Origin of the sequence: Arthrobacter sp. 179 (assembly GCF_052379645.1) — a bacterium.
Taxonomy (GTDB): domain Bacteria; phylum Actinomycetota; class Actinomycetes; order Actinomycetales; family Micrococcaceae; genus Arthrobacter_H.
On sequence record NZ_JBQSYU010000006.1, the window covers coordinates 57,672 to 114,115 of the forward strand.

At 65.1% G+C, this 56,444-nt stretch carries 52 protein-coding genes (2 of these 52 cut by a window edge); 35 read left to right on the forward strand and 17 right to left on the reverse strand.

The features are described 5' to 3' along the window. From ACT3UE_RS05585 to ACT3UE_RS05630, 10 genes are all read left to right on the forward strand, one after another. Positions 1-1,268, forward strand: partial view of a type I restriction endonuclease subunit R gene (locus ACT3UE_RS05585; RefSeq protein WP_444566363.1) — the end only. It extends 1,945 nt beyond the left edge of the window; 1,268 of the gene's 3,213 nt are visible here — the last part of the coding sequence; its start codon lies off the left edge, out of view; the stop codon is at positions 1,266-1,268. Next, on the forward strand, positions 1,255-2,301 hold the full coding sequence (locus tag ACT3UE_RS05590; protein ID WP_444566364.1) for a restriction endonuclease: 1,047 nt from the start codon (positions 1,255-1,257) through the stop codon (positions 2,299-2,301). The genes ACT3UE_RS05585 and ACT3UE_RS05590 overlap by 14 nt, the downstream gene beginning before the upstream one ends. Positions 2,302-2,413: 112 nt before the next feature. After that, positions 2,414-3,652, forward strand: coding sequence for an alanine racemase (locus ACT3UE_RS05595; RefSeq protein WP_444566399.1), 1,239 nt, complete (start codon positions 2,414-2,416; stop codon positions 3,650-3,652). After that, positions 3,653-5,020, forward strand: a complete 1,368-nt coding sequence (locus ACT3UE_RS05600) for a D-arabinono-1,4-lactone oxidase (RefSeq protein ID WP_444566365.1) — start codon at positions 3,653-3,655, stop codon at positions 5,018-5,020. A gap of 161 nt (positions 5,021-5,181) precedes the next feature. Further along, entirely contained in the window at positions 5,182-5,418 is a 237-nt protein-coding gene (locus tag ACT3UE_RS05605; protein WP_443390078.1) for a heavy-metal-associated domain-containing protein, read from the forward strand. 123 nt (positions 5,419-5,541) lie between these two features. Next, on the forward strand, positions 5,542-7,548 hold the full coding sequence (locus tag ACT3UE_RS05610; protein WP_444566366.1) for a heavy metal translocating P-type ATPase: 2,007 nt from the start codon (positions 5,542-5,544) through the stop codon (positions 7,546-7,548). A 100-nt stretch (positions 7,549-7,648) separates the two neighbouring features. Then, positions 7,649-8,548, forward strand: a complete 900-nt coding sequence (locus ACT3UE_RS05615) for an NADP-dependent oxidoreductase (protein ID WP_443411518.1) — start codon at positions 7,649-7,651, stop codon at positions 8,546-8,548. Between the two features lie 3 nt (positions 8,549-8,551). Then, positions 8,552-10,720 carry a heavy metal translocating P-type ATPase gene (locus ACT3UE_RS05620; RefSeq protein WP_443411455.1) on the forward strand — a complete coding sequence of 723 codons (2,169 nt, stop codon included), beginning with the start codon at positions 8,552-8,554 and terminating at the stop codon, positions 10,718-10,720. Between the two features lie 127 nt (positions 10,721-10,847). Further along, positions 10,848-11,069 carry a heavy-metal-associated domain-containing protein gene (locus ACT3UE_RS05625; protein ID WP_443383191.1) on the forward strand — a complete coding sequence of 74 codons (222 nt, stop codon included), beginning with the start codon at positions 10,848-10,850 and terminating at the stop codon, positions 11,067-11,069. 126 nt (positions 11,070-11,195) lie between these two features. Then, positions 11,196-11,879 carry a Crp/Fnr family transcriptional regulator gene (locus ACT3UE_RS05630; RefSeq protein ID WP_443383188.1) on the forward strand — a complete coding sequence of 228 codons (684 nt, stop codon included), beginning with the start codon at positions 11,196-11,198 and terminating at the stop codon, positions 11,877-11,879. Positions 11,880-11,916: 37 nt separating this feature from the next. On the opposite strand, the gene ACT3UE_RS05635 is transcribed toward ACT3UE_RS05630, so the two are convergent. The 4 genes from ACT3UE_RS05635 to ACT3UE_RS05650 form a co-directional block, all read right to left on the reverse strand. Beyond that, positions 11,917-12,930: an LLM class flavin-dependent oxidoreductase gene (locus ACT3UE_RS05635; protein WP_443411456.1), complete on the reverse strand. Its 1,014-nt coding sequence runs from the start codon at positions 12,928-12,930 to the stop codon at positions 11,917-11,919. A gap of 73 nt (positions 12,931-13,003) precedes the next feature. Beyond that, positions 13,004-15,034, reverse strand: a complete 2,031-nt coding sequence (locus ACT3UE_RS05640) for an ABC transporter ATP-binding protein (RefSeq protein WP_443411457.1) — start codon at positions 15,032-15,034, stop codon at positions 13,004-13,006. Next, positions 15,031-16,764, reverse strand: coding sequence for an ABC transporter ATP-binding protein (locus ACT3UE_RS05645; RefSeq protein ID WP_444566367.1), 1,734 nt, complete (start codon positions 16,762-16,764; stop codon positions 15,031-15,033). Before ACT3UE_RS05645 ends, ACT3UE_RS05640 begins: the two co-directional genes overlap by 4 nt. 2 nt (positions 16,765-16,766) lie before the next feature. Beyond that, complete coding sequence (locus ACT3UE_RS05650) at positions 16,767-17,393, reverse strand: TetR/AcrR family transcriptional regulator (protein ID WP_444566368.1); 627 nt, start codon at positions 17,391-17,393, stop codon at positions 16,767-16,769. A gap of 104 nt (positions 17,394-17,497) precedes the next feature. Between ACT3UE_RS05650 and ACT3UE_RS05655 the strand changes: the two genes are divergently transcribed. After that, positions 17,498-18,520 carry an LLM class flavin-dependent oxidoreductase gene (locus ACT3UE_RS05655; protein ID WP_443383174.1) on the forward strand — a complete coding sequence of 341 codons (1,023 nt, stop codon included), beginning with the start codon at positions 17,498-17,500 and terminating at the stop codon, positions 18,518-18,520. Between the two features lie 41 nt (positions 18,521-18,561). Here ACT3UE_RS05655 and ACT3UE_RS05660 read toward each other — a convergent pair whose 3' ends face one another. Continuing rightward, on the reverse strand, positions 18,562-20,118 hold the full coding sequence (locus tag ACT3UE_RS05660) for a sulfatase-like hydrolase/transferase (protein WP_444566369.1): 1,557 nt from the start codon (positions 20,116-20,118) through the stop codon (positions 18,562-18,564). Positions 20,119-20,321: 203 nt separating this feature from the next. Continuing rightward, positions 20,322-20,549: a hypothetical protein gene (locus ACT3UE_RS05665; protein WP_444554083.1), complete on the reverse strand. Its 228-nt coding sequence runs from the start codon at positions 20,547-20,549 to the stop codon at positions 20,322-20,324. Between the two features lie 166 nt (positions 20,550-20,715). Here ACT3UE_RS05665 and ACT3UE_RS05670 point away from each other — a divergent pair, with 166 nt between their 5' ends. From ACT3UE_RS05670 to ACT3UE_RS05695, 6 genes are all read left to right on the forward strand, one after another. Next, the gene (locus tag ACT3UE_RS05670) at positions 20,716-22,611 is read left to right on the forward strand and encodes an FAD-binding monooxygenase (protein ID WP_444566370.1); all 1,896 of its coding nucleotides are present in this window, start codon (positions 20,716-20,718) and stop codon (positions 22,609-22,611) included. Positions 22,612-22,709: 98 nt separating this feature from the next. Further along, positions 22,710-23,684 carry a hypothetical protein gene (locus tag ACT3UE_RS05675; RefSeq protein ID WP_444566371.1) on the forward strand — a complete coding sequence of 325 codons (975 nt, stop codon included), beginning with the start codon at positions 22,710-22,712 and terminating at the stop codon, positions 23,682-23,684. Between the two features lie 94 nt (positions 23,685-23,778). Beyond that, positions 23,779-25,221 carry a DUF3375 domain-containing protein gene (locus tag ACT3UE_RS05680; RefSeq protein ID WP_443383160.1) on the forward strand — a complete coding sequence of 481 codons (1,443 nt, stop codon included), beginning with the start codon at positions 23,779-23,781 and terminating at the stop codon, positions 25,219-25,221. Further along, positions 25,218-25,862: a DUF4194 domain-containing protein gene (locus tag ACT3UE_RS05685; protein WP_444554086.1), complete on the forward strand. Its 645-nt coding sequence runs from the start codon at positions 25,218-25,220 to the stop codon at positions 25,860-25,862. The genes ACT3UE_RS05680 and ACT3UE_RS05685 overlap by 4 nt, the downstream gene beginning before the upstream one ends. Beyond that, positions 25,859-29,251 (forward strand): ATP-binding protein, encoded by a 3,393-nt coding sequence (locus tag ACT3UE_RS05690; protein WP_444554087.1) that lies wholly within the window; start codon positions 25,859-25,861, stop codon positions 29,249-29,251. The genes ACT3UE_RS05685 and ACT3UE_RS05690 overlap by 4 nt, the downstream gene beginning before the upstream one ends. A 25-nt stretch (positions 29,252-29,276) precedes the next feature. Further along, on the forward strand, positions 29,277-30,500 hold the full coding sequence (locus tag ACT3UE_RS05695; protein ID WP_444566372.1) for a Wadjet anti-phage system protein JetD domain-containing protein: 1,224 nt from the start codon (positions 29,277-29,279) through the stop codon (positions 30,498-30,500). A 408-nt stretch (positions 30,501-30,908) separates the two neighbouring features. On the opposite strand, the gene ACT3UE_RS05700 is transcribed toward ACT3UE_RS05695, so the two are convergent. Then, entirely contained in the window at positions 30,909-31,301 is a 393-nt protein-coding gene (locus ACT3UE_RS05700) for a VOC family protein (protein ID WP_443383149.1), read from the reverse strand. A 196-nt stretch (positions 31,302-31,497) separates the two neighbouring features. Between ACT3UE_RS05700 and ACT3UE_RS05705 the strand changes: the two genes are divergently transcribed. The 4 genes from ACT3UE_RS05705 to ACT3UE_RS05720 all read left to right on the forward strand — a co-directional run bounded on the left by ACT3UE_RS05705 (position 31,498) and on the right by ACT3UE_RS05720 (position 35,116). Next, positions 31,498-31,875, forward strand: coding sequence for a hypothetical protein (locus ACT3UE_RS05705; protein WP_444566373.1), 378 nt, complete (start codon positions 31,498-31,500; stop codon positions 31,873-31,875). A 5-nt stretch (positions 31,876-31,880) separates the two neighbouring features. Continuing rightward, positions 31,881-33,860 carry a hypothetical protein gene (locus ACT3UE_RS05710; RefSeq protein WP_444566374.1) on the forward strand — a complete coding sequence of 660 codons (1,980 nt, stop codon included), beginning with the start codon at positions 31,881-31,883 and terminating at the stop codon, positions 33,858-33,860. A 71-nt stretch (positions 33,861-33,931) separates the two neighbouring features. After that, positions 33,932-34,444 carry a hypothetical protein gene (locus ACT3UE_RS05715; RefSeq protein WP_444566375.1) on the forward strand — a complete coding sequence of 171 codons (513 nt, stop codon included), beginning with the start codon at positions 33,932-33,934 and terminating at the stop codon, positions 34,442-34,444. A gap of 51 nt (positions 34,445-34,495) precedes the next feature. Beyond that, a complete protein-coding gene (locus ACT3UE_RS05720; RefSeq protein ID WP_443383137.1) occupies positions 34,496-35,116 on the forward strand; it encodes a hypothetical protein in 621 nt (206 codons plus the stop codon). Positions 35,117-35,178: 62 nt separating this feature from the next. On the opposite strand, the gene ACT3UE_RS05725 is transcribed toward ACT3UE_RS05720, so the two are convergent. Beyond that, a complete protein-coding gene (locus ACT3UE_RS05725; protein ID WP_443383134.1) occupies positions 35,179-35,925 on the reverse strand; it encodes an SDR family NAD(P)-dependent oxidoreductase in 747 nt (248 codons plus the stop codon). Continuing rightward, the gene (locus ACT3UE_RS05730) at positions 35,922-36,806 is read right to left on the reverse strand and encodes a fumarylacetoacetate hydrolase family protein (RefSeq protein WP_443383131.1); all 885 of its coding nucleotides are present in this window, start codon (positions 36,804-36,806) and stop codon (positions 35,922-35,924) included. The genes ACT3UE_RS05725 and ACT3UE_RS05730 overlap by 4 nt, the downstream gene beginning before the upstream one ends. A gap of 190 nt (positions 36,807-36,996) precedes the next feature. Between ACT3UE_RS05730 and ACT3UE_RS05735 the strand changes: the two genes are divergently transcribed. The 4 genes from ACT3UE_RS05735 to ACT3UE_RS05750 are packed head-to-tail and all read left to right on the forward strand — an operon-like array spanning position 36,997 to position 40,529. After that, entirely contained in the window at positions 36,997-38,355 is a 1,359-nt protein-coding gene (locus tag ACT3UE_RS05735; protein WP_444561501.1) for an L-fuconate dehydratase, read from the forward strand. Continuing rightward, a complete protein-coding gene (locus tag ACT3UE_RS05740) occupies positions 38,348-38,662 on the forward strand; it encodes an L-rhamnose mutarotase (protein ID WP_443383127.1) in 315 nt (104 codons plus the stop codon). Before ACT3UE_RS05735 ends, ACT3UE_RS05740 begins: the two co-directional genes overlap by 8 nt. Beyond that, complete coding sequence (locus ACT3UE_RS05745) at positions 38,659-39,648, forward strand: aldo/keto reductase (RefSeq protein ID WP_444566376.1); 990 nt, start codon at positions 38,659-38,661, stop codon at positions 39,646-39,648. The genes ACT3UE_RS05740 and ACT3UE_RS05745 overlap by 4 nt, the downstream gene beginning before the upstream one ends. After that, positions 39,645-40,529 (forward strand): amidohydrolase family protein, encoded by an 885-nt coding sequence (locus tag ACT3UE_RS05750; protein ID WP_444566377.1) that lies wholly within the window; start codon positions 39,645-39,647, stop codon positions 40,527-40,529. The genes ACT3UE_RS05745 and ACT3UE_RS05750 overlap by 4 nt, the downstream gene beginning before the upstream one ends. Before the next feature lie 22 nt (positions 40,530-40,551). Here ACT3UE_RS05750 and ACT3UE_RS05755 read toward each other — a convergent pair whose 3' ends face one another. Continuing rightward, positions 40,552-41,223, reverse strand: a complete 672-nt coding sequence (locus ACT3UE_RS05755; protein WP_444566378.1) for a FadR/GntR family transcriptional regulator — start codon at positions 41,221-41,223, stop codon at positions 40,552-40,554. A gap of 166 nt (positions 41,224-41,389) precedes the next feature. Here ACT3UE_RS05755 and ACT3UE_RS05760 point away from each other — a divergent pair, with 166 nt between their 5' ends. Both ACT3UE_RS05760 and ACT3UE_RS05765 read left to right on the forward strand, forming a co-directional pair. Beyond that, positions 41,390-41,869 carry a carboxymuconolactone decarboxylase family protein gene (locus ACT3UE_RS05760; protein ID WP_444561924.1) on the forward strand — a complete coding sequence of 160 codons (480 nt, stop codon included), beginning with the start codon at positions 41,390-41,392 and terminating at the stop codon, positions 41,867-41,869. Beyond that, positions 41,866-42,342 (forward strand): hemerythrin domain-containing protein, encoded by a 477-nt coding sequence (locus ACT3UE_RS05765; RefSeq protein ID WP_444566379.1) that lies wholly within the window; start codon positions 41,866-41,868, stop codon positions 42,340-42,342. Before ACT3UE_RS05760 ends, ACT3UE_RS05765 begins: the two co-directional genes overlap by 4 nt. A gap of 117 nt (positions 42,343-42,459) precedes the next feature. Here ACT3UE_RS05765 and ACT3UE_RS05770 read toward each other — a convergent pair whose 3' ends face one another. Further along, positions 42,460-42,756, reverse strand: coding sequence for an antibiotic biosynthesis monooxygenase family protein (locus tag ACT3UE_RS05770; protein ID WP_444566380.1), 297 nt, complete (start codon positions 42,754-42,756; stop codon positions 42,460-42,462). Between the two features lie 167 nt (positions 42,757-42,923). Here ACT3UE_RS05770 and argE point away from each other — a divergent pair, with 167 nt between their 5' ends. From argE to ACT3UE_RS05790, 4 genes are all read left to right on the forward strand, one after another. Further along, complete coding sequence (argE, locus tag ACT3UE_RS05775; RefSeq protein WP_444561917.1) at positions 42,924-44,102, forward strand: acetylornithine deacetylase; 1,179 nt, start codon at positions 42,924-42,926, stop codon at positions 44,100-44,102. After that, positions 44,099-45,421: an MFS transporter gene (locus ACT3UE_RS05780; RefSeq protein WP_444566381.1), complete on the forward strand. Its 1,323-nt coding sequence runs from the start codon at positions 44,099-44,101 to the stop codon at positions 45,419-45,421. The genes argE and ACT3UE_RS05780 overlap by 4 nt, the downstream gene beginning before the upstream one ends. 399 nt (positions 45,422-45,820) lie before the next feature. Then, a complete protein-coding gene (locus ACT3UE_RS05785) occupies positions 45,821-46,813 on the forward strand; it encodes a type IV toxin-antitoxin system AbiEi family antitoxin (protein ID WP_444566382.1) in 993 nt (330 codons plus the stop codon). Beyond that, the gene (locus ACT3UE_RS05790) at positions 46,791-47,648 is read left to right on the forward strand and encodes a hypothetical protein (RefSeq protein ID WP_444566383.1); all 858 of its coding nucleotides are present in this window, start codon (positions 46,791-46,793) and stop codon (positions 47,646-47,648) included. The genes ACT3UE_RS05785 and ACT3UE_RS05790 overlap by 23 nt, the downstream gene beginning before the upstream one ends. Positions 47,649-47,918: 270 nt before the next feature. On the opposite strand, the gene ACT3UE_RS05795 is transcribed toward ACT3UE_RS05790, so the two are convergent. The 5 genes from ACT3UE_RS05795 to ACT3UE_RS05815 form a co-directional block, all read right to left on the reverse strand. Then, the gene (locus ACT3UE_RS05795; RefSeq protein WP_444561456.1) at positions 47,919-48,728 is read right to left on the reverse strand and encodes an SDR family NAD(P)-dependent oxidoreductase; all 810 of its coding nucleotides are present in this window, start codon (positions 48,726-48,728) and stop codon (positions 47,919-47,921) included. A 90-nt stretch (positions 48,729-48,818) separates the two neighbouring features. Further along, positions 48,819-49,850 (reverse strand): glycine betaine ABC transporter substrate-binding protein, encoded by a 1,032-nt coding sequence (locus ACT3UE_RS05800; protein WP_444554098.1) that lies wholly within the window; start codon positions 49,848-49,850, stop codon positions 48,819-48,821. A 2-nt stretch (positions 49,851-49,852) separates the two neighbouring features. Next, positions 49,853-50,569 (reverse strand): ABC transporter permease, encoded by a 717-nt coding sequence (locus ACT3UE_RS05805; protein ID WP_443383228.1) that lies wholly within the window; start codon positions 50,567-50,569, stop codon positions 49,853-49,855. A gap of 71 nt (positions 50,570-50,640) precedes the next feature. After that, on the reverse strand, positions 50,641-51,948 hold the full coding sequence (locus tag ACT3UE_RS05810; protein ID WP_443383225.1) for an ABC transporter ATP-binding protein: 1,308 nt from the start codon (positions 51,946-51,948) through the stop codon (positions 50,641-50,643). 1 nt (position 51,949) lies between these two features. Next, a complete protein-coding gene (locus ACT3UE_RS05815; RefSeq protein WP_443383096.1) occupies positions 51,950-52,591 on the reverse strand; it encodes an ABC transporter permease in 642 nt (213 codons plus the stop codon). Positions 52,592-52,890: 299 nt separating this feature from the next. Between ACT3UE_RS05815 and ACT3UE_RS05820 the strand changes: the two genes are divergently transcribed. Together ACT3UE_RS05820 and ACT3UE_RS05825 are read left to right on the forward strand one after the other, a co-directional pair. Then, on the forward strand, positions 52,891-53,445 hold the full coding sequence (locus tag ACT3UE_RS05820; RefSeq protein WP_443383093.1) for a type 1 glutamine amidotransferase domain-containing protein: 555 nt from the start codon (positions 52,891-52,893) through the stop codon (positions 53,443-53,445). 47 nt (positions 53,446-53,492) lie between these two features. Further along, the gene (locus tag ACT3UE_RS05825) at positions 53,493-54,068 is read left to right on the forward strand and encodes a Dps family protein (RefSeq protein WP_443383091.1); all 576 of its coding nucleotides are present in this window, start codon (positions 53,493-53,495) and stop codon (positions 54,066-54,068) included. Positions 54,069-54,154: 86 nt separating this feature from the next. On the opposite strand, the gene ACT3UE_RS05830 is transcribed toward ACT3UE_RS05825, so the two are convergent. Continuing rightward, a complete protein-coding gene (locus ACT3UE_RS05830) occupies positions 54,155-54,484 on the reverse strand; it encodes a DUF1905 domain-containing protein (protein ID WP_443383088.1) in 330 nt (109 codons plus the stop codon). A 190-nt stretch (positions 54,485-54,674) separates the two neighbouring features. On the opposite strand from ACT3UE_RS05830, the gene ACT3UE_RS05835 reads away from it, so the two are divergent. Both ACT3UE_RS05835 and ACT3UE_RS05840 read left to right on the forward strand, forming a co-directional pair. Beyond that, a complete protein-coding gene (locus ACT3UE_RS05835) occupies positions 54,675-56,282 on the forward strand; it encodes an amidohydrolase (RefSeq protein ID WP_443383085.1) in 1,608 nt (535 codons plus the stop codon). A gap of 33 nt (positions 56,283-56,315) precedes the next feature. Further along, positions 56,316-56,444, forward strand: partial view of a YggS family pyridoxal phosphate-dependent enzyme gene (locus ACT3UE_RS05840; protein ID WP_443383082.1) — the start only. 642 nt of this gene lie beyond the right edge of the window; 129 of the gene's 771 nt are visible here — the first part of the coding sequence; its start codon is at positions 56,316-56,318; its stop codon lies beyond the right edge, outside the window.

The following is a 56,444-nucleotide window of genomic DNA, read 5'->3' on the forward strand; positions in this document are numbered from 1 at the left end:
AGGACATGATGCTCACCGGCTTCGACGCCCCTCCCCTGCACACCCTCTATCTGGACCGCCCACTGAAGGGCGCCCTGCTGATGCAGACCCTCGCCCGGGTCAACCGGACCTTCCGAGGCAAGGAGGATGGCCTGCTGGTCGCTTACGCGCCGCTGGCCGAGAACCTGGCCAAGGCACTGGCCGAATACTCCAGCACCGACCAGGAGGCGAAGCCGGTCGGGAAGAACGTGGACGAGGCCGCGGGCCTTGCCGTTGAACTGGTGGAGCAGATCAAGGCGCTTCTGGCCGGATATGACTGGCGGGCGGTGCTGGCCAAGCCGGGGCCGAAGTCCTTCCTGAACGCCATCACAGGGGCCGTGAACTACCTCCGCGACCCGGCGACCGAGGGGAACTCCCCCGCGGACGAAGCCCCGACGCTGGCGGTCATCTACCGGCAGACGGCCGGCCAACTCGCCCGCGCATGGGCCCTGTGCACGGGCTCCGGCAGGTTGGAGGAACTGCGTCCGGAGATCCAAGTGTACGAGGAAATCCGCGTCTGGATGGGCAAGTACGACGCCCAGGACCGCCAATCCCGCGGCGAACCGGTGCCCGAGGAGATCCAGCGCATGCTCGGTCAACTCATCGCCTCCGCGACGGACGCCACCGGCGAGGTGCTGGACATCTATGAAGCGGCCGGCATGCCCAAGCCATCGCTGAGTGATCTCACCCCGGAGTTCGTCGCCAAGACACAGAAGGCCCGCAACCCGCAGCTGGCCATCGAGGCATTGCGCAAACTCGTGGCCGACGAGTCGGCGAAATCGACCAAGCACAACACCATCCGGCAGCGGGCGTTCTCGGAGCGGATCACCGAACTGATGAACAAGTACACCAACCAGCAGCTGACCTCGGCCGAGGTCATCGCCGAACTGGTCGAGCTGGCGAAGGAGGTCGCCGAGGAGTCCCAACGCGGTCAGCGCTTCACTCCCCCGTTGAACGAAGACGAGCTGGCGTTCTACGACGCCGTCGCACTAAACGAATCCGCGGTCGAGGTTCAGGGCGAAGGAGTCCTGGCAGAGATTGCCCGCCAACTGGTGGCGATCATGCGCCGCGATGTGCGCACGGACTGGACCGTACGTGAAGACGTTCGGGCCAAGCTCCGCTCGTCCATCAAGCGACTCCTCGTGATCAACGGTTACCCGCCGGATAAGCAGCCCGAAGCGATCAAGCTCGTCATCGAGCAAATGGAATCGATGGCCCAATCCATCCGATCAACTCATGAAGAGCAATAGTCAGGGAGGGGACGCCGTGATCCAAGCTATAGGTTCACAAATGCCTCATCGTGTTGAAGAAATGAACCAGAAGTGTTTTTCACAAATGGCACATGCCTTACGTCAGTACGAACGCGCCCGCGCCCAAACACCAGAAGCTCCAACTAAATCTCAGACACTTTCCAAAGCCATGTTCGGAAAGCTCCCTCGAACTGACGAACCGGTTCTCGAGCAGATCGAGGAAAGGCCTACGCGCGATCTTGACCTCGAGGTCATGATCGCTGTCGAAAACAACCACAATCTAAGCGACCTCGACTACTCGTCGCTCCACAGATACGCGTGGGCGATGCTCGAAGGCTTAGTCCGCGGCCGTCCTGCCGCCTCCGAGGAAGACCTTGTCGAGGAGGCGGCACAGCTAGTGGGAAAACGAATTTCTGTTGTTCGCGAACAAAATGCAGCGGTATCTCGCAGTAACGAAGAGAAAGCGAAAAGGCGTGCGTTAGCTGCCCGGGCAGCTGAGAAGGAGAAACTGCGAAACGCAGCCCGTGCGCGAGATCAAGACACCAGACGCATTCGAAGAGAGGAACGAGAAGAACGCCGCGAAAAAGCTCAATACCGAGCGCGCGAGAAGGCAATGAACGAGGGGAGCAACACGCGCGAGTTGCGGCAATCCCAAGCTGCGCGGAAGCCAAAAGCGATCCAAATCAACAGTTGGCAAAGAGCAGAGATCAATGCTCTGGCTTGGACACGTCACATGGGCTTCTCCGATGCTCGCTTGACTCGGGGTGGCGCCGATGGCGGAGTGGATATTTCGGGTTCCAAAGCGATTGCCCAAGTTAAAAATGAAGGGTCAGCAACAGGCGTTCAAGCTGTACGACAATTGAGCGGGACCGGACGTGAAACTGGAGCCGAATACGTGTTGTTCTTCACAGCACATAGCTACACTCGCGAGGCACTTAGACATGCCGAAATTGTTGGAATGGCGTTGTTTACGTACGACTTGTACGGAACCATCAGCGCTGCCAATGCGCACGGAGAACACATACTGGCATAGGCTCTCTGACATTCTTTCACTATAGAGTCCGGCACACTCGTCCGGTAAAGGAGACCCTTCAGCTAGACGCTGCCCGCTCAGATTCGAGGATGTAATCGAAGTGCCAAACTTTATGCACGCCCATGCCGATGCTAGCTTCGACTTTCAGCAGTACGTCAGCACGCTCTCCGAGGCTGGCTCGAATACCCGCCCGTTGGCTCTGCTGGACCTAGACAAATTCCATGCCAACTCCGTGAAAATGTCTGCCCGAGCGGCTGGAACCACAATCCGCGTCGCTTCCAAATCGCTGCGCGTACGCGGCGCCCTTGAAGCAGCGCTGTCCACACCCGGTTATTCCGGCGTTCTCGCCTTCACACTGCCGGAAGCACTCTGGCTTGCCGAGACCGGGATTCGCGACATCGTCGTCGCCTATCCGACGGCTGATCGCGAAGCGCTGAGGCAACTCCTGCAATCAGAAGCCCGCGAACACGTCACGGTCATGGTCGACTCCACCGAGCACCTGGAGCTTCTCCGTGGCATAGCCCGGTCTGCCAACATCCCAACTGGAGCGCGGTTCCGCGTTTGCCTCGACATCGACGCCTCCTATGCTCCGGCACGTCACCGCACCGGCACTCTAGCCGCCAAGCTCAGGGTCGGCCCCGCTCGCTCCCCCATCACGACGGTCGAACAAGCCATCACCATAGTTCATGCTTGCGAACGTGCCGGCGTGAACCTGGTCGGGATCATGATGTATGAGGGGCAAGTCGCAGGGGTCTCCGATGGCGCCCGCACACCCCGCGGGTTCGCCGTCCGAGCACTGCAGGCCCTCTCGAAACGGGACATCGCCCAATGGCGGGCCGAAGTCGTCGCAGCGGTGCGCGAACTCGTCGACTTGGAATTCGTCAACGGCGGCGGCACCGGCTCCATCGAATCCACCACAGCCGAGGCCGCGGTCACTGAAGTGGCCGCCGGCAGCGGGTTCTATGGGCCCGAACTCTTCCAGCACTACCGCAGCTTCCGCCCGGCCCCAGCACTGCACCTGCTCTTCGACGTCGTCCGCCGACCGGCTCCGGACACCGTCACCGTCCTCGGGGGAGGCTGGATCGCTTCCGGACCGCCCGGCAAGGACCGCCTGCCGGTCCCTGTCTGGCCCGAAGGGCTGCGGTATGCCGCTTCCGAAGGGCCGGGCGAAGTCCAGACACCACTCACCGGTCCAGCAGCAGCCGGGCTGAGCGTGGGCGATCCGGTCTTCTTCCGTCACGCCAAGGCCGGGGAACCGCTCGAGCGGCTGAACTCCGTCCTCGTCTACAGCAACGGCGAGATCATCGACGAATGGCCCACCTACCGCGGCGAGGGAAAGGCCTTCCTCTAGATGGGATCACGAACCAACCGGTACGACGCCGGAATCCCCGCAGGAGCTAGGTTCACCCGTGGCGCCTGGTCTTGGCGAAACTGGTCAGCCAGCGCTGTGAGCCAGCCCTCCGCCGTCGTACTCCCGCGCGCCGAATTCGACGTCGCTACCCTCTTGGCCCGGGCCACAGCTCAGGGACGACAGGTGAAGGTCGTTGGTGGTGCGCACTCGTTCACCGATATCGCAGCGACCGACGGAGTCCTAGTCAGTCTGGACCGGATGCAAGGGCTCGAGCACGTGGACCCGGCCACCGGCGAGGCGACCCTGCTCGGAGGGACCCGGCTGTTCAATGTCGCGGCCCTGCTCGCCCCGCACGGCTTGGCGTTGCCCAATATGGGCGACATCGACCACCAGTCGCTGGCCGGCTCGCTGGCCACCTCGACCCACGGCACCGGGTTGGCGTTCACCGGGTTCTCCGGTCTAGTGACGTGGCTGCGGCTCGCCCTGCCCGATGGGTCGATCGTCGAGTGTTCGGCGACCGAACGACCCGAGTTGTTCCAGGCGGCACGGGTCGGGCTCGGGGCCATCGGCGTCGTGCTGGCGGCCACGCTGCGTTGTCTGCCAGCATTCCAACTGCGGGCCGTCGAGCAGCCCGAACCGCTGGAGGGGATGGTCGAATCCTTCCTGGAACGCTCTGCCATCGAAGACCACCTCGAGTTCTATTGGTTCCCCCATACCGACACCGCGCTGGCCAAGACCAACACCCGGCTCCCCGTCGACGCTCCGCGGCACCCGGTCAGCCCCATCTCCCGGCTGCTCGACGATGAACTGCTGGGCAACGGAGCCTACGGACTGATGTGCGCCGCCGGAGCACGGGTCCCGGCATTGATCCCGTCCTTGAACCGCCTCGCCGCGAAGACACTAGCGGCCCGTGACTACACGGATGTGCCCCAGAAGGTGTTCGTCACTCCGCGACGGGTGAGGTTCCGCGAGATGGAGTACTCGCTACCGCTCGAGGCGTTCGGCGAGGTCTTCGCCGAACTCAAGTCGGCGATCGAAGGCTACCGGGAACCGATCAGCTTCCCGATCGAAGTCCGCACGTCGGCGGCCGACGATACCTGGATGGGAACCTCTGCTGGACGTCAGTCGGTGTACTTCGCGGTCCACCGCTATGCCCGGCAACCGCATCAGGCGTTCCTGCAGCACGTGGAGCAAGTGTTCATCGCCCACGGCGGCAGGCCACACTGGGGGAAGTTGCACTCCCGCGACGCCGCATACCTGGCAGGTGTCTACCCGGAGTTCGAACGGTTCACTGCTGTGCGGGACGAAATCGATCCAACGGGGACTCTGCTTAACCCGCATCTTAGGCGGGTGCTCGGGGCACGGTAGAGGCAAACTGCCTCCGTGCCCCTCCACCGGAATTGACCCAAGTCAAGGTACCTCGAGCCGTCCCTGGATAGTCTCAAAGCATCAACAAAGACTTCGACGCCCCCACCGGCGTCGGGCACTGGCAGATCGCCAGCGCATCACAGACGAAGGGAGTCACCCAAATGACCACCGCCGAAACCACCACCCACACACTCCTCCGTGCAGAAGGCTTCTCCTGCCCCTCCTGCGTCAGCAAGATCGAAAAGCAGGTCGGCAAGCTCAAAGGCGTGGAGAACGTGAAGGTCCACTTCGCCTCAGCCCGGATCGAGGTCGACCACGACGAGAGCAAGGTTTCCGTAGACGACATCGTCGCCGTGATCGCCAAGGCCGGCTACAAGGCCGCACCCTCGGCCTTCTAACCGGCCACTCATCCAGCCCGTGAGCCACGGTTCACCGGCTGACCACGGCAACCGCCCCGGCCATCGGCCCGGGCGGCGCGGCCCTCATCACCCCTCCCCCTAGAGCAGAAAGGTCGTGCCACAGTGAACAAGTTCCAGAAATGGGTTCACGGTAGCTGGTCCATCCCGGTCGTCTCCGGCATCCTCATCCTCATTTCCTTCGGCCTGCAGTACCTCGGCGACGGAATCTGGAACCGTGCGGTCAGCCCGCAGTGGTGGATCGACGCCGGTGAACATGCCACCAGCACCGCCACCGTCTTCACCCTGGCGGACACCTTCATGATCGCCGGTGCCGTCGTCGCCGGTTACAACATCGTCATCAAGGGGGTCCGTGCGCTGACCGCCAAGCTCATCGGCATCGACCTGCTCGTGTCGATCGCCGCGATCGGCGCCGTCATCATCGGCAACTTCTGGGAAGCTGCCGCCGTCACCTTCCTGTTCGCGATCGGCCACGCTCTTGAGGCGGCCACCATGAACAAGACCCGCTCGGCACTGGCCGAACTGGTCGCCGTCGCCCCCGACGTCGCCATCGTCTTGCGCGACGGCGAACAACAGGAGGTTCCCGCCCACCAGGTCCGGATGGGCGAAATCGTACTGGTGAAGAACGGTGCGAAGATCCCCGTGGACGGCCAAGTCGTCTCGGGGACCGGCGCCATCGACGAAGCATCCATCACCGGTGAATCCCTCCCGGTGGAGAAGACCAAATCGGACCAGGTCTTCGCCGGAACCGTCTCCCGCGGCGGGTTCCTGCAGGTCCTGGCCACGGGCATCGGTGCGGACACCACACTGGCCCGCATCATCCACCGTGTGGAAGAGGCCCAGGACGCCAAGGCCAAGACCCAGGCCTTCATGGACCGCTTCTCCTCCTGGTACACCCCCGGCGTCATGGTCCTAGCCCTGGTGGCCGGACTCATCAGTGGTGACGTGGTCCTGGCCCTGACCCTGCTGGTCATCGGCTGCCCCGGCGCCCTGGTCATCTCCATCCCCGTCGCGATCGTCGCCGGCATCGGCCGCGCTGCACGCAACGGCATCCTCATCAAGGGTGGCGAATACCTGGAGACCTCCGCGAAGATCTCCGCGGTTGCCGTGGACAAGACCGGCACCCTCACCGAGGGCCGACCACAACTGACAGACGTCGTCGTCCTGGATCCGGCGCTGGAGCGCACCGAGGTGCTGCGGTGGGCCGCAGCCGCCGAGGCCGGCTCCGAGCACCCACTCGCCCGCACCATCATGGATTCCGCCCGCGACGAAGGCGTGGGCCCCGAGGGCATCCCCGGCGAGGTGACTCCGGTCCCCGGCAAGGGCATCGTGTCCGACGTAGACGGCCAACTGGTGCTGATCGGCAACCCCGCGTTACTGGAGCAATACGGCATCACCAACGACGCCGGATCCTCCGACGCGGCTGAGGCTCTGGCCTCGGCGGGCAAGACCCCGATGATCGTCGCGGTCGATGGCCGGGTGATCGGCATCGTCGCCGTCGCTGACCGGATCCGTGAGGACTCCGCCGAGATGGTCGCCCGGTTGCACGCTGCGGGCGTGAAGAAGGTCGTTATGCTCACCGGTGACACCCGCTTGGTGGCCGAGTCCATCGGCCAGGCCACCGGTATCGATGAGATCCATGCGTCCATGCTGCCCGAGGACAAGCTCGACGCGGTGGCGAAGCTGCAGCGCGAAGGTCACACGGTGGCCATGGTCGGGGACGGCGTGAACGACGCCCCGGCCCTGGCGATCGCTGACATCGGCGTGGCCATGGGCGCCGCCGGTTCGGCAGTGGCCGTGGAGACGGCGGATATCGCCCTGATGGGCGACAACCTGCTCAAGCTGCCCGAATCCATCAGCCTGGCCAAACGGACGGTGAGCGTGATGAAGCAGAACATCGCGATCTCGCTGATCACCGTGGTGCTGCTGGTGGCCGGTGTCTTCGCCGGCGGGGTGACCATGTCCCTGGGCATGCTCGTCCACGAGGGTTCGGTCTTGGTGGTCATCCTCAACGCGATGCGTTTGATGCGCAACGCCCAGGGAGCGACGTCGATGTCGAAGTCGCTGCGCACCCCGGCTAAGCGCGAGGCGTCCGAAGCAGTGGACGCCTAGTCACCGTAGCAACGCCAAGGAAGCACCGACCGCGGGGGCACCCGCGGTCGGTGCGTGAACAGAACCATCAATTTTCATGATCACAGCAGGAGGAACACAAATGTCCACGGCGCTGGTTTTCAACGACTACGGCGGACCCGAAACCCAGGAACTCATCGACCGCCAGAGCCCGGCTCCGGGTCCCGGCGAGGTGGCGATCGAGGTGCAAGCAGCTGGAGTGAACCCTGCCGACTGGAAGCTTCGCGAAGGTCTGCTGGGCGAGAACGGGCAGCTCCCGGCACCGCTGGGGCTTGAGGCCTCCGGTGTGGTCACCGCCGTCGGGGACGGGGTGGAGGATTTCACCGTCGGAGACGAAGTGCTCGGCCTGGTGGCTGAGGGCCATGGTGGTTTCGCCCAGCACACGGTGCTGACGGCTTCGAAGACCGTGGGGAAACCCGAGGAGATCTCCTTCGCCGACGCGGCCACCATCCCGGTGGCCGGCGCCACGGCCTACGATGTCACCCACCAGGTCGAACTGGAACCCGGGCAGAGCCTGCTGCTCTTGGGAGCCGCCGGGGGCATCGGGCTGATGGCCGCCCAGATCGGCAAGGTCCACGAATTCACCGTGATCGGTGTGGCCGGTATTGCTGACCAGAAGCTGGTGGAGTCCACCGGCGCCACGTTCATCGAATCAGGCGACGGAGCCGCCGATCGGGTGCGCCGGGTGGCCCCGGAAGGTGTGGACCTGATCGTGGATCTGGTGGGCGGCCGGCCGCTGCGGGACATGGCGCCGTTGGCGAAGAGCCCGCAGAACGTCATCTCCACCGTCGAAGAGGCCACGGTCCAGGAGCTCGGTGGCGCCGCCGTGGTGCGGACCACCGAGGCACTGGAGAAGATCACCGACGTCATCAAATACGGGCTCGTCGACCCACACGTTCGCGCACGCTTCCCCCTGACCGATGCACAGGAGGCCATGGCCGCCGTCGAGACCGGCCACCTGGCAGGAAAGGTGGTATGTTGAACCATGACCGAACCGCGCGACGAACACCTGGACCATCCAGGGCACGGAGACCCACCCCGGTCCGGGCAGACGATGGCGCAGGAGCATACGCACCCGCCAGGGGATGACGCCCACCACGACCACCATGACGGTCACGGCGGGCATGGTGGGCACGAGGGCCATGCCGGGCATGGGGTGGGCATGTTCCGGACTCCCTTCTGGGTCACTCTGGTCCTGTCCATTCCGGTGGTCTGGCTCAGCCCGCTGGTCGCGTCCCTGCTGGGCTACCAGGTTCCCGAGTTTCCGCTCTCAGGGTGGATCGCCCCGGTCCTGGGGACGTTCATCTACTTCTACGGCGGCGCCCCGTTCCTGAAGGGCGGCCTCCAGGAAATCCGATCCCGCCAGCCGGGCATGATGCTGCTGATCGCCATGGCCATCACGGTGGCCTTCCTTGCCTCCTGGATCACCTTCCTGGGCCTCGGCGGCTTCAGCCTGGACTTCTGGTGGGAACTGGCCCTGCTGGTGGTCGTGATGCTCCTGGGCCACTGGATGGAGATGCGAGCCCTCGGTTCGGCCTCCTCCGCCCTGGATGCCCTCGCCGAGCTGCTCCCCGACGAGGCGGAGCGGATTCCCGAGGACGGTGGAGACCCCGTCACGGTGTCCATCTCGGAACTGGCGGTAGGGGACATCGTCCTGGTGCGCTCCGGGGGCCGGGTGCCGGCCGACGGCGTCATCACCGACGGCAGTGCCGGTTTCGACGAGTCGATGATCACCGGCGAATCCAGCACCGTGGCCCGCGGATCGGGTGAGACAGTCGTTGCCGGGACGGTCGCCACCGATAATTCCGTGCGCCTGCGCATCGAGGCCACCGGCGAGGATACGACCCTCTCGGGGATCCAACGGATGGTCTCCGAGGCCCAGGAGTCCACCTCCCGCGCCCAGGCCCTGGCCGACCGTGCCGCTGCCTTGCTGTTCTGGTTCGCACTGGGGGCCGCGATCATCACCGCGATCGTCTGGGTGGCGATCGGCCAGCCCTCCGATGCGGTCACCCGCACCGTCACCGTCCTGGTCATTGCCTGCCCGCACGCCCTGGGTTTGGCGATCCCCTTGGTCATCGCCATTTCCACCGAGCGGGCAGCGACGGCCGGGGTCCTGATCAAGAACCGGCTGGCGTTGGAGAAGATGCGCACCGTCGACGTCGTGCTCTTCGATAAGACCGGCACCCTCACCGAGGGCGCCCACGCCGTCACCGGCACCGCCACCACCGGCGGCATTTCCGAGGACGAACTGCTGCGGTGGGCTGCCGCGGCCGAATCCGAATCCGAGCACCCCGTGGCCCGGGCCATCACCACGGCCGCCGAGGCAGCTGGCCCCGGATCCGGCTCTTCGCTGACGGCGACGAACTTCCAGGCCGCTGCCGGTCGCGGGGTGAAGGCCGAGGTCGACGGCGTCGAGGTGATGGTCGGCGGGCCCAACATGCTGCGCGAGTTGGGGCTGGAACCCACCCCCGAGCTACGTGAAGACGTCGCCGGATGGATCGACCGGGGAGCCTCCATCCTGCATGTGGTCCGGGACCGGGTGGTCTTGGGCGCCATCGCGCTGGAGGACCGGGTTCGGCAGGAGTCACGCGAAGCGGTCGACGCCTTGCGCTCACATGGGGTGAAGGTCGCGCTGATCACCGGCGACGCCCAGCAGGTGGCCGATGCCGTGGCCCGGGATCTGGGTATCGACGAGGTGTTCGCCGAGGTCCTGCCACGCGATAAGGACGCGAAGGTCACCGAACTTCAGCAGCGGGGCCTCAGCGTGGCCATGGTCGGTGACGGCGTCAACGACGCCCCGGCCCTGGCCCGCGCCGAGGTGGGCATCGCGATTGGCGCCGGGACCGACATCGCCGTGGAATCCGCCGGCGTGGTCCTGGCGGGTAACGACCCGCGCTCGGTGGTGTCCCTGCTGGTGCTCTCCCGGGCCAGCTACGCCAAGATGCTGCAGAACCTGTGGTGGGCCGGAGGCTACAACATCATCGCGGTCCCGCTGGCCGCCGGTGTCCTGGCACCCATCGGGTTCGTCCTCTCCCCCGCGGTCGGGGCGGTCCTGATGTCGTTGTCCACGATCATCGTGGCGCTGAACGCCCAGTTGCTCCGTCGCGTGGAACTGGCCCCGGAGAGAGTCGCCGGCACCCGATCCGACCGGTGACGGCCGGGTGGCGATGGCGCCGATCGATCCGCCCGGACCGCCTTGACCCACATCAAGGCGGTCCGGGCCAGGTTGCGGTGGAATGGAATCACCCACGTAGGGAACCATCGTTCAGGAGGCAGCCACCATGCACACCGCATCATTCCGTACCCCACCCTTCACCTCCCCCACGTGCGTCCAGGACCTGGAAACCGCCCTGCCCCGGCAGGCCGGGATCACCTCGGCCACCGTGGAGTTCGAGGAGCGGAAGGTCAACGTCGAGTTCGACAGCATGAAGACCAATGTCGAGAAGATCGCCGATCTGATCACCGGGTTGGGCTATCCGGTGCTCTCCACCAAGCTCTGGTAGCTGTCCGCCGTGTCCGGCGTCGGAGACCTAGACTGGGATGCACCGCGACGGCAGCTGTTCCCGCCGTCGCAGACGACGTCGAAGGAGGCGGCCCACGATGAGCCCCCAGGAATCGGTGACCCGCTGATGAGCACCACCCCGGCAGGTCACGACCACCGGGACCAGTGTGTGGCGCTGGTCCCGATCTTCGCGCACCTGGATCCCGACGAACAGCATGAGATCGCTTCCCGCGCGCGCCAACGCAGTTTCCGAAGGGGTGAACTGCTCTACTCCCCCGGGGATGAGGATCGCTCCTTGATGATCGTCCACCGCGGGAAGGTCAAGACCTACCGCGGCAACGAGTCGGGCCATGAACAGATCCTGCGGGTCCTGGATCCGGGAAGCTTCATCGGTGAGACGGCCTTCCTCCACGCCGGTCAGTCGGACCACTATGCCTTGGCGCTGGAGGACGCGGAAATCTGCTCCCTGCACCACGAGGACATCCGCGGGTTCCTGGTCAGCTATCCGACGATCGCGTTGAAGATGCTCGAGACCGTCACCGAACGGCTCGAGCAGACCGAACGGACGCTCAGTTCCTATACCGGCGAGGACGCCGGATCGCGGATCGCCGGATATCTGTTGGAGAGCGCCGACCCGGCCACCGGGGCGCTGACTCTGCCGATGTCCAAACGCGATCTGGCCTCGCTGTTGGGCACCACCCCGGAGACGCTCAGCCGGCGCTTGGCGGCCTTCACCGAGGCCGGCTGGATCGACCAGTCCTCCGGCGGGCGGATCCACGTGCTGGACCGGGGGGCGTTGGCCCGGGCCTGAACCGGCCGCGGATCCACCGGCTCCCGGCCCACCGTGCCTACGGCCGGGGTGTCAGTTCGAAGACCTCGGCGAGCAGGGCGTGGGACTTCATTTGCGCCTGGTGATCGGTCATCATGTTCATCGCCATGAGTTCGTCGATCTGCCCGGCCTCGGCCAACTGCATCAGCTGGTCCCTCACCTGTTGCGGGTTCCCGACGATGAAGCGTCCTTCCGATCCGGCCCGGGCCTGTTCCTCGCCGGCGGTGTAGCGGTGGTTCGCGGCCTCTTCCACCGTCGGCGGGGCGTGGTGGATCTGTCCGGTCCCCCACCGGGCCCACTGCAGTTCGGCCGGTCCGGCCAGATACCGGGCCTCCTCCGCGGTCTCGGCACAGACGACGATGGTCGACAGCATCGAATACGGCGCCTCACGATACGCCGAGGGCTGGAAGGCCTCCCGGTAGGCGCGCAGTACGGGGATCGCCATTGCCGGGTTGATCTGTCCGGCGAAGGCGAAGCCCATGCCCAGTTGCGAGGCGATCCGCATGCCCCCGTCGCTGGAACCGAGCATGAACAGCTCGGGGCGCAGGGAGGCCTCCGGGGACGGGGTGATGTCCCGGTACGGGTGGTCCTCGGGGAAGTCCCGGTCGAAGAACGCGAGCACCTCGAGCAGCAGGTTCATCAGCCCCTGGCCGGTCAACGGCTCCTGGTTGTTCCGCAGGGCGGCATTGGTGATCGCGCTGGTCCCCGAGGCCCGCCCCATCCCCAGGTCGATGCGGCCGGGATGCAACGCCTCGAGGATCGAGAAGTTCTCCACCACGCGCAGCGGACTGTGGTTGGGCAGCATCACCCCTCCGGAGCCGACCCGGATGTTCTTCGTCAGCGCGGCGGCATGGGCGATGAGCAGATCGGGGGAGGTGCTCATCTGGTGTTTGCTGCTGTGGTGCTCGGTGAACCACAGCCGGGTGAATCCGAGCCGGTCGGCCTGCTGGGCGGCCTCGGTCGCATGCTGTAGGGCCTGTTCGGCCGATTCGCCGTTGTACAGGCCAACGCCTTCAAGGATGGAGAGTTTCATGGGTGGTCCTTCCAGCCGGGAACCTGCCGTCCCCGGATCTTCGTCAAACATGGTGCCTGGGTTCTTCCCCGGCCTAGGGGGCGGCCGGCGGGGTGGTGTCTGCGGGGTCCTCCAGCGTCTCATCGTCCATGGGGGCGTCGAATTCAGCGTTGGTCAGCCGCCAGTAGGCGCCGCGGGCGGCCAGCAGTTCGTGGTGGTTGCCCTGTTCGACGATGGCCCCGTCCTTTATGACCAGGATCAGGTCCGCATCACGGATGGTGGAGAGCCGGTGGGCGATCACGAATGCCGTGCGGTCCTCCCGTAGCTTGAGCATGGCCCGCTGGATGAGCAGTTCGGTGCGGGTATCGACCGAGGAGGTCGCCTCGTCGAGGATGAGCAACCGCGGGTCGGCCAGGAACGCCCGGGCGATGGTCACCAGCTGGCGTTCGCCCACGCTGAGGTTGGTGGCCTCGTCGTCGAGTACCGTCTCGTATCCGTCCGGCAGCGCGTGGACGAAGCGGTCCACATAGGCTGCCGAGGCCGCCTGGGCCATTTCCACCTCGGTGGCTCCGGGACGGCCATAGAGGATGTTCTCGCGGATGGTCCCGGCGAACAGCCAGGTATCCTGCAGCACCATCCCGGTCCTGGCCCGTAGGTCCTGCCGGGTCATCGACCGGGTCTCCACGGCGTCGGATCCGTCCTCGGCGCAGCCCAGGCTGATCGCCCCGGAGTCGATGTCGTAGAACCGCATGATGAGGTTGACCAGGGTGGTCTTGCCCGCACCGGTGGGTCCGACGATCGCCACCGTGCTGCCTGGGCTGGCGGTGAGGTTCAGCCCCTCGATGAGCGGGGTGTCGGCGTCATAGCGGAAGGACACGTCCGTGAACTCCAGGTGGCTGGCGTGCTCGGGCACCGTCTCGGCGGGATCGGCTTCTCGGCTCTGCTCCTCCGCGTCGAGCAGCTCGAACACCCGCTCGGCGCTGGCCACCCCCGATTGGAGCAGGTTCGCCATCGAGCCGAGTTGGCTCAGCGGTTGGGTGAACTGCCGGGCATATTGGGTGAAGGCCTGCACGTCACCGATGGACAGCTGGCCGGAGGCGACCCGCAGGCCGCCGACGACGGCGATTCCGACATAGACGAGGTTCCCGATGAAGGTCATGCTGGGCATGATGATCCCGGAGACGAACTGGGCGCCGAAGCTGGCTCGGTAGACCTTGGCGTTCTCTTCCCGGAAGGCCTGCTCGACCTCCTGCTGGTGGCCGAAGACCTTGACGATCGCGTGCCCGGAGTAGGTTTCCTCGACCCGGGCGTTCAGGATCCCGGTCTGTTTCCATTGTTCGGCGAACATCCGCTGCGACCTTCTGGCCACCAGCACGGTGATCAGGATGGTCAGCGGGATCGTCACCAGGGCGATGAAGGCCAGGGTCGGCGAAATCAGGAACATCATCAGCAGCACGCCGATCACCGTCAGCAGGGAGGTGATGACCTGCGAAAGGGTCTGCTGCAGCGATTGGCCGATATTATCGACGTCGTTCGTGACCCGAGAGAGTAGTTCACCGCGCTGGACGCGATCGAAGTAGCGCAGCGGCAGCCGGTGGAGCTTGTCTTCGACTTGGACCCGCAGCCGGTGGGCCGCCCGCTGGACGACGACGTTGAGGATGCGGGCTTGTACCAGCCGGAAGGCGCTGCCGAAAAGGTAAACCGCCAGGACCACCGCCAGGATCATGCCCAGCTGGGTGAAGTCGATCCCTGCTCCGGGGACGAAGTCCATCGACCGGAGCATGTCGGCCTGCGTGGTCTGTCCGTTGGCCACGAGTTGGTTCACGACGTCGGCCTTGCTGGTGCCTGCGGGGAAGCGCAGGGAAATGAACCCGGCGAAGACGACATTGGTGCCCTCGCCCAACAGTTTGGGGCCGATGACTGTCAGCCCGACGCTGATGACCCCGAGGATGATGACCCACACGATCCTGGACATGTCCTGCCGCAGGGTGCCCAGCAGTCGTTTCGCCGAGGGAAAGAAGTTCAGCGCCTTCGCTGTGGGGGCCCCGCCGCCGGCCGGTACCCGCCCCATGGGTCCGCGCCGGGGTGCCGGTGCCGGCTGGGCCGCCGCCTGGTGCCCGCTCATGATGCCGCCTCCACGCTCTGCTGGGATTCGACGATCTCGCGGTAGGTTTCGCAGCTGTCCAGCAGCTGCTCGTGCGGCCCTGTCCCGACGACCTCGCCGTGGTCGAGCACGATGATCTGGTCGGCGTCGCGGATGGTACTGACCCGTTGGGCGACCACGATGCGGGTCGCCTCAGGCAGGTCGGCGTCCAGCGCCCGGCGCAGTGCGGCGTCGGTGGCCACATCCAGGGCTGAGAAGGAGTCGTCGAAGATGTAGATCTCGGGGCGTTTAACCAGGGCCCGGGCGATCGCCAGACGCTGGCGTTGCCCGCCGGAGACGTTCGTGCCTCCCTGCGCGATCTCCGTGTCCAAGCCCAGCGGTTTGGCTTCGACGAAGTCGCGGGCCTGGGCGATCCCCAGGGCCTGCCAGAGCTCCTCGTCGGTGGCCTGCCGGTTGCCGTAGCGCAGGTTCGAGGCGATGGTCCCAGAAAATAGGAAGGCCCGTTGCGGGATCAGCCCGATCCGTTCCCACAGCTCATCCGGGTCGAGGTTGCGCACATCGGCGTCGTCCACGGACACGGTGCCGCCGGTGACGTCGAAGAGCCGGGGCACCAGGCCGATGAGGGTGGATTTGCCGGCACCGGTGGAGCCGATGATCGCCGTCGTCGTTCCCGGGGCCACGGTGAAGGAGATGTCCTTCAGCACCGGTTGGTCGGCGCCCGGGTAGGTGAACTCCACCTTTTCGAAGGCGACCGCCCCGGTGCGCCGACCGGGGCTGACCGGTTCGGCGGGGGCGAGCACCGAGGTGTCGGTGTCCAGTACGTCCCCGATGCGCTGGGCGGAGACGGCGGCGCGCGGGATCATCACGAACATGAGCGCGGCCATCATCACGCCCATGAGGATCTGCATCATGTATTGGAGGAAGGCGAACAGCGTGCCGATCTGGGCGTTGCCGTCCTGGACCTCGGAGGCACCGAACCAGATGACTGCGACGCTGGAGACGTTCATGACCAGCATGATCGCCGGCATCATCAGGGCCATCAGGTTACCGGCGCGGATGCCGACCTCGGCCACGCCTTCGCTGGCGGTCCCGAAGCGGGCGCGCTCCTCCTTCTCGCGGACGAAGGCGCGGATGACTCGGATGCCGGTGAGTTGTTCGCGCATGATCTGGTTCAGCCGGTCGATGCGCTTCTGCATCAGTTGGAAGGCCGGAACCATGCGCACGACGACCAGGCCCACGATCGCCAGCAGCACCGGGATGCTCACCACCATCAGCCAGGACAATCCGACGTCCTGCCGCACGGCCATGATCACCCCGCCGATGGCGAGCATGGGGGCGGAGACCATCAGCGTGGAGGTCATCTGCACCATCCGCTGGACCTGCTGCACGTCATTGGTGTTGCGGGTGATCAACGACGGGGCCCCGAACTTTCCGACCTCGCGTTGGGAGAAGCCCACGACCCGATGGAAGAGTCCGTCGCGCAGATCCCGGCCCATCCCCATCGCGAGTTTGGAGCCGAAATACACGGCGACGATGGCGCAGGCGACCTGGACCAGGGTGACCGCGAGCATCAGGGCGCCGGTGGACCAGATGTAGCCGATGTCGCCGGTGACCACGCCCTGGTCGATGATGTCGGCGTTCATGGTCGGCAGCAGCAGCGAGGCGAAGGATTGTGCCAGTTGGAACACCAGCACCCCGAGCAGCAGCGGCCAGGCGGGTTTGATGTAGCGAACCATGAGTTTCCAGAGCATGGTCAATCCTTTCTGCCATGGCCGGCCGCGACGTCGTCGTCCGCGGCCTGTCCGATGAGTCCGTGCAGTGCGAAGTCCACCAGTTCATCGTCGCTGAGCGGGACTCCCCCACCCATGCGCGGTGCCGAGGCGGCGATGACGAGCAGGCGGATCAGGGCGCCGAGCTTCTGCGCAGGGATGTTCAGGCGCGCGGCGTCGGTGGCGAAGGCCGCGGCGGCGGTCTGTTCGAAATGACCTTCGCGGCGGTGCTTCATGTATTCGTGGGCTTCCCCGGGATCCAGCAGGGAGATCATCGTGAAGACGCCTTGGGCTCTGGCCCGGGCGGTGCGGATCAGCACCCGCAGCTTCTGGGCCACGTCCAAGTCCGGATCCTCCAGTTCCGGGCCCAGCCCCTGGTGGGTCTGGTCGAAGAAGGCATCGACGACCCCTCGGACCAGTGCCGCCTTGTCGCCGAAGACCCGGAAGATGGTCCCCTCGGCGATGCCGAGGTGGTCGGCCAGCTGGCGGGAGGTCACCGAGGCTCCGTGTTCGAGGTAGAGAGGGATCGCCGAGGTGGCGATCATCGTCCGCCGTTCCTCCGCCGACATGGGCCGGGCACGGGCCGGCTTGGGCCCCTTGCTTTCATCCACCCCTCCAGTGTAATGAGTGAGCGCTCACTCCGCAATGTCCCGGGTAGCCCCCGCACCCGGCTTCCCGAAGGAATAGGAAGCACCGTTCACGGGTTGACGCCCCCGTGAAGAACATCGGATTCCTGTCCTTCGGTCATTGGACCGACCACCCCCAGTCCGCCACGCGCAGCGCCGCCGATGCCCTGCTACAGGGCATCGATCTCGCGGTCGCCGCGGAGGAGCTCGGTGCCGACGGCGCCTACTTCCGGGTCCACCACTATGCCCAGCAATACGCGTCCCCGTTCCCGCTGCTCGCCGCCATCGGCGCACGGACCAGCAGGATCGAGATCGGCACCGGGGTGATCGACATGCGCTATGAGAACCCCCTCTACATGGCCGAGGATGCCGGGGCCGCCGACCTGATCTCCCAAGGACGCCTGCAACTGGGCATCAGCAGGGGGTCCCCCGAACAGGTCATCGACGGTTGGCGACATTTCGGCTTCTCCCCCGCCGAGGGCGAATCCGATGCCGAGATGGGCCGCCGGCATACCGAGCGCCTGCTTGAGGTGCTCACCGGGGAGGGCTTCGCGGAACCAAGCCCGCACCCGATGTTCCCCAATCCTGGCGGGTTGCTCCGGGTGGAACCGCATTCTCCCGGCCTGCGTGAGCGCATCTGGTGGGGATCCGGCTCGAATGCCACTGCCGTCTGGGCCGGGACGCTGGGCATGAACCTGCAAAGCTCCACGCTCAAGGACGATGAATCGGGCAAGCCGTTCCACGTCCAACAGGCGGAGCAGATCGAACTGTACCGGCAGGCCTGGAGGGAGGCCGGGCACCAGCGGGAGCCCCGCGTATCGGTCAGCCGCAGCATCTTCGCGCTGACGGATGAACGGGATTGGCAGTACTTCGGCCGCGACCGCTACAGCTCGGACCAGGTGGGCAACATCGATGAGAAGACCCGGGCCATCTTCGGTCGCTCCTATGCCGGGTCCCCCGAGGAACTCATCGAGCAGCTGGGCCGGGACGAGGCGGTCGCCGCGGCGGACACCGTGCTAATGACGGTCCCCAACCAGTTGGGCGTCGACTACAACGCGCATGTCATCGAGTCGATCCTGGAGCATGTGGCCCCGCCCCTGGGCTGGCGGTAGAGGCAGCACCGCCCGGGCCGGCCTCGGCCCGGGCCAGGGTGCTACTGCTGCGGGATGTCCGCTCCGGCCCAGGCCTTGGCGAAGAACCGTGCGGACCGTGATTTCAGCAGGTCGGCGTAGTCGTCCGGCTCCACCTGCGCCGAATCCTCCGGCACATCGCTGGTGAACGCCGAGACGCCCAGCCCGGCTTCGTGGTTCTTCACCTTCAGGCCGGCGGCCTCCAGGAGCGTGGGGTACAAGTTCAGCTGGTCCACGCGGGGGCGCATCTCACTCTTCTTGTCCTCGCCCGGAATCCAGAACCGGTTGAAGATGGTGCGGTTGGGGTGGTCGTCGAGTTCCTCGTGGAAGGCATCTCCACCGCCCATGTGCTTGAGGTGGTCGCCCATGATCACCACGGCGGTGTCATCGAGGTACCCCTTGTCCTCCATGTAGTCCACGAATCCTGCCACTTGGGTCATGGAGCAGAAGAACATCGAGGTGACTTCGCTTTCCGTGTCCTGATCGCAGTAGTCGTAGATATGAGCCGGCTCGTGGGTGTCGAGAGTCAGCATGGAGAGGTTGAACGGCTGGCCGGACTTCTTCGACTCGGCATGGAGTTCGTCGATCTCGTCCTCGGCGTGGCTCATGAGGCTCTTGTCGCTCAGGCCCCAGTCGCTGCGGAAGTGGCTGGCCGGTTCACCGGCGGCCCGCCAGTCGGTCAGGCCCTTGACGTCGGAGTAGCCGTGGCCTTCCAGGAAGGTGTCCTTGGCGGAGAACTTGCCGTTGGCGCCACCGAGGAAGACGTTCTTATATCCGTGGTCGTCCAGGATGTCACCCAGGCAGGTGATTCCCCCCAGATAGGACTCCACGTCGCTGCCGAGCTTGTTGAGGGCACCGCTGCCGACCGCGGAGTCCATGCCCTTCAGCGGGATGCCGCACTGCGTCGAGGTGATGCCGGACATGGTCCAGCCTCCGCCCTCGTACTGCTGGAAGTCCTCCACGCTCTGCCAGCCATCCTTGGCCTGGGTGACGTCCTGAAGGGGCTCGAAGGCATTCTTCTCGAAGAGCTGGTCGTCGGCCAGGGTGGCTTCCCCGGATTCGAGGTAGATCACCACCAGGTTGCGCTGGTCCTTATCACTGGTGATGGTCGGTTCGACGTAGTAGTCGTCGATGTCGTACTGGGAGTTGCCGGACTTGATGTAGTCCGCCATGCCGACGGTCGAAGAGAAGGCGGTGGTCCCGCCCACGACCAGTCCGGCCACGGCGACGGTGGAGACGGTCCGGACGAACCACGGCGAGCGCCGCGGACGTCGCTCGGAGGGGTTGCGGAAACGTTTGCGCAACCAAGAGTAATGCCATACCGCGATCCCGACCGTAATGAGTAGAGGCAGGACAACGACCAACAGGATGCCGATCCACACCAACGATCCGCCTCCACCATCGGTTTCCACGGAGACGAGATTCAGGAGCATCTGCCCCACGGAGATCTTGCCGAAGAAGATGCGGATGCCAATAGCGGCGAAGAGTAATGAGAGTCCGGCAAAGATCAGCGCATAGATCAGGATCCGCCCGGTAATGACACCGACCCGTCGGGTCGCATGGAGAATCGGAGAAGACATAGCTGCACACCTCGCATTCCAGATGCCCGCGCGTTCGCCGATCACCCTAGACATCCAACCCGTTTTCGGGCAAAAAGTAGCCTAGTGATGCTAGGCCATCCGTTCAATGGTACTTCACCTGCCGTCCACCCGTCATTGACCACACCACGGACGGCGGTGCCTGGCACCGCCGGAAGCTCTCCGAGCGACGAGGCGGGGTGCCCTCAGCCGCTTGGCTTCCGTGCCGTGGTGACCCGCTCGAGGATGAATCCGACGACGGCGATCACCGCGCCGATCAGGGCGACCGGGATCGAGACCAGCATGCCGATTCCTGCCCCGATGTTGGCGCCGGTGTCCGGCGGCGTGAAGACGGAAGCCGCCACGAAGATCACCACCGTCAATCCCACACCCACGGCCAGGACGATGAGTCCGGCCTTCGTTACGCTGCTCATGCGCGAAGCATGGCACAACCTCCCGACGAACAATAGTGGACCAACACTTGTTGCCCACGTCATACTCCCCGTATAGTGTCCAACAGATTACGTGTTCAACTATCGAATATGAAGTTCAAATATAGAACACGCTACCCTGATCAGCACAACGAAGTGAGGACATCCCGTGCAGTTCCACCACCACGGCTACGTTTCCGGCGATCCGCGCATCGAGCCCGCCGCAGGCGTCGGCATCGACCGCCCCGAGGAGCTGCCCGAGCAGGTCGATGTACTCATCGTCGGCTCCGGCCCCGCCGGCATGCTCGCCGCAGCCCAACTCGCCGAATTCCCCAACATCAACACCCGGATCATCGAACGCCGCGGCGGTCGCCTGGAGATCGGCCAGGCCGACGGCATCCAGGCCCGCAGCGTCGAGACCTTCCAGGCCTTCGGATTCGCCGACCGGATCACCTCCGAGGCCTACCAGATCACCGAGATGGCCTTCTGGCGCCCGGACACCGAGAACCCCACCCACATCAGCCGTGGCGGCCGCGCCGTGGACGACGCCACCGGCGTCAGCGAGTTCCCGCACCTGATCGTCAACCAGGCCCGGGTGCTGGACTACTTCGCCGACGTCGCCGCCCACTCCCCCTCCCGGCTGACCCCCGACTTCGGCTGGGAGTTCGAGGGCCTGGACGTCACCGGAGAAGGCGATCACCCGGTGAAGGTCTCCCTGGTGCGCAGCGCCGGGGAGGACGAAGGGACGAAGAAGACGGTCCACGCCAAATACGTCATCGGCTGCGACGGCGCCCGCTCCAAGGTCCGCTCGGCGATCGGCTGCACCATGGCCGGGGACAAGGCCAACCACGCCTGGGGCGTCATGGACGTGCTGGCCAAGACCGACTTCCCCGACATCCGCACCAAATGCGCCATCCAGTCGCACGACGGCGGATCGATTCTGTTGATCCCGCGCGAGGGCGGGCACCTCTTCCGCATGTACGTCGACCTGGGCGTGGTCCCCGAGGACGACCACGGCAAGGTCCGCACCACCTCCATCGAGGAGGTCATCTCCCGCGCGAACGACATCCTGCACCCCTACACGGTCGACGTCCGCCACGTCGCCTGGAACAGTGTGTACGAGGTCGGCCACCGGCTGACCGACCGGTTCGACGACGTGGCTCCCGACCGGATCGGGATCGACGCCCCGCGCGTGTTCATCACCGGCGACGCCTGCCACACCCACTCGGCCAAGGCCGGGCAGGGCATGAACGTCTCAATGCAGGACGGTTTCAACATCGCCTGGAAGCTCGCCCACGTGCTGGAGGGCCGCAGCCCCGAATCGCTGCTCTCCACCTACTCGGCCGAACGCCAGGTCGTGGCCAAGAACCTCATCGACTTCGATAAGGAATGGTCCACCATGATGGCCAAGAAGCCCGAGGAGTTCGACACCCCCTCGGAGCTCGAGGACTTCTACGTCGCCACCGCCGAGTTCCCGGCCGGCTTCATGACCGAATACGCCCCCTCGGTGGTCACCGGAGAGACCACGCACCAGGATCTGGCCACCGGCTACCCCGTGGGCAAGCGGTTCAAGTCGGCCATGGCCTCACGGGTCTGCGACACCAACCCGCTCCACCTGGGCCACCAGGCCACCGCCGACGGCCGCTGGCGGATCTACGTCTTCGCCGATGAAGCCACCGCCGGCGCCGACTCCCCCACCACGGAACTGGCCGAATGGCTGACCGTCGCCCCCGGCTCCCCGCTGGCCGCCACCCCCGAGGGGATGGACCTCGACGCTTGGTTCGACGTGCGGGTCATCTACCAGCAGCGCCACGAGGACATCGACATCAACGCCGTCCCCAAGGTCTTCAAGCCCGAGGTCGGGCCGTTCAAGCTCGACTACCTGGAGAAGGTCTTCGGCGTCGTGCCCGGCGAGGACATCTTCGACGAACGGGGCATCTCCCGGAAGGGCGCCATCGTCGTCGTCCGCCCGGACCAGTACGTGTCCCACGTGCTGCCGCTGACCGCCACGGACGAGCTCGCCGCGTTCTTCGCCCCCCTGCTGGCGGTCGAGGCCATGAAGTAGACACAGCCCACCACTGCAGCAGAACACCGCACGACGCCGGAGCCTTGGGTTCCGGCGTGGTGTCGCGTTCGGAAGACCGGCGACCCAAAGTGTCGGGCGTGCCCACTACCTTCGAAAAGGACCGGCAACCAAGGGGGAATCTCGTGCTCAGTCTCGATACGGCGCATTGGCAGGACATCGTCGGACAACTGCTCGACCGCACGCGCACCCGGGCGGTGATCTGGTCCCCCATCTCCGCGGACGACGACGAGGCAGAGTGGACATGGGGCTTCAGTTGCCGTTTCACAGCCGGCCGGACACGCTTCTCCCTGCGCAATAATGCTGCCGAGTCCGCCTTCGAGTCGTGTGTGCGCCGGCTGGAGCCGGGCGGGCATGAATTCTCCAATACGCTGCGCGTCAACGCCGAGGGTGCCAAGGGGAGGACCCCGCTCAAGGAGCTGCACGAGGCGGTGGCGGATGAGGTTGCCTTCGCGCGACGTCTCAGTGCCGTGGAAAACGCGTCCATCACCTTCCGGCAGCTGGTGGATGCCATCCAGGGAATCGAGCCCGGCGAGGACTACCTTTCGGCCCGGGAGTTCGAGGATCTTGACTACCACGGGCATTTCGACTTCGACTCCGAGCAATGGCATGCCGTGGTCGATGCCCTCTACGACCGAACCCTCGACGGCAGCCTCGTCTGGGACCCGGTGGGAACGCCGCAACGCCGCACGGGCCAATACGTCGCCCTCCTGCCCGCCGAAATCTCGATCGGCCTCATCATCGACGAGGCCAATGAGTACGACGAACGTGGGCCTGACGGGCGGTTCTACCAGCTGCGCCTGCTGGACACCTCGCTCGCCGATGAGATCGAGGAGCTGGGAGACCTCAAGAAGAACGATGCCATTCATGCCTGCGAGGACGCCGATATGAAGGACGAACAGCTGGCCCATTGCACCGCAACGCTCGATGCCCTGCACGACCTGTTGTGCCACGACCTGGTCATTCAGGAGAACGCCTTCCGGGCCATCGCCTTGGAGGAGACGTTCCGCAGTATCATGGCCTCGATCGAAGCCGGTTCGGACCAAGCGTCCTGAACCGTCCCGCACGGGGTATACGGGCCCCGCCAACGGCTCCGGCCCGTACCATGGACCCTAGCCACCAAGAACAGTACCGGCCGGCAAGGAAAAGATGGATTTCTACGCAATCAGCTCCCTGCGTGACCACCACGCCGGGTGGTCCCTGCTGCGCGCCCAGAACGCACCGCTGGCTCTGTCCTTCTTCATGCAGGCATTCACCGGACCGAACCAGCGCAATATCGGTCGCCAGCAACTCATCGACCTGCTCGAGGACCTCCTGTTCGTGCTGCGCGAGGCGGCGGAGGAGGACGCCTTCCCCAAGCCAGCCGCCGAATACCTCGACGATTGGGCTGCCCCAGAACGGTCCTGGCTCCGCAAGTACTACGTCCCCGACCAGGACGAACCCCGCTATGACCTGACCGCCGCAGCCGAGGATGTGATCCGCTGGGTGGAGGGCCTGCGCGGCCGGGATTTCGTGGCCACTCAGTCACGGCTGACCAGCATCTTCGCGGTCCTGCAGCAACTGGTCCAGGAATCGGAAACCGACCCGGAGGTCCGCCTGGACGAATTGCAACGCCAGCGCGACGGGATCGACGCGCAGATGCAGCGCATCCGCGACGGGCATCTGCGCGTCATGAGCGCCCCAGAGGCTCGAGACCACTTCCAGCAGCTGACCACACTCGCCCAGGACCTGCTCTCGGACTTCCGCGAGGTCGAGCAGAACTTCCGCGCCCTGGACCGGGCGGTCCGGGAACAGATCACCACCTGGGAGGGTAGCCAGGGCGATCTGCTGGCCAGCATCTTCGCCAACCAGCAGGACATCAGCAGTTCCCTCCAGGGTCGAACCTTCCAGGGGTTCTGGGACTATCTGATGTCCCCGCAACGGCGTAGCGAACTGCAGGACCTGCTGCACCGGGCCACCCGCATCGAAGCGCTGGCGCAGGAACCGAATCTGCAGGCTCTGGCCCACCTCCACCAGGACTGGCTTCCAGCAGTCGAGCAGACGCAGAACACCGTCCGCCAACTGTCCCAGCAGATGCGTCGGCTACTCGATGACAAGGTGTTCCTGGAGAATAAGCGCGTCATGCAACTGATCCGCGGCGTCGAATCCGGTGCCCTGGCCACCCGGGACCGGCCTCCGTCGGGTCCGTTCGTGGACATCGCCGCACCCGCCGTCCACGTGGCGCTGCCCTTCGAACGCCCCCTCTACGAATCTAGTCGCAAGGTGCTGGTGGACGACGACGTGGTCACCGCCGACGACACCGATCTCGACGCCGAAGCCCTCTTCACTCAGTTCCACGTCGATCCGGGGCGGCTCAACGCGAATATCGACGCCGTGCTGGCCGGACTCCCGCAGGCAACGCTGGCCGAGGTCACCGGCGCCTATCCACTGACACAGGGATTGGCCGAGATCGTGGCGTACTACCAGTTGGCCACCGACTCTCCCTGGGCCTCCATTGACGCGCAATCCACCCAAAAGCTCTCCTGGACGTTGCCCGATGGCAGCATCCGCGAGGCGGACATCGACCAGATCATCTTCGTGAGGCCGACATGAGCACCGAAACAACCGAAACGGGCACCGGAGCGGCCAGGACGCCGGAGGAACTACCCGGCGTCGTCACCCGGCTGTTCAAGGGGGTGCTCTATGCCGAGGTGGACCCGAAGAACTGGCAGTCCCTCCTGGGTCTGGAATCCCAGGTCCGCGACTACGTGGCCGTGCTCGGACTGGATCTGATCCTGGACGAGCCGGAAGGGTATGCGTTCCTGCGCTCACGAGATGATCCGGAGAACCAGCTCCCGCGGCTGATCCCCCGCCGCCAGCTGACCTTCAACGTCAGCCTGCTACTGGCGCTGCTGCGCGGACGCATGCTCGAGTTCGACACCAACAGCAGCGAACTGCGGCTGATCATGACCGAACAGGACCTCGCGGACATGGTCTCGGTGTTCCTGCCCCCATCCAGCAACGAAGCCCGCGTCCTGGACCGTCTCGGCGCAGACATCAAGAAGGTGGTCGATCTCGGATTCCTGCGCAAACTGCGTGGCCAGCCGGGCACCTACGAGGTGATGCGCATACTCAAGGCCTTCGTCGACGCCCAATGGCTGGAGGAGTTCGATGCGCGACTGGCCGACTACCGTTCCTCCCTGGCACGGGACGGCTCCGCGGCCACGCCCTCGACCACGGAGGGGGGCGCATGAGCACCGACCTGCAGGACAGTCTCTTCAGCCTGGATGAGGAACCCGACGAGGGCGACACGGCACCGGGTTTCCGGCTACGCCGTCTGGAACTGCTCAATTGGGGCACCTTCCACGAAGGGGTCCGGACCTTTCGACTCGACGGCTCCAACAGCCTGCTCACCGGCGACATCGGCTCCGGGAAGTCCACGGTGGTCGATGCCATCACCACCCTGCTGCTGCCAGCGCACCGGATCGACTACAACAAGGCCGCCGGAGCGCAGAAAAAGGAACGCACCCTGATGTCCTACGTCCGGGGCTTCCACAAGAGCGCGCGTGGTGCCGGTGGGGAACATTCCCGGCCGGTGGCGCTGCGCCGGCCCGGGACCTTGTCGGTGGTGCTCGGCGTCTTCCACAACGACCAGCTCGACAAGACGGTCACGTTGGCCATCACCCTGTGGGCCACCCAGGAGGCCGGCCAGCCCAATCGTTTCTACTCACTCGCCGAGACCGGTCAGTCCATCGCCGAGGATTTCTCCCACTTCGGGCAGGATCCGGCGAAACTGAAGAAGAAGCTGCGCGCGGCCGGTACGGTCGTCCACGATACCTTCGACCCGTATTGCAGCGCCTTCAAACGCCAGTTCGGAATCGGCGGCAACCAGGCCATGGACCTGTTCCACCGCACCGTATCCATGAAGCAGGTCGAGAACATCACCTCCTTCGTGCGGACCAATATGCTCGAGGACGACGATGCCGGCACCCGGGTGGCCAACCTCATCCACCACTTCGACAACCTGAAGAAGGCGCACGAAGCAGTGTTGCGCGCCAAAGACCAGATCACCCTGCTGACGCCGATCCGCGACGGCGCCGCCCAGCATGCCCGGCTGAACCACGAGGACGAACAATCCCGGGCCCAGCGCGACGCGCTGCATCCATGGTTCACCGACCGGCAGCTGGCTTTAGGTCGTGAGCACCACGCGGAGCTGGAGGCCACCGGAACCCGACTGCACGAAGACGCCCGGACGCTGGGCGTGGACATCACGCGTCGGCGCCACGAACTCTCCACCGTTCGCGAGGACATCCGCACCAACGGAGGAGGCCGGCTGGCAGCCATCGATGCCGAGGTGTCGACCCTGGAGGAGGAACGGGGACGCCAACGCGCCCGATTCGATTCCTACGCGGACGCCGCCACCGCGCTGGGGCTGCAGGTTCCTCAGGACCGCGTGCTCTTCGACCGCAACCGCTCCCGTTTGGAAGAGGTGGAGGCCGGGCTCCAGTCCCGCTCCGAGGAACTGCAGGAGCGACGAACCACCGCGCGGATCGAACGCGCGGAGCTCGACCAGCGGCTGGCCGATCTCGGGGCGGAACTTACTAGTCTGGGGTCCCGACCCAACCTGTTGCCGCGACCACAGCTCGAACTGCGCAGCCGCCTCTGCGAGGGAACGGGCGTCCCTGAATCCGCGCTCCCCTATGCCGGGGAACTGCTGCAGGTCCGTGACGGCGAAGGCTCTTGGGAGGGGGCTGCGGAACGCACCCTGCACGGTTTCGCCCTGTCGATGCTGGTGCCCGCCGCCCACTATGCGGCAGTGAGCGCCTGGGTCGACGGGAACAACCTGCGCGGCCGGCTGGTCTACCGCCGGATTGCCGACACCCGGCAGGCCAAGGCCGCGGAACCGGGAACCCTGGCCGCGAAGATCGCTGTGAAACAAGGAACCCCGTTCCGGGATTTCCTGCTCGACGAGCTGGCCAGCCGGTTCGACTACTACTGTTGTGACAGCCTCGAGGAATTCCGCCGCTACCCCCGGGCCCTGACGATGAACGGCCAGCTCAAGGGTGGGCGCGGGCGGCATGAGAAGGACGATCGCCGGGACATCACCGACCGCCGCAACTTCGTGCTCGGGTGGGACAACCAGGCCAAGATCGCCCGCTTCCTGGCCGAGCGGGAGGACCTGCAGAGCCGACTGGCGGCCACCCAGCGGGAACTGGCTGCGGTGGACGAACCGTTGGGCACCCTGGCCCGGCAGCATCAGCAGCTGGGAACCGTCCGGTCGATCGCCGACTTCACCGAAATCGGCTGGCAACTCACCGTTCGCCGGGTGGAGGGGTTGCGCCGGGAACGGGCGGGTCTCGAGGCGAGCAACGACGTGTTGGCCCAGTTGACCGCCCGCGAGAGCGAACTCGCGGACGAGGTGACGCGGTTGGAGGGGAAGGACCGCAAGCTCAGTGAGCGCCTCGGCGCCAACGAGCACGCCACGAGGTCGATCGCCGAGACGATCGCCGACTGCCAAGAAACCCTCGCCGAGACCCCGCTGACCGACGATGAGAGGGTGCTCGCCGCTGTCAGGCAACTGACCACCCAGGCCCTGGACGGTAAGGAGCTGACCTATAAGAACACCAGTAGCGTCGAGAGCACGGTCAGGAACCGCCTCACCGACGCCATCGACGCCCTGTTCAAGCGGCTGACCCGCGCGTCGGAGAACACCGTGCGGCAGATGTCCGACTTCCGCAACAGATACCCGAACGAAACCACGGAAATGGACGCCACCCTGGAGGCAGCCGATGACTACACCCGGCTGCTGGACGAGCTGGTGGACAACGGTCTGCCCCGTTTCGAAGCGCACTTCAAGGAGTCGCTGAACCAGAACACCATCCACGAGGTCGTTGCGTTCAACGCCTTTCTGGACAGCCGCGTTCAGGACATCCGCAGTCGTATCCGGGAAATCAACCGTTCCCTGGCGGGCATCGAGTACAATCCCGGCCGACATATCCAGTTGGAACCGCAGAGCAGCACCGACCTGGAGGTGCGCCAGTTCGGACTCGATCTGCGGGCATGCTCGGAGGGCAGCCTCGGCGACACCGATCAGTATTCCGAGCAGAAATATCTGCAGGTCGAGCGTCTCATCGAGCGGTTCCGCGGCCGCGAGGGCTACACGGCACTGGACGAGCGGTGGACCACAAAGGTCACGGATGTGCGGAACTGGTTCACCTTCTCCGCCTCGGAAAAATGGACCGAAACCGGCGAGGAGTACGAGCACTTCACCGATTCCGGCGGCAAATCCGGCGGACAGAAGGAGAAACTGGCTTACACCATCCTTGCCGCGGCGCTGGCGTTCCAGTTCGGCCTCGGTGCGGGATCGCCGACCGGGCGCGGCGGTGCCGGTCGCAGCTTCCGTTTCGTGGTCATCGACGAGGCCTTCGGCCGCGGCTCCGACGAGTCCGCCCGCTACGGGCTGGAACTCTTCCAACGGATGAAGCTGCAGTTGCTCATCGTCACGCCGCTGCAGAAGATCCATGTCATCGAACCCTTCGTATCCCACGTCGGATTCGTGGCCAATCCCCACGGCGATGACTCACAACTACGCAATATGACCATCCAGGAATATCGAGACGAACGTGAACGACGTGCCCTCTGAGTCTCCCGCCAATCGCTGGACGGGCGTGGCGGAACTGCGGGCGCTTTCCCGGACCACCTGGAATCGTGGCTCCTTGCTCCGCGAGCTGATCGATCCGACGCAGACCTATCCCCGCCGTCGTCCGCTGAAGAAACCCACGGCCGCCCAGCTACGCACCGATTTCGGGGCGGCGAAGGCGTGGGCCGGGGAACTATTCGCAGCCTCCGGGGACTTCACGATGGAAACCGTGGACCTCGGGCGCACCACGATCGGCAGCAACGCGGTACCGTCCGCCGTGGTGTTCGCCTCGGCCCGCGAGGAAATCGCCTTCGTCGGGAAAGGCCGGGAGGCGCAGCGCTTTGTTTCACTGACCGAGCGGCTCGTGGGCGTGGAGCCGCTGTTGAAGACCTGGGCGCTCAAACGACCGCTGGAACTGCTCGATTGCGGGCAACGGGCCATCACCGCGGCACGGGTGGCCCTTTGGCTGCAGGAGAACCCCAGTCCGGGCATCTACCTCCGGCAATTGAGCCTGCCCGGCGTGGACACCAAGTTCGTGGAGGGCCATCGGCGCATCATCGAGGCGATGGCAACGATCCTGGCGACCGGGGCTGCAGCCAGCGGTGAGGCTCCTGCCGCCGACGCATCCCGGGAGACCGACTCCCCCGCTGCTGCGGAGCCTGCGTCCTTGCTGGTCACGCCCAGCTCCCCCGCCGCGCGCTTCGCCCAACGACACGGATTCCTGCATCCGCCCGAACGCGTACGGTTCCGCATGCTGGATCCTGCCATCCCGGTCCTGGGCGGCGCGCGGGACCTGACCATCACGGCGGAGGCCTTCGCGAGTCTCGAGCTGCCAGTGGAACGCGTGGTGGTGACGGAGAACCTCGTGAACTTCCTGGCGCTGCCGGAGCGCCCGCGCACTCTGGCACTTTTCGGAGGCGGCTACGGATTCTCCATGCTGCGCGATGCCCGCTGGCTCCACGGATGCCAGGTGCACTATTGGGGTGACCTGGATACGCACGGTTTCGTGATCCTGGACCAGTTGCGTTCGTTGCATCCCGGGGTGGCCAGCGTCCTCATGGACGAGGCAACGTTGCTGGGCCACCGTGAGATCTGGGGTATCGAGCCGACCCCGTCGCGCGCCACGCTGACCCGGCTAACGGATCCCGAAGCTTCCGTTTACCAGGCGTTGCGCGACGATGAACACGGCCCTGCCGTCCGCCTGGAACAGGAGCTGATCCGATGGCAGTGGGTGCTTGACCGCTTACCCTGACCCGGTGTCGTCGACGGCGTCGTGCTGCTCTTGTGCCCGGCAAAGTCATGGACCACCCCGGTCACCGCGCGTAGCGTGGGTGGCAGGCCACCCGTGGCAGCCCGACCACCGTGGGCGGCCGTGGCCCGAGGAGAGACGGCCGCATGGCGAATAAACCAGCACGATCGCTTCTCCTCCCACTCTCCATCCTCGCGATACTTCTCGCCTGCGGATTCACCGTGGTCGACGGGAACGTGAGTTGGTCCTGGGACCCGGCTCCGTGGGTGGCCGGCCTCTTGGTTGTTGCGGGCCTGCCCCTAGGTGGCTGGCATGTCGTCCAGCGCTCCCGGCACTCCCCTCGCCCCAGTTCTTAGCCTGCCAACAGACCTTCCTCGCCTCCAGGTGCTGCCCGGGAGGATGGGGCTTTTCTTACAGACCTCGCTGATCACGCCGGATCGGGTGGTCCTGTGGAATCTGGACCAGTACGATCCGCGTTCCATCAGGGTCCTCGACCCAGGCCTCGATGAGTCCCCACGGCTCCTGACGGGCTTCCCGCACCGCCGTGACTCCGCGGGCAGCGATCATTTCCAGCTCGGCAACGACGTCGCGCACCTGTAGCCACAGGACCAACGACGACGGGGTGCCAGGTTCCCTCGTACCGGAGACCTCCAGCAATCCGTTGCCCAGAAAGAATACGATGCCCGTCTGCTCTCCGGTGCCGAACTCCCGGGAGACCCCCAGATCGAGGACGTCACGGTAGAACGCCTGGGTTTGCTGCAGATTCACCGGGCGCAGGAGCACGCGGCTCGAAAGGATATCCATGTCCCGAGTCTGCCGTGATCAGGCCCCCGGATGCTAGAGGTTGCAGGAACCCATCGGCCTCCCGCTGGCCGGCACGTGCACCAAAACCGGATGGGGAGTTCTCCCCATGGACGGCGGGCCTGCGAATCTGAGAGGCTCGTGGCGGCCAAGGGGGCCAATCCTGACCACACAGCTACCACTTTTCCGGGGGAAAGCCATGGCCTACAAGATCGATCCTGCGCAATTGCACGCGATCCTCCTCGACGTTGCCGCCGATGGGGAATCACTGCGTTCCGCAGCAAAAGACACCAAATCGGCGGGCGACGACGCAAGCGGCAACTTCGGGAATGCCACCACCGTCTCCGCGGCGTTCGGCCGTTTCTGGAGCCCCCGTGATGACATCGGCCAGCGGGTGGCCAGCCTGGTGTTCCGCAAGACCACCTCCGTTTCCGACGCCGCCCTCGCCGTGATCGACGCCGATGGGGACATGTCCACCGAAGCATCAACGGCCTTGGACCGCGTACCCGTCGCCTATCAGACACCGCCGATCTTCGACGTCGGCAAGCCCGAGTCCCCGTTCACCTTCTCGAGGTAGGGCCGATGACATCCCTTGGAACCTTTCCCCGCATCGACGTCCCCTGGGACGATCTCGAAGACTCCGCCATGGATATGGACACCCGGGCCGGTACCACGTCGAGCTATCTGAAGGATGCACAGACAGCCTGGAAACGTCTTCCCGGTGCCTACGAGCATGATGAAACCCAAGCCACGGTCTATGCAGCCCTCGATGACCTGACGACGCCGGTGGACGACTGGAGCAATGCGCTGTGTCAGACAAAAACAGCGATCTGCGATTTCGTCGATACCGGACGGAAACTGCAAAAGGAGTCCGAATCACTGGATGCTGCCTTGCCGGGTCTGAAGTCCAAGGTCGAGGCCGATCCGGACGGGGAGGACTCCGGAACCACTTCGGAGGTGACCGACTTCAACGAACGTGCGCGGCAGCTGCGAAGCGACTGGGAAACGGCCCAATCCACGGCAGCGGAGGCCTTGGGTGGCATTACTGCGGGGACCGGCAGCACCCTGCCGATGTCCGAGCCGCTCGGCGGGTCCTCCCTGCCGAAGGTGTCCTGGGCCGACTTCACCTCCGGACTCGATGAGGATTTCGGCAAGGTCAGACCCGAAGACTTGCTGGCTTCCCTGCGCGGCTTGTCTTCCGACGAGCTGAGGGTCTGGGCCAACGTCAACCCCGAGGCTGCCGAGGCCCTGGCCAATAATGAGCTCAGGGCCGGAACCACCCCCGGTTCCGCGGAAGCCACCATGCTGACCGCCATGGAGGACAATGACGAGCTCACCCGCGAGGGTATCGCCGGTATCCGCGACGCCTGGTCGGGCTTGAGCGATAAGAGCCGGGAGAAGTTGCTGCTGTTGTACCCGGGGAAGTTCGGTAATCTCAACGGCGTGCCGATGGCCGCCCGCGCCACGGCAAACATCATCACGGTCGCCGGGTTCCGCGAACAGGTCCGTCGAAAGCAAGCCACCGCGGATCCCGAACCGAACATCAACGACTTCACCGCAGACGCCTTCTCCAAACCCGGCCATGATCGGGTTCGTGCCTACGAGGCTCAGGGTTTGTTTGAAGCGGCACATCAGGAGTGGGAAGAGAGGAAGCATAATCTGCAGAGCCAGGCCGAGGGACTCGAATATGCCTGGGAACATGAAACCCAGGTCGTCATGGTCTCGCTGGACGGTGACGGGCGCGTGGTTTCCATGAAAGGAACCCCCTCCGAGGACACCGACACGGTTTCCACCCTGGTTCCAGGTACGGGCGCCGACCTCGGCGAGCTCCAGAGTTACACCGAGCGGTTGGATGCGGTCGATGGCGCCCCGTCCCCCCGGAAGGTTTCCTTCTACTGGCAGGGGGCCGACCTGCCGAATGAGGTATCGGACAACCTGACCAGCAAATACAACGAGGAGGGTTCGTCGAAGCTTGCCGCCTTCGACTTCGCGGTCGACGCAGAGATTCCCGACGATGCCCGCAGCACCTACGTGGGATACAGCGCCGGCGGCTCACTCCTCGGCACGGCCGAGCGCGAAGGCCTGAACTCGGACAACATCGTGTACGTCGCTCCTGCTGGTACAGGCAATAATGTTGGCAGCATCGAAGATACCGGCCCCTCCGAAGATGACAATAATTCAGAAGCCAACCGTTATTGGGTCCAGACCCGCGATGACCCGATCCATTGGGCGCAGGACTTCGGCGGCGGATACCACGGGAGGGCGTGGTGGTCAGGGAGCTACCCGGATCAACAAATGGGCGCCCACCGTTTGGAGTCGGGCTTCCTCGACAGCAGCGACCCCAAGTCCATCGTGAAGGGCCATGTCGAGTACTTCAAACCGGGCTCGACCTCGGCTCAGAACATCCAAGAGGTCATCGAAGGCGGGAACGTCAGCCTATTCGTAGAAGACCGCCAGCATCCTGGTCCTCGTGCAGGTACTTTCTCACCGTTCGAGAGAAACCCCGAGGACTACGCTTACGGCAAGCTGGAGACTGTGCCGACAGAGAGCTTGGAACAATGACCCGTCACCAACGATTCGCCGCCGGCGCCCTTGCTGCCCTGGCCCTTATGCCTATTTTGGGAGGCTGCTCCATGTCCACCACCCCGAGTCCCGCAGACGCCTCGAAGTCCTCGGCGTCGCTCAAGGAGGAATTCACCCGGTTGATGCCTCCGTTCCTCACCACATTGTCCGAGGGTGCCGAGATGGGCTATAAACGAGTCCGCGAGGAAAGTTGCCTGGCCCATGAGGTGGACAATCCACAGGTCAATACGTCCTGGCTCGGCTGGGCTATTGGTGAAGCCAGCAATACTGCCGCAGCAAACCAGTCACTCGACGATCTGGAAAAGCAACTCGTCGACGACGGCTGGGAGAAGGAGAACGAAATCGAGAAATCCGATACCGACGTCGGCGGCGTTCGGAAGCTGTTCTTCCGGAAAAGCGACCTTGGCATCACCACGGAGCTTCATCGCTCGTCCGGCCAGGAGACGCTCGACATCAAACTCACCTCGCGTTGCGTCGATCAGCCCGTCGAACACCGGATGCAACGTTCTGAACTCGACCCCGGCTACGGCAAGAGCAGCCAGTACTACGACGACTGGAAATAGGCCTTCCAGCCCGATGCGGACAACCGACACCGACGGAAAGCCAAAGAACCCGTGAACCACCACCCCGGACACTCCGGCCGGAAACCCAAGACCGTACCGCGACTGCTGACGGTTGCTGCGGGCCTTGCCGTGATCATGTTCCTGATGTCCGGATGTTCAACGAGTAGCACGCCCGATCCCTCTGAAGCCTCGAGTGCCTCGACAGCTCGGGGCCAGCAAGTCGGGCCACTGCTCCTAGAGCTATCGGAGGTCGTCGGAGACGACGCTGACCTGAAGGTCGACGATGCCCGTGAGGAAACATGTCTGCGCCCTGAAAACGACGCCCCGCAGACGAAAACCCGCTGGGTTGGCCTGGCCACCGCTGCGGTCAAGGGCGATGCCCGGAGCAAGGCCCACCACGCCCTCGACCGAATCGACCAGCACCTACAAGCTGACGGCTGGGAAAAGAAGAACGAGGTCAAGCGCCATGAAGGGGAAGCCCGCATGCTCTTCTTTGGCAAAGGCGATCTAGGAGTCACCGCCGAACTCAGGAATGGCTCCAAGTACGCCAAGCCGTCCATGGAGGTCTTTGTCTCTACTCCCTGCATCGACCAACCGGTCGAACACCGGATGCAACGTTCTGAACTCGACCCCGGCTACGGCAAGAGCAGCCAGTACTACGACGACGCCTAGAAAGAAGTGACGCCAGCGGACCGATGGTCCGCTGGCGTCCAGATCGTTCGGGGTCGACCGTACTACTCCTGGCGGAGGCGCAGCCCCTGCATCCCGCCATCGACGGCCATGGAGGTTCCGGCCACGGAGCCGGAGAGTGGGCTCGCGAGGTAGGCCACGGCACCGGCAACTTCCGATGCGGCAACCAGACGTCCGTGCGGCTGACGGGCGTTGAGGGAGGCCCGCTCGGCTGCGGGGTCTTCGGCGGAGTCCAGCAGGCGTCCGATCCAGGGGGTATCCACCGTTCCGGGGTTGACGCAGTTCACGCGGATGCCTTCGCGGATGTGGTCGGCAGCCATGGCCAGCGTCAAGGAGAGCACGGCGCCCTTCGACGCAGAATACAGCGCACGCTGCGGCAGCCCGGCCGTGGCGGCGATGGAACAGGTGTTCACGATGGCCGCCGAGTCCGACTGGCGCAGATGCGGAAGCGCGGCGCGACTGACCCGAGCGATACCGATCACGTTGATGTTCAACACGCGAGCCCATTCGGCGTCGTCATTGGCAGCGATATCACCCTGGGCACCGATCCCGGCATTGTTGACCACGATATCCAAGCGACCGAACTTGGCTACGACGGCGTCGACGGCGGAGCGCACTGACTCATCATCGGCGACATTGCATTCGACGCCGAAGTACTCGCTGCCTGCGGGGTTCAGATCCAGCACGGCCACCTGCGCTCCACCGGCGACCAGACGATCGGCGACGGCGGCCCCAATACCTGAGGCACCGCCGGTGACGATGGCGACGAGGTTCTCGAATTCGTTGTTCATACTGCTTCCTTAGCTGTTGCGCGGTAGAACTCCTGGCGCTGCCGGCCGAGTCCTTCGATTTCGAGCTCGATGACGTCACCGGGCTGGATGTAGGGGAAGCGTCCGGACAAGGCGACTCCCTGCGGGGTGCCGGTCAACAGGACATCGCCCGGTTCTAGGAGCATGTATTGGCTGACGTGGTGCACCACGGTGGCCAGATCAAAGATGAGATCCTCCGTGCTGGAGTCCTGCCGCGGTTCGCCATTGACCCAGGAGCGCAAACGGAGCTTTTCGCCGTCGAGCTGATCGGCGGGAACCATCCACGGGCCCAGCGGCGTGGATGCTGGCAGGGACTTGCCCTTGGTCCACTGCCCGGCGGCACCGGGGATCTGGTATTCGCGTTCGGACAGGTCGTTGGCCTGAACGAAACCGGCAATGCACGCAGCTGCTTCTTCGACGCCGGAAAGATAGGTTGCTTCCTGGCCGATGACGATGCCCAGCTCCACCTCCCAGTCGTACTTCTGGGCCGACGGAGGAATGGGCGCGGCGTCATAGGGCCCGCAGACGGTGTTGGAGGGCTTGAGGAAGACCACGGGGATCGTGGGCGGCTCCGCACCGGACTCCGCCGCATGGGCGACATAGTTCATGCCGATGCAGACCACGGATCCCGGCCGGGCAATCGGTGAGCCGACGCGGACCCCTTCCGACCCGATCTCCGGCAGGCTTCCCGACTCCAGGGCTTCACGGGTGCGGGCCACACCGCCGCCGGCCAAGAACCTTCCGTCGATATCGTTGGTCAGTGACGACACATCGAAGTATTTCTCCTCGCCGTCGGCTTCCTGGGCAATGACCACCGGCTGTTCTTCGCCGGGGGCGCCTAGACGCGCAAATTTCACGTTCATTTTTCCTCCGTCACAGCTCTAACATCCGAACTCTTCATCTATATTATCTGCTAAACCTCACAAAAGAGACTTATTGACAAGAGAAAGATCGGATGTTTGGGTTGAGCGCAGAGTCAGAATCGCCAGAGTGCGGTGTTGCCCGGTTCTCCATCAGGGAAATTTCCAGGGACACCGCGAAACTAGGAGCACCATGAGCGTCATCACCTCGGTGGATGTCTATGACATCCGCTTCCCCACTTCGCTGGAACTCGACGGTTCGGATGCCATGAACCCGGACCCGGACTACTCGGCCGCGTATTTGACGATCGGCACCGATGCGGGCGACGGTTTCGAGGGCCATGGTTTCGTGTTCACCATCGGCCGCGGCAACGAAATCGAAACCGCCGCCATCAAGGCACTGGCCGACCACGTCATGGGTTCCAATGTCGAGGAACTGCTCGGTGACATGGGCACCACCTGGAAGATGCTCAACAACGATTCACAGCTCCGGTGGCTCGGCCCCGAAAAGGGCGTGATGCATATGGCCATCGGTGCCGTCGTGAACGCCCTCTGGGACCTGAAGGCCAAACGGGCCGGGATGCCGCTCTGGGATCTGTTGGCCTCCATGAGCCCCGAGGAACTCGTGGCCCTGGTGGACTTCCGCTACCTCAGCGATGCGCTGACCCCCGAGGAAGCATTCGAGATCCTCCGGCGTGCAGAACCCGGCAAGGCCACGCGCCGTGCCGAGCTGCTGGCCGGGGGCTACCCGGGCTACACGACGACCCCGGGATGGCTGGGCTACAGCGACGAGAAACTGGCCCGGTTGTCCAAGGAAGCCGTCGCCGAGGGGTTCAAACAGATCAAGCTCAAAGTCGGGGCCTCGTTGGACGACGACATCCGCCGCGTGCGCATTGCCCGCGAGGCCGTGGGGCCGGACATCGGGGTCGCCGTGGACGCCAACCAGCGGTGGGACGTCGCCGACGCCATCGACTGGATGTCACATTTGGCCCCCTACGGCATCGCCTGGATCGAGGAGCCCACCAGCCCCGACGACATCCTGGGTCATGCCGCCATCGCCCGCGGCGTTGCACCGATCCCGGTGGCCACCGGCGAACATGTCCAGAACCGCGTGGTCTTCAAGCAGATGCTGCAGGCAGGGTCCCTGCAGGTCCTGCAGATCGACGCCGCCCGGGTGGCCGGGGTGAACGAAAACGTCGCGATCCTGCTGCTGGCCGCCAAATTCGGGGTCCGCGTCTGCCCGCACGCCGGCGGCGTGGGGCTCTGCGAAGCGGTCCAACATCTGTCCATGTTCGACTTCGTGGCCGTTTCCGGTGAGCTGGAAGGCCGGATGATCGAATTCGTCGACCACCTGCACGAGCACTTCATCACCCCCGTGGACGTCCACGGCGGGAACTACTGGCCACCGTCGACCCCCGGCGCGGGAACGGAGATGTTGCAGAAGTCCCTGGCCGACTACAGTTTCCCCGATGGACCCGTCTGGACCGGACAGCCGGTTTCCGCATCATCCGGAAGTGGATCTTTCCCCGAACCAGGAGCCACCGATGCCTGAAACCATTGCCCTGCACACCCAGCTCAAGCCCGGCGCCGAGCAGGACTACGCCGACGCCCACGCGGGGATCCCCGCCGAACTGGTCGCCGCCCTGAAGGAGGCCGGAGTCCGCAACTGGCGCATCTGGCGCAGCGGTCTGGACCTCTTCCACGTCCTGGACGTGGACGATTACCAGGCCATGCGCCATGCGATCGCCGACCATCCAGCCAATGTCCCCTGGCAGGCCCGGATGGCCGAAATGCTGGCCGTCGAAGACGACTACTCGGGCGACGACTCCGGCATTCCGCTGGTGTGGGCGCTGCCATGAGCACCGTCGCACCCGGAGCCGGCGGTGCGCCCGAACTGGGTCGACTGGGTTTCGGCGCCGCGGGCATCGGCAACCTGTACAAGGCGATGCCCGACGACCAGGCAACCGCCATCGTCGAAGCCGCCTGGGACTCGGGCGTCAGGTACTTCGATACGGCCCCGCACTACGGCCTCGGTCTGTCCGAGCGCCGTCTGGGGGCCGTGCTGGCCACCAAGCCACGGGATCAGTTCGTCATCTCCACGAAGGTGGGACGGCTGCTGGCCCCCAACCCGGACGCGTTGCCCGGTGGTTCCAACGCCGGAGCCCGTGACGACGAGGGCTTCGACGTGCCCGCCACCAGCCGCCGTGTCTGGGACTTCTCCGAAGCGGGGATCCGCCGCAGCCTCGAGGAGTCCCTGGAACGACTCGGTCTGGACCGCGTGGACATCGCCTATCTGCACGATCCCGATGTCCATGACCTCAAGGCAGGCATCGACCAGGGTCTTCCTGCCTTGGAGAAGCTGCGCGCCGAGGGACTCATCCGGGCCATCGGGGTCGGCACGAATTCCGCGCAGGCGGCGCTGGAATGCGTTGAAGCCTCCGATCTGGATCTGGTCATGCTGGCCGGACGCTACACCCTGCTGGAGCAGCCCGACGGGCCGCTGCTGGAGCGCTGCCTCGAACGCGGCACCGGTCTGGTGAATGTGGGGGTCTACAACTCCGGGCTACTAGCGCGGGCCGAGGTCCGCGATGATGCCCACTACAACTATGAACAAGCCCCACGCGAAATGGTGCAACGGGCCCGGGAGTTGGCTTCGATCTGCCAGGACTTCGGGGTCGAACTACCGAAGGCTGCCCTGCAATTCAGCCTGCGCCACCCCGCCGTGGTGAACGTGACGGTCGGGGCCAGCTCCTCGTCCCAAATGGTCTCCAACGCTGAGCGGATGGGGCAGGACATCCCCGAGGCACTCTGGGAGGCCCTGACGGAGCGCGGACTCCTCTCATGAGCCGGCCCATTATCGACGCGCACCTGCACCTGTGGGAGCTCGACGACGCCGACACCGCGGCCGGCGGTGGCGATGCGCCGAAGGCCTACGCCTGGTTGGGCCCCCAGCACGGCATCCTCCACCGCAGCCACGGGGCCCGGGAGGCCCACGACGCCCTCGCGGGCGGAGGCGTCGAGAACGCCGTGCTCGTCCAGGCCGACGACACCGCCGCCGATACGGCCGCCATGCTCGCCGTGGCGCAGGAGAGCCCCTGGGTGCTCGGCGTCGTCGGGTGGATCCGGCTCGATGACCCCACCGGCGCCCGCGCCGCCCTGGACCTCCCGGGGGCCGAGACGAAGTTCAAGGGCATCCGCCATCTGGTCCACGACGACCCGCGCCCCGATTTCCTCGAACTTCCTGCAGTGCGCGAATCCCTGGAAGCCGTCGCTGCTTCCGGGCTGGCCTTCGACGTTCCCGACGCCTTTCCGGGCCACCTGGACCAGACCGTGCAGCTGGCCCGCGATCTCGACTCCCTGACGGTGGTCCTGGACCATCTGGGCAAGCCGCCGCGTTCGGACGAGCAGGCGATGCCGAGCTGGCAGCGGGACTTCAGGGCCCTGGCGGAACTTCCCCGGACGGTCGCGAAGATCTCCGGGCTGTTCATCCCGGGACTGCCCTATACGGCGGATGCCCTCCGCCAGGTGTGGGATGAGGCATTGGAGGCCTTCGGACCGGAGCGGCTCATGTTCGGGGGCGATTGGCCCATCAGCCGGCTGGGCGGTTCCTACGGTGAGACCGCTGGCCCGCTGTTCGAGCTGATCTCCACGCTCTCCGACTCCGAGCAGGAGGCCGTGCTGCACGGGACCGCGGCCCGGGTCTACCAACTGGGCGACGACCACTAACTGCGGACCGACCGGAAACCGGCTACATCGCCTCGCGCAACCAGGCTTCCACACCGCTGACGTGCACGGTCAGCAACGCCCGGGTGAGTTCGGCATCGCCGCGCTCCAGGGCATCGGCAATGGCCTGGTGTTCGGCCAGGGTGCGCGCCACCGCGTGGTCCTGGGTCAGCCCCCGCCAGATCCTCGCCCGTACGGTGCTTCCCGAGAGCGCCTCGACCAGACTGCCCAGGTATTCGTTGCCGGCCGCCTGGCCGATGATGCGGTGGAAATCCAGGTCGTGGGCCACGAGTTCCTCGATGCCGGTGGTCTCGTCGATCCCCTCCATCGTGGCGCGCAGGGCTTTCAGATCCTCGGCCGACATCCTCGAGGCGGCCATGAAGCCGCTGGCCGGTTCGAGGATGCGCCGGACTTCGAAGAGTTCGAGCACCGACCGGTCCTGGTGCAGCTCCACGATGAAGGCCACCGCCCCGTTGAGCAGGTTCGCATCCAGCGACGTCACGTAGGTTCCGTCACCGCGGCGGACGTCCAGCACCCGAATCAGTTCCAGGGCCTTGACCGCTTCGCGCAGTGAATTACGCGAAAGTCCGAGCCGTTCGGCCAGCTCCTTCTCCGGGGGAAGCCGGTCCCCCGCCTTGAGCTCCTCGCGCAGCAACATGCCCTTGATCTTGTCGATCGCCTCATCAGTCACAGCCATGGCCACCATCCTACGGTCAATCATCGGACCTTTGCCGGTCAACCGCCCCGGATGGACTGTCCCCACGGCCCGTCAGCGACCGATTGACAACCCCCGGGAGCGGCGGGACAGTGGAATCGACGACGGATTCCCGCCGGCACCGTTCCAGTCAAAAGGACCACGTGAAATGCCCGCAGCTCAACGTCTAGACATCCACGGCATCGATGCGGCCGCCTACCAGCCGATGTTCGCGTTGGAGAAGTACATCCATGGTGGCAACCTCGGAGAAGATCTGCTGGCCCTGGTGAAGATCCGGGCCTCCCAGATCAACGGCTGCGCCTACTGTCTGGAAATGCACGACCGCGAAGCCCGCGCCGCCGGCGTGGATGACCGACACCTCGACGTCCTCGCCGGATGGCATGAAGCCTCCGGCCTGTATTCGGACCGCGAGGAGGCGGCACTCGCACTGACCGAGGAGATGACCCTGATCAGTCAGGCCGGTGTCTCCGATCAGACCTGGGAACGGGTCGGCAACGAATTCACGGACCAGGACACCGTCACGTTGATCATGGCCATCTGCGCGATCAACACCTGGAACCGGATGGCCATCAGCACCCGCCAGGCGCTGCCGGAGGTCGCCGCACCCACCCCGGGCCCGGCATCATGAGCACCGCCGGCATCCTGTCCGACGCACTCGAACGCGAGCACCGCGAGATCGACGGCGGCATCGAGGCCTTCACCGCCGGGGCCACGACAGGGACCTACGACGACGCGGCCTTGTTGCGCGCGCTGGCGGCCCTGCGTCGACATATCTATCTGGAGGAGGTCTTCCTCTTCCCGCCCCTGCGTGATGCCGGGTTGATGATGCCGATCATGGTCATGGAACGAGAGCACGGCGAACTCTGGCAGCTGATGGACACCGTGCAGGCAGCCCACGACGGCGGGGCCGCACCCGCCGAACTGGTCTCCACCTGCCAGGAACTGCTCTCGCTGCTGGACCGGCACAACTCCAAGGAGGAGCCGATCATCTACCCCCAGGCCGATACCGCCTTGGAGGAGCAGGCCCACGCCCAGCTGCAGGAATTCATCGCCTCGGGAACCATGCCCGAAGGGTGGGTCTGCCACCGCGCGGCCGGTTGAACCGGCAGGCCGCCCACGCGTCAGCCGGTGGCCGGAGACACAGGACGACGGCGGCGCCGTGGAAGGCGCCGCCGTCGTCCTGTGCTGTTCCCGGGGCGGGGTGGACCGCCGGAGGTCTCAGTCGTCACTGAGGTCGACGACCTCGAATTCGAGCAGTTCCATGCCCGTGGCGACCGGGGCTCCCTTGGAATGATCGTGCGGGGCCCGGTTGGCGCGCCAGTTCTCGAAGTCCTCGCGGGTGGCCCACTGCGTGTAGACGAAGTACCGGTCTTCGCCGGCCACGGGGCGCAACAGCTGGAAGCCCTCGAACCCCGGTGAACCGTCCACCGAATGCTTGCGGGCGGCAAAACGCTTCTCGAGTTCCGAACCGGCCTCGACCGGGACCTTCAGGGCGTTGATGACGACGATGGACACGGGTGCTCCTTCCAGGTCCGGCGCGTCCGGACCGCTACCCTCCCACGCTACCCCCACAGTGTCTGCGGCGGCCGTGAGAGGCCTCTCATTCGACGGGCCGAACCTGCGGGTTAACCCGGCTCAACATTCCCTGAAGCCCCTCCATACCCGGGTGTACAGTGCGGGTCATGACTTCACCTGTGGACTGGCTCACACGCCTGGTAGCTTTCGACACGACCTCCCATCGCTCGAACCTCGAACTGATCGACTGCGTGGCCGCGGAACTGCGCCGGCACGGTGTGGAGCCCCTGCTGTTGCCCCACGACCAACAGGACGGGGTGCGCAAGGTGAACCTCTTTGCCACCTTCCCGGCGAAGGACGGCTCCACCGAGGGCGGGGTGGTCCTCTCTGGTCATACCGACGTCGTCCCGGTGGAAGGACAGGACTGGGACAGCGACCCCTTCACCGTCACCGAACGCGACGGCCGCCTCTACGGCCGCGGGACCGCCGACATGAAGGGCTATCTGGCGGTCATCATGTCCCGGGTGGAGGCGATCGCCGCCGCCCCGCTGGCCCGACCGGTGCACCTGGCCTTCTCCTACGACGAGGAAGTCGGACTGCTCGGTGCCCAACGGATGATCGGCCAATTCGCCGAGCACGGCATCAAACCCGCCTCCTGCATCGTCGGTGAACCCTCGGGAATGCGGGTGGTCCGCGGGCATAAATCGATCAACCTGTTCACCGTCACCTTCCGTGGCGTCGCCGCCCACTCCTCGCTGACCCCGCAGGGCTCCAACGCCATCCACCATGCGGGCCGCTTCATCGAGTTCTACCGGCAGCTCACCGAGGAATGGCGCCGCGAGGGCCCCTTCGATACGGCCTACCCGGTCGCCTTCACCACCGGCGGGGTCAACCTGATTTCCGGGGGCATCGCCGGCAACACGGTCCCCGACTCCTGCGAGATCGAGTTCGAGTTCCGCGCCCTGGGCACCGTGGACACCGCCCCGGTGGTGGCACGGATCCGCGAGTTCCTCTTCGACACCCTGGAACCTGCGATGAAGGCCGAACAGGAGGCCGCCGGCATCGAGCTGGTGATCAAGGCGCAGGGTCCCGGCCTGGAGATCGGCCCCGACGCCGACATCGTGTCCCTCGCCCACGACTGCGGCGGGCATCCCACCGATGAAAAGGTCACGTACGGCACCGAAGCCGGGCTGTTCCATGGTGCCGGGATCGAAACGGTAGTGTGCGGGCCCGGGGAGATCGCCGTGGCCCACGCCGCCAACGAATACGTCGAGCTGGAACAACTCGCCGCCTGCGAGGCATTCGTCGATACGCTCATCACCGAGCTCGGGCAGGACCGGGCATGAGCGGGCCGAGCGCCGCGCCAGGCACCTCGGCCGCGCCACACACCATCACCGAGGCGGACCGTTCCCGGGCCCGCCGCGCCGTCATCGCCTCCTCCATCGGCAACGCCCTGGAGTGGTTCGACATCATCGTCTACTCCTCCTTCGCCGTCGTCATCTCCGCCCTGTTCTTCGAACCGGCGGGCGAGGCAGGAGGCCAGACCACCGGGATCCTGTTGACCTTCGGCGCCTTCGCCGTGTCCTACCTGATCCGCCCCTTGGGCGCCATGGTGCTGGGCTCCTACGCCGACCGGCACGGGCGCAAGGGTGCGCTGACCCTGACGATCATGCTGATGATGCTCGGCACCCTGATCATGGCCTGCGCCCCCACCACCGAGATGATCGGCCCGGCGGCGGCGTTGGTGATCCTGCTGTCCCGACTCATCCAGGGATTCTCCGCGGGCGGCGAATTCGGGACCGCCACCGCATTCCTGATCGAGAACGCCCCGGATAAAAAAGCGTTCTACGGCAGCTGGCAGGTGGCGACCCAGGGTGTGTCGATGTTCCTGGCCTCCGCATTCGGTTTCGCCCTGTTCACATTCATGGACCACGACGCCCTGTATTCCTGGGGGTGGCGGATCCCGTTCTTCTTCGGGCTGCTGATCGGCCCGGTCGGCCTCTACATCCGGTTGAAGATGGATGAGACCCCCGACTTCGAGGCGGCCCGCGGGAACCTGACCAAATCACCGCTGGCCGCCACCCTGCTCGGCGCGGCACCACGCTGGGTCACCTCGGCGTCCATCGTGGGTCTGGCCAGCGTGTCGGTCTACCTGATCCTGTTCATGCCCACCTATGCGGTCCAGAACCTGGACCTGCCCTCCTACGCCGGCTATCTGGGCGGGATCATCTCGGGGATCGTCACCCTCATCGGGGCCCCGCTGGCGGGCAAGCTGGCCGACCGGATCGGTTGCGTGAAGGTCATGCTCTTCGCGGCGGTGCTGGCCGTGCTGGTCGCGTTCCCGCTGTTCCTGATCCTCGTCGCAGCCCCCAGCGTCGTGATGCTCACCGCTGTCCAAGTGGTCTTAGGCCTGCTGATGGCCGCTTACTTCGGGCCGCTACCGGCCCTGCTGGCCCAGATGTTCCCCACGAATATCAGAACCACCGGCATGTCCATCTCCTATAACGTCGGGGTCACCTTGTTCGGCGGCTTCGCCCCGCTGATCCTGGCCTGGTTGGTCAGCACCACCGGTTCATTATTAGCGCCGAGTTTCTACTACATCACGATCGGCCTGATCTCCTTGGCCGGGCTGGTGGCTGCGCGCCGGGTCTTCGGGAAGGCGTAGTCCCTTCGTTTCGCTGCGATTTCGCACATTCGGTCGCCCGACCATCCGTCAGTCACAGTACGAATTTTCGATAAGCCGCCACTACTCACCGGATAAGCCCGGAAGAGCGGCGAGAAGTTGCGGATACTAGCTCGCTCAGCCCAGTCAACGTCCGGGATTCTCTCGCACCCACTTTTCTGCTCTGTCCACCATCGGCCTATGAGGCGGCATCCCGGAACAGATTGCCTCCCCTATGTCCAGCCCCTTCGTCTTGGCAGGTCGCCCGCAGGCCGGGATAGAGCGCCACACTTGCCCCCCAATTGCGACACCAATCCCTGGTGAGATCCCTCAGGTTGTTCAAGTTCAAGCTCTGTTCAAGTATACTGAACATCAAACAATCTTGAACGCAGGAGGTAAAGAATGAGGCCCGATCAGAGTCTGATCGAACATGTTCTCGAGCAGCTTCACGAGTACGGCGTCCAGATTTCTCCCAATAAGCCAACGAAAGAACTGCTGCCCGGCGAGGTATTGAACGCTGACATCTCTCACGCCAGGGGGTCCTCAGAAACCCAACTCGTCTATCTAGCGACCGGCACGCTAACGGAGTACTACCAACTACGCACCCCAATTTCCAAGGATAGCCGCGACGTCACCGTGCTTGCCGAGTACATGAATGAACGAAGCGCCTCAGCCTTTCGCAACCTTGGTATTCAGTACCTCGACGCCTCCGGAAATGCCTATTTTGATTTCCCCGGTGTTCACCTCGATATCCGAGGACGACAACCCAGCGAATCAAGCTTTTCGCCACGCACGGACGCGGTTGCACCAATCAACCTGTTGTCGCCACGTCGCGCACAAGTCGTCTTTGCTCTCCTATGCTGGCCCACGCTAATTCAACAACCCGTGCGCAGAATCGCCCGCGCAGCAGGCGTTTCCACCGGAACCGCACAAGCAACGATCAAAGAACTCGAAAATAGCGGCTACGTTGTAGGCTCCGCGCTCACCCACGGCGACGAACTATTAGATATGTGGCTGGCGGCTTACTCCACTGGATTAGGAACAAAACTGAGCCTCGCCCAATTGGAAGGTGAGATTTCGAATTTTGGCACATCACCCGGAGATGACGAACTACTTCTCGGCGGCGAATCGGCTGTGACACGTTGGATAAAACCAACAACGTTGGTTCTTTACACGCCGAAGTTTGACCCTACTGTAGCTATCAGGCATCGGTGGAAGGCCGGTCGCTCTCCCAACATATACATCCGACGAGCATTTTGGGAGAACCCCACGGACTTGGCTCCACGGCAAACACCCCTCCTCCTGACATATGCCGACCTCCTCGCATCACGAGAGCCGCGGCAACGAGAAGTGGCAAGGCTATTGGAGCAAGATGTTCGATCTATCGTGCACTGATCGACGCCTCTTCGACCTGCCTAACACGGTCGTTGAAGAAATTCTCAATATCAGCAACATCACTCCCGCAGATATAATGCTGATTGGTGCTGTTAGCCGCGACATTCTGCACAGCGCACACAAGCACACCTTCGCTCTACGCAGTACCAGCGATATCGATGTGGCACTGACACTGGCGTCCTGGGATGCATTCGACGATCTGGTATCTCACCTCGAACCTACAGGCGATACCGGAATTCGGTACTACATCCGTTCACTTCCGGTGGATCTCATGCCTTTCGGAGACATCGAGAATCCAACAGGCAGTTCAACCCCTTCACCCCGCAAAGAAAGCGTGGCCGTCTTCGGGTTTAGAGAAGTCTTTGAACAAGCAACTCCTCTGACTTTGCCCTGTGGAGCAACCGTTAGTGTTCCACACCCCGCGGGCTACACGGCGCTCAAAATGAAGGCATGGACTGATCGTGCACCGTCACACGAGACCAAAGATGCCTCCGATTTATCAGTTCCGGCCTTTTGGTATCAAAAATCCGCAGCAATCCAAGACCGCCTCTACGAAAGCAAGCAAGGACGGGACGTGCTCCTCGCCTATGATCTGGAAGCCGACCGAGCTGCCATTCACCTTCTGGGTCTAGACGTACGCGAACATCTAGGCACCGAGCGTGCGGCAGAACTCGACGACACGTGGTCTTGCTCACCACTCGAGCTCTTCGCCCGAAACTTTGGCCAAGCAGAAATCCCCGGGTGGCCGGTCAAAAGTGATACCCAGAGGGCTTCATTCGCCGAAGCTCTGACAGCAGGATTGCATGGCCTTCAGGGACCACTGGAGAGCCGCTGAGGTCGACCTTCATCCGACGGCGCGGTTGGCTCGGGACTATCTACCACATCGCGATCAGCCTGAGCTCGTCAGATGAACTGCCGGTGTGCGCCGAGCTTTCCGCAAGCGAAGAGTCCGGAGGCGCCAACGAGACGGAACGACCTTTCCTTATTCATGCTCAGTCTCCACGACCTCGACTTAGTGAACTTTCGATTCGCTGGGAGCCGCATGTCCGGCCTTCGGGCCAGGACACAAAGTCGACGTCACCGGCCGAGGAAGTCACGAACAGAGCTACTGCCCCGGGGTGTCGGGCAGCAGCGAGCGGCGGTCCTCGGCGATCGATGAGTGGCTGGACATGCCGCCGTCGACCACTAGGCACTGCCCGGTGACGTAGCGGGACTCCTCGGAGGCCAGGTACAGCATCGCCTGGGCGATGTCCTCCGCGGCACCGATGTAGGGCAGGGCATTATGTCCGCGGATGGACTCAATGGCCTCCTGGGGCAGGTTGTCTCGCAGCGCGGGGGTCATGATGGCGCCCGGGGCAATGGAGTTGCAGCGTACGTTCTGTGCCCCGTACTGCGTGGCCATGTATTCGGTCAGCCGGATCACCGCGGCCTTCGCCGTGCCGTAGGAGACCTGCAGGAAGTCCCCGGAGAGCCCTCCGACGGACGCGGTGTTGATGATCGACCCGCCTCCTGCGGCAATGATATGCGGAAGGGCGGCCCGCGAACCGACCACGGTGCTGCGCACGTTCAGCTTCATCGTCCGGTCGAATTCATCCATGTCCAGGCGCAGCAGGTCCAGGTCCTTCTTTGGGTTGCTGCCCCCGACGTGGTTGCACATGATGTGCAGGGCCCCGAACGTCGAGACTGCGGTGTCGACCAGCCCGGTCAGCGAGGCCTCGTCCATCGCGTCGACCGCCACCCCGATGGCAGTACCGCCGTCGGCGGTGATCTCCGCAGCCGCGGCCTCGGCCTGTTCTGGCTTCAGGTCCCCGATGACGACCTTGGCTCCTTCGGCGGCGAACAACTTCGCTGCCGCCAGCCCGATGCCGCTGGCTCCTCCGGTGATGACTGCTACCTTGTCCTGGATCCGACCCATGGTTCGCTCCTTGCCCTCGAGAGTTTGGTCCACCCACCCTAGTCCTCATCCCCCGGTCGCTGCCGAGCTTGCCCGGCGGCCAGAACAGGGCTACTGAGGTTCGGTGATCAGTCCTTCCGAGACCATCCAGTCGTAGGCGACATCGGCAGGTTCCTCGCCGTTGACGTCGACCTTGAGGTTCAGGCCACGCATGACCTCGTCATCGAGCCGGGAGGAGACCTCCGCGAAGACATCTGCCAGCTGCGGGTATTCCTCGAGGGTCTCTGTACTGATGACCGGGGCGAGGTTGTAGGCCGGGAAGAACTTGCGGTCGTCCTCCAGGACCACCAGGTCCAACGCATCGATCCGCCCATCGGTCGTGAAGACCTCGCCAAAGTTGCAGTCGCCGTTGGCGGTGGCCGAGTAGACGGCACCGGTGTCGTAGATGCCGATGTTGTCATCGGGCACCCCTTTCGCGTCCCCACGCTTCATCCCGTAGTCCTTCAGCCAGGGATTGAAGCCATCGGACCGTGAATTGAACTCGGACTCCACGCAGAACGTGCGGTCCTTCACCGGCAGCTTGGCAATCTGGGACATCTTGCTGATCCCGCCTAGGTCTTTCACCGCGTCCTTGCGCACCGCAAAGGAATAGGTGTTGTTCTCGGGCGAGGGCCGGCCCCAGGTCAGGCCGTTGCCCAGGTCCTCGTCATGGACGGCCTGCCACTGCTTCTCCTTATCGGGGATGCCCTCCTCGTGGCCCATGTAGATGATCCATCCGGTGCCGGTGTAGTCCCAGCCCATGTCGGCCTTGCCGGAGACCAACAGATCACGGAAGGGCTGGCTGCCCGGGACATTGGACAGGTCGGTGACCTTGAACCCCGCCGCGGTGGCGGCCAGCACGGCCATCTTGCCCAGCGTCAGCGCCTCGGTGTAGTTCTTCGCGGTCACCACCAGCGAGGCATCGTCGGGCAACCCCTCGGCAGGTTCGATGATCCCCGGATCGGCCTTGGGGACATAGGACGCAGCCGGCTGCAGCCCGCAACCGGCCAGCAGGGAACCCACGGCAAGGGCGGCGGCGGCCGCATGGACGCGCCGTCTGGCCGCGGGGCGCCGCGGGCCCCGGGCGGGGAAATGAACAGCCATTTCTAGAGTCCCTTCGGGCGGGCAACATGCTCGACGAGCCGTCCCAGCCAGTCAATGACCAGCGCCAGCAGGGCCACCAGCAGCGAGCCGGCCACCAGCACGGTGCTGAGGTTGAGGTTGACACCGGTGACGATCAGGATTCCCAGTCCGCCACCGTTGATGAAGGCAGCCAGCGTCGCGGTCCCCACCAGCAGGACCAGTGCGGTGCGGATGCCCGCAAGCATCACCGGTACGGCCAACGGCAGTTCCACCTTGAACAGCACGGCACTGGAGCTCATGCCCATGCCGCGTCCTGCCTCGATGAGCCGCTCGTCGACCTGGCTGAGTCCAACCATCGTGTTGCGCAGGACGGGAAGGATCGCATAGGCGACCAGCGAGACCACTGCAGCGTTGAAGCCGAAACCCAACCAAAAGGCCAGCAACACGACCAGACCGATGGCCGGTGCCGCCTGGCCGATGTTGGCCACGGCCATCACCGGGCCGCTAAATTTGCGCAGCGGCCCCCGGGTGAGCAGCACGCCCAGCGGGAGGGCGATGACCAGCACGATGACGGCCGCCACGATGGTGAGCTTGAGGTGCTCGAGGGTGTACCCCCACAGTTCGCCGGGATCGAGGGTCGCTTTTTCCGTCGCGCTCAAATCGCTCAGTCCCAGCCAACCGATGAGCAGCAGGAAGGCGATGGCAATGCCGGCCAGCTGCCACCAGAGCGCCTTGGCCATGCCTCCATCCACCGCCCGGGACGCCTCGCCGACGGCACCGGCGTCCGCGCCCGTGGTGGTCTCCAGGGAGCTCATGGTTGGCCACCATCCTGCGGCTCGCCGGGTGCTTCATCGTCATCAGTCCGCGACGCGTTGCTCCGCCCGGACGCCGCGACCGCTGCATCCACAGATGCTGTCGGGATGGCGCCGCTGTTCAGGCCCACCGGGGAAGCGGCATCGTCCCTGGCCGCTTCCTGGGCCGCATGGATGGACTCCATGACCGTGTCCACGGTGACCAGGCCACGGAAGACATCGCGTCTGCCGACCACCAACGCGGCACTGACGCTGTTGACCAGCATGACGTCCAGGGCGTCATTGAGGGTCGAACGGTCCGAAACCACCGCGAGGTCGGGATCGATCTGGTCGGTGATGACGTCCATGCGGCTCAGCTCGCGTCGGGACAGCCATTGCGCGGGGCGTTCGCGTGAATCGAGCACCACCACGTTCTTCTTCCCCTCCCCCTGCAGGCGCGAGAGGACATCGGAGACCGTGTCACCGGCGACCGCGGTGACCGCTTCCTCCAATTTCACGTCCTCCACGCGGTTGAGCGTGAGCTGCTTGAGCCCGGCGCCGGAACCGATGAAGTTCTCCACGAATTCGTTGGCCGGGTTGGCCAGGATGCGCTCCGGGGAGTCGTACTGCACCAGATGCGCCCCCTCGTCGAACACGGCGATCCAGTCACCGAGCTTCACGGCCTCGTCGAAGTCGTGGGTGACGCAGACGATGGTCTTCTGGAGTTCGGACTGGATGTTGATCAGTTCGTCCTGCAGCCGCTGACGGGTGATCGGGTCCACGGCGCCGAAGGGCTCGTCCATCAGCAGGATGGGCGGGTCGGCGGCCAGGGCGCGAGCCACCCCGATGCGCTGCTGCTGCCCGCCGGAAAGTTCCTTCGGGTAGCGGTCGCGGTAGGTATCGGGGTCCAGGGAGACGAGTTCGAGCAGTTCATCCACGCGGTCGGCGATGCGCTGCTTGGTCCAGCCGAGCATCTTGGGCACCAGGCCGATGTTGGTCGCCACCGTCATATGCGGGAAGAGGCCGCCGGCCTGGATGACGTAGCCGATCTGCCGACGGAGCTTGTCCCCGTCCATCGCGGTGACGTCCTGGTCGTTGATGACGATGCCGCCGCCGGTGGGTTCGATGAGCCGGTTGATCATCTTCAGGGTCGTGGTCTTGCCACAGCCCGATGGGCCGACGAACATGACGATCGACCCGGCGGGGATCTCCAGGGTCAGCCCGCCCACGGCCGGTGTGGCCTGGCCGGGATAGCGCTTGGTGACTTCCTCGAGCAGGATGGCGGCGCCCGTGACGCCGTTCTCGGAGCCTTGGGTGGTTGGTTTCAAATCAGACACGGATACCTCGCGGTGTGGTGAGCCGACCAATGCCGACAAGCTGCAGGTCGAGGATGAGGGCCAACAGGATGACGCCGACGACGCCGACGACGACCGACTCGAGCGCGTTGGCGCCCCCGAGCCGGGACAGACCGGAAAAAATGAACCCGCCCAGGCCGGGACCCAGGGAGTAGGCGGCGATGGCGGCGATCCCCATGACCATCTGCGCCGAGACGCGCACGCCGGCCAGGATGACGGGCCACGCCATGGGGATCTCCACCGTGGCCAGGGTGCGGAAGCGGCTCATGCCGATGCCGCGGGCCGATTCGACGACGGACGGCGGGATGCCGGCCAGGCCAACCACCGAGTTGCGCAGGATCGGCAAGGCGGCGAAGAACGTCACGACCACGACGGCGGGGGCGACACCGAAGCCCATGGGGGCGATGAGCAGGCCGATCAGCGCGAACGACGGGATGGTCAGGCCGATGGCGGAAATGCTGTTGGCTGCCCCGCTGGCTGCCTTGCTCCGGTAGACCAGGGCCGCCAGGACGATGGCGATGACCGTCGCGAGGATCAGGCATTGGACGACCAGGCTGAAGTGCTGCCAGGAGTCAAAGAGTATTTGGCGGTATCTATCGCCGACGAATTCCCACATGTTCAGACCCTCTTCACACTGGCTCCGGTAGGACTTTCGACGCGGCCCGAAGGGCTGCGTCGTCCAGTCCCACCGTAGCCACGTATTTCCGATCGGGGGGCCATTTCGGCATAAAACCGTCTTCTGTTACCGGCTCGTCACCGAAAAGCGGCAGTCCCAAGCTCCCTTCGCGCCACGGAATCCCCGCGCAAAGCCCGCGGATCCAGCCTGACGCCAAGGCAGGATATTCCACCTTGCCAGCGCACCGGAGCAGTGGAAGGGTTGGACCCAGTGACTCCCCTTCGAAAGGAGCATCAATCATGGCCAACCTGAACGGCAGGAAGATCCTCGTCGCGGTCTCGAACCGCGGCGTCGAGCAGGACGAGCTCACGGTTCCGCTGCAGCGGCTGCGCGCCGCCGGAGCAGAGGTCACCGTCGCCGCGCCGAAACCCGGCGAGATCGAAACCCTCGTCAGTGATTGGGAACCCGGAGACCGGGTTCCGGTCGATGCCACCCTCGCGGACGTGGAGGCTGCCGACTACGACCTGCTGCTGTTGCCCGGTGGCACACTCAATGCCGACGCCCTGCGTCTGGATGACGAGGCCCAACGCCTCGCGAAGTCCTTCGCCGCAGCGTCCCGCCCCGTCGCCTCGATCTGCCACGGTCCGTGGCTGTTGGTGGAGACCGGTCTGACCCGCGGCAAGACGCTCACCTCGTATCTCTCGATCAGAACGGATGTCGAAAACTCCGGCGGCACCTGGAAGGACCAGGAGGTCTTCCGCTGCCCGGCGGAAGGCTGGACCCTGATCACCTCCCGGAACCCCGGGGATCTGGATGCGTTCACCGCAGCGATCGAGAACGAGCTGGCGGCCTGAGTCCGCCGAGGAGCCCGCAGTACCCGTCAATGGAAGGAAGCAGAACCATGGCTACGAAGAACAAGAAGAACGCCACCTACACCGTCCCGGGCCTGAGCCTCAAGGACGGCCACCAGGTCGGCGAGACCCTGCAGATGCGCCTCCACGCGCTGAACGACCTGCAGCTGACCCTCAAACATGCCCACTGGAACGTCGTCGGCCGCGATTTCATCGGCGTCCACGAGATGCTCGACCCGCAGATCGACACCGTTCGCGGCATGATCGACACCCTCGCCGAGCGCATGGCCACCCTCGGGGTCTCCCCCAACGGGCTCCCCGGGGCCCTCGTCGCGGCCCGTCCCTGGAATGACTACGAGATCGGCCGCGCCGGAACCACCGCGCACCTGGCTGCCCTGGACGTCGTCTACACCGGGATCATCGAGAGCCACCGCAAGGCCATCGGGATCGTCGGGGCGTTGGACCCCATCACCGAAGACCTGTTGATCGGTCAGGTCGGCGAACTCGAACTCTTCCAGTGGTTCCTGCGCTCCCACGTGGAGAACAGCGACGGCGATCTGGCCGACGCCGGGGCCCGCACCGAGAAGGGTGCTGCCGCCAAGGCCAAGGGATCCTCGAAGAAGTAGCGTCGGTGCCGGTTTTCACCGGTTGCCTAAGGAACGGCGGCGGGTCGTGGGTTCATCGCCCACGGCCCGTTTCCGTGCCCGGGCCTTCAGGTCCCCCCGAGCTCGAGCTCCACGGTGACCTCCTCGTCGAGGTCGATCCCCTCCGCCTGCCGGACCGCCGTCTTCAGCGGAACCAGATAGCCACCGTCCTTCGGAAATAGAGCCGTGGTGAAGCGGGTGGAACCGATTTTCGCGGCCACCGGGATCATCCCCCACCCATAGGTGACCTGGGAGGCGACGTCATGGATGTAGGCTGCCGCCTCATCGGGGACCCGCAGATAATAGAAGGGTGCCGGCCCGCGCCAATAGAAGACCACGCCGCCAACCTCCAGCAAGCCGTCGTCGTTCACCGGTGTTTCCCGGGGGATCGCCATCATGCCCCTCCTCCATGCTGGAGTCTACGACCGTCGGCGAGCGCGGCACAGGGCTACCCGTCGTCGCGGTGGGCCCGGCCCCGGCAAACACCCGGCCCTGCCCTAGAGTGGCCGCAGGACGCAGGGGTCCATCCGGGCATCAGCCGACGTGATCACCTGCGTTGACCTGTGATCTTCTGCAAAGGACCCGTGAATGCTTGAGCAACGCCTGTACGTGAACGCCACCTTCCACACGCAGTGGGATGGATATCCCCGGGCGACGGCGTTGCTGGCACGCGGCGAGCACATCATCGCGGTGGGCACCCCGGAGGATCTCCGGGGCCAGGCCACCGGAGCCCTGGAAACGATTGATCTCGGCGGGGCAACGGTGATCCCCGGGCTCACCGATGCCCATATCCACACGGCCAACTACGCCCGTGAGAGCGCCGCGCTCGACCTGCGGGGCACCTCCTCACTGGACGAGGCCCTGGGCAGGATCAGGGTCCACGCCTCGAGGCTGCCGGCGGGGGCCTGGATCTTCGGGGGCCGGTGGGACTTCAATACCTGGGATGTGCCCGTCCAGCCCGATCGGGCGGCACTGGACTCGGCGACCGGTTCACATCCGGCAGCCCTGCCCAGCATCGATGGGCATACGGTCTGGGCGAATTCGGCGGCACTGGCCCTGGTCGGCATCGACGCGTCCACCCCCGATCCGGTCGGTGGTCGGATCATCCGCACCCCGGACGGAGAACCCACGGGGATCCTCCGGGAGGCAGCGCATGCGCCCCTGAGCGAGATCATGCACGGTGACGCGGCCGGGGATCTACAGTCCCAGCTCGCCTCCGCCCAGGAGCGGTTGCTGGCGGCCGGGCTGACCGCCGTCCACGACTTCGACGGCGAGGAATGCCGCACCGCCTACGAGGGACTGCGCGCGCGTGGCGATTTGCGGCTGCGGGTGCATAAATCGATTCCGGCGACCTCTCTGGACCGGGCCATCGACGAGGGCCTGGCCACCGGCTACGGCGATGCCTGGTTGCGGACCGGGCCGGTCAAACTCTTTTCCGACGGTGCCCTGGGATCCCACTCCAGCCACATGGGTTCGCCCTTCCCCGGTGACGACGGGAACACCGGGCTCGAGGTCACCCCCTACCCCGAGCTGCTCGCCCTGGTCCGGCGGGCCGCCGGTGCCGGCATCGCGGTGGCGACCCACGCCATCGGGGACCGGGCCAACCAGCTCGTCCTCGACGCCTACCAGGAACTGGCCCTCCATCCGCTGCATGGTTCCGCGGCCCCGCGGGCCTTGCGCCACCGGATCGAACACACCCAACATCTGCGCCGGGAGGATATCGCCCGGGTGGTCCGCCTGGGCGTCGTCCCGTCCATGCAACCCACGCATTGCCCCACCGACATCACCCTGGCCTCCACCCTGCTGGCCGGCCGCGATCTGGCCTCCTATGCCTGGCGCTCGCTCATCGATGCCGGCGCGTTCCCGGCCTTCGGCTCCGATGCCCCGGTCGAACTCCCCAACCCCCTGCACGGCATCCACGCGGCCGTCACCCGCCAGCGCCCCGATGGCGAACCCACCGGTGGTTGGCAGCCCGGCGAGCGGATCACCGTCGCCGAGGCCATTGCCGGTTTCACCATCGGAGCCGCCCATGCCTCCGGCGAGGAGGACCTGAAGGGACGGTTGCGTCCGGGCATGCTGGCCGATTTCACCGCCCTCGGAGCCGACCCCTACACGATCGATCCCGCGGAACTGCGCGATGTACCGGTCCGGGCGACGGCCGTCGGCGGGGTGCTGCGCTACCGCGACGACGCCTGAGTGGAGCCCCGGACCAGGGCGTATGGTTCAACCATGAGCACCCCCATCTACCCTCCCGCCGACACCCGGGAGGATCTTGCCAGGAATCTCCACGCCGTCCAGGACCGGATCTCCACCGCCGCCCGGCGGGCCGGCCGCTCCCCCGGGGAGGTTCGCCTCCTG

What these genes read in the sequence shown, in the direction of transcription:
- ACT3UE_RS05590 (WP_444566364.1), top strand. Translation starts at nt 1,255, where the DNA reads ATGAAGAGCAATAGTCAGGGAGGGGACGCCGTGATCCAAGCTATAGGT.
- ACT3UE_RS05595 (WP_444566399.1), top strand. Translation starts at nt 2,414, where the DNA reads ATGCACGCCCATGCCGATGCTAGCTTCGACTTTCAGCAGTACGTCAGC.
- ACT3UE_RS05600 (WP_444566365.1), top strand. Translation starts at nt 3,653, where the DNA reads ATGGGATCACGAACCAACCGGTACGACGCCGGAATCCCCGCAGGAGCT.
- ACT3UE_RS05605 (WP_443390078.1), top strand. Translation starts at nt 5,182, where the DNA reads ATGACCACCGCCGAAACCACCACCCACACACTCCTCCGTGCAGAAGGC.
- ACT3UE_RS05615 (WP_443411518.1), top strand. Translation starts at nt 7,649, where the DNA reads ATGTCCACGGCGCTGGTTTTCAACGACTACGGCGGACCCGAAACCCAG.
- ACT3UE_RS05620 (WP_443411455.1), top strand. Translation starts at nt 8,552, where the DNA reads ATGACCGAACCGCGCGACGAACACCTGGACCATCCAGGGCACGGAGAC.
- ACT3UE_RS05625 (WP_443383191.1), top strand. Translation starts at nt 10,848, where the DNA reads ATGCACACCGCATCATTCCGTACCCCACCCTTCACCTCCCCCACGTGC.
- ACT3UE_RS05630 (WP_443383188.1), top strand. Translation starts at nt 11,196, where the DNA reads ATGAGCACCACCCCGGCAGGTCACGACCACCGGGACCAGTGTGTGGCG.
- ACT3UE_RS05635 (WP_443411456.1), bottom strand. Translation starts at nt 12,930, where the DNA reads ATGAAACTCTCCATCCTTGAAGGCGTTGGCCTGTACAACGGCGAATCG.
- ACT3UE_RS05640 (WP_443411457.1), bottom strand. Translation starts at nt 15,034, where the DNA reads ATGAGCGGGCACCAGGCGGCGGCCCAGCCGGCACCGGCACCCCGGCGC.
- ACT3UE_RS05645 (WP_444566367.1), bottom strand. Translation starts at nt 16,764, where the DNA reads ATGCTCTGGAAACTCATGGTTCGCTACATCAAACCCGCCTGGCCGCTG.
- ACT3UE_RS05660 (WP_444566369.1), bottom strand. Translation starts at nt 20,118, where the DNA reads ATGTCTTCTCCGATTCTCCATGCGACCCGACGGGTCGGTGTCATTACC.
- ACT3UE_RS05665 (WP_444554083.1), bottom strand. Translation starts at nt 20,549, where the DNA reads ATGAGCAGCGTAACGAAGGCCGGACTCATCGTCCTGGCCGTGGGTGTG.
- ACT3UE_RS05680 (WP_443383160.1), top strand. Translation starts at nt 23,779, where the DNA reads ATGGATTTCTACGCAATCAGCTCCCTGCGTGACCACCACGCCGGGTGG.
- ACT3UE_RS05685 (WP_444554086.1), top strand. Translation starts at nt 25,218, where the DNA reads ATGAGCACCGAAACAACCGAAACGGGCACCGGAGCGGCCAGGACGCCG.
- ACT3UE_RS05690 (WP_444554087.1), top strand. Translation starts at nt 25,859, where the DNA reads ATGAGCACCGACCTGCAGGACAGTCTCTTCAGCCTGGATGAGGAACCC.
- ACT3UE_RS05700 (WP_443383149.1), bottom strand. Translation starts at nt 31,301, where the DNA reads ATGGATATCCTTTCGAGCCGCGTGCTCCTGCGCCCGGTGAATCTGCAG.
- ACT3UE_RS05705 (WP_444566373.1), top strand. Translation starts at nt 31,498, where the DNA reads ATGGCCTACAAGATCGATCCTGCGCAATTGCACGCGATCCTCCTCGAC.
- ACT3UE_RS05710 (WP_444566374.1), top strand. Translation starts at nt 31,881, where the DNA reads ATGACATCCCTTGGAACCTTTCCCCGCATCGACGTCCCCTGGGACGAT.
- ACT3UE_RS05715 (WP_444566375.1), top strand. Translation starts at nt 33,932, where the DNA reads ATGTCCACCACCCCGAGTCCCGCAGACGCCTCGAAGTCCTCGGCGTCG.
- ACT3UE_RS05725 (WP_443383134.1), bottom strand. Translation starts at nt 35,925, where the DNA reads ATGAACAACGAATTCGAGAACCTCGTCGCCATCGTCACCGGCGGTGCC.
- ACT3UE_RS05730 (WP_443383131.1), bottom strand. Translation starts at nt 36,806, where the DNA reads ATGAACGTGAAATTTGCGCGTCTAGGCGCCCCCGGCGAAGAACAGCCG.
- ACT3UE_RS05735 (WP_444561501.1), top strand. Translation starts at nt 36,997, where the DNA reads ATGAGCGTCATCACCTCGGTGGATGTCTATGACATCCGCTTCCCCACT.
- ACT3UE_RS05740 (WP_443383127.1), top strand. Translation starts at nt 38,348, where the DNA reads ATGCCTGAAACCATTGCCCTGCACACCCAGCTCAAGCCCGGCGCCGAG.
- ACT3UE_RS05745 (WP_444566376.1), top strand. Translation starts at nt 38,659, where the DNA reads ATGAGCACCGTCGCACCCGGAGCCGGCGGTGCGCCCGAACTGGGTCGA.
- ACT3UE_RS05750 (WP_444566377.1), top strand. Translation starts at nt 39,645, where the DNA reads ATGAGCCGGCCCATTATCGACGCGCACCTGCACCTGTGGGAGCTCGAC.
- ACT3UE_RS05755 (WP_444566378.1), bottom strand. Translation starts at nt 41,223, where the DNA reads ATGGCTGTGACTGATGAGGCGATCGACAAGATCAAGGGCATGTTGCTG.
- ACT3UE_RS05760 (WP_444561924.1), top strand. Translation starts at nt 41,390, where the DNA reads ATGCCCGCAGCTCAACGTCTAGACATCCACGGCATCGATGCGGCCGCC.
- ACT3UE_RS05765 (WP_444566379.1), top strand. Translation starts at nt 41,866, where the DNA reads ATGAGCACCGCCGGCATCCTGTCCGACGCACTCGAACGCGAGCACCGC.
- argE (WP_444561917.1), top strand. Translation starts at nt 42,924, where the DNA reads ATGACTTCACCTGTGGACTGGCTCACACGCCTGGTAGCTTTCGACACG.
- ACT3UE_RS05780 (WP_444566381.1), top strand. Translation starts at nt 44,099, where the DNA reads ATGAGCGGGCCGAGCGCCGCGCCAGGCACCTCGGCCGCGCCACACACC.
- ACT3UE_RS05785 (WP_444566382.1), top strand. Translation starts at nt 45,821, where the DNA reads ATGAGGCCCGATCAGAGTCTGATCGAACATGTTCTCGAGCAGCTTCAC.
- ACT3UE_RS05790 (WP_444566383.1), top strand. Translation starts at nt 46,791, where the DNA reads ATGTTCGATCTATCGTGCACTGATCGACGCCTCTTCGACCTGCCTAAC.
- ACT3UE_RS05795 (WP_444561456.1), bottom strand. Translation starts at nt 48,728, where the DNA reads ATGGGTCGGATCCAGGACAAGGTAGCAGTCATCACCGGAGGAGCCAGC.
- ACT3UE_RS05800 (WP_444554098.1), bottom strand. Translation starts at nt 49,850, where the DNA reads ATGGCTGTTCATTTCCCCGCCCGGGGCCCGCGGCGCCCCGCGGCCAGA.
- ACT3UE_RS05805 (WP_443383228.1), bottom strand. Translation starts at nt 50,569, where the DNA reads ATGGCCAAGGCGCTCTGGTGGCAGCTGGCCGGCATTGCCATCGCCTTC.
- ACT3UE_RS05815 (WP_443383096.1), bottom strand. Translation starts at nt 52,591, where the DNA reads ATGTGGGAATTCGTCGGCGATAGATACCGCCAAATACTCTTTGACTCC.
- ACT3UE_RS05820 (WP_443383093.1), top strand. Translation starts at nt 52,891, where the DNA reads ATGGCCAACCTGAACGGCAGGAAGATCCTCGTCGCGGTCTCGAACCGC.
- ACT3UE_RS05825 (WP_443383091.1), top strand. Translation starts at nt 53,493, where the DNA reads ATGGCTACGAAGAACAAGAAGAACGCCACCTACACCGTCCCGGGCCTG.
- ACT3UE_RS05830 (WP_443383088.1), bottom strand. Translation starts at nt 54,484, where the DNA reads ATGATGGCGATCCCCCGGGAAACACCGGTGAACGACGACGGCTTGCTG.
- ACT3UE_RS05835 (WP_443383085.1), top strand. Translation starts at nt 54,675, where the DNA reads ATGCTTGAGCAACGCCTGTACGTGAACGCCACCTTCCACACGCAGTGG.